At 69.7% G+C, this 55916-nt stretch carries 52 protein-coding genes and 1 pseudogene (2 of these 53 cut by a window edge); 34 read left to right on the forward strand and 19 right to left on the reverse strand.

Annotated elements, in window-relative coordinates; all coding sequences use genetic code 11:
* The 4 genes in view from ACIRQP_RS05075 to ACIRQP_RS05090 are tightly spaced (at most 34 nt apart) and all read right to left on the reverse strand, a layout consistent with a single transcriptional unit that may run on beyond the window.
* On the reverse strand, positions 1–265 hold the 5' portion of the coding sequence (locus ACIRQP_RS05075) for a succinate dehydrogenase/fumarate reductase iron-sulfur subunit (RefSeq protein WP_403883608.1). It extends 551 nt beyond the left edge of the window; the window shows 265 of its 816 coding nt (coding positions 1–265); its start codon is at positions 263–265; its stop codon lies off the left edge, out of view.
* Positions 262–2346 (reverse strand): fumarate reductase/succinate dehydrogenase flavoprotein subunit, encoded by a 2085-nt coding sequence (locus ACIRQP_RS05080; RefSeq protein WP_403883611.1) that lies wholly within the window; start codon positions 2344–2346, stop codon positions 262–264. Before ACIRQP_RS05080 ends, ACIRQP_RS05075 begins: the two co-directional genes overlap by 4 nt.
* A 34-nt stretch (positions 2347–2380) precedes the next feature.
* Positions 2381–3220: a hypothetical protein gene (locus ACIRQP_RS05085; RefSeq protein ID WP_403883614.1), complete on the reverse strand. Its 840-nt coding sequence runs from the start codon at positions 3218–3220 to the stop codon at positions 2381–2383.
* Between the two features lie 24 nt (positions 3221–3244).
* Positions 3245–3475: a hypothetical protein gene (locus tag ACIRQP_RS05090; RefSeq protein ID WP_403883617.1), complete on the reverse strand. Its 231-nt coding sequence runs from the start codon at positions 3473–3475 to the stop codon at positions 3245–3247.
* Between the two features lie 352 nt (positions 3476–3827).
* Between ACIRQP_RS05090 and ACIRQP_RS05095 the strand changes: the two genes are divergently transcribed.
* The 12 genes from ACIRQP_RS05095 (at position 3828) to ACIRQP_RS05150 (ending at position 20824) form a co-directional block, all read left to right on the forward strand.
* The gene (locus ACIRQP_RS05095; RefSeq protein ID WP_403883620.1) at positions 3828–6362 is read left to right on the forward strand and encodes an ABC transporter family substrate-binding protein; all 2535 of its coding nucleotides are present in this window, start codon (positions 3828–3830) and stop codon (positions 6360–6362) included.
* A 397-nt stretch (positions 6363–6759) separates the two neighbouring features.
* On the forward strand, positions 6760–8634 hold the full coding sequence (gene typA, locus ACIRQP_RS05100; RefSeq protein WP_403883623.1) for a translational GTPase TypA: 1875 nt from the start codon (positions 6760–6762) through the stop codon (positions 8632–8634).
* 431 nt (positions 8635–9065) lie between these two features.
* The gene (locus tag ACIRQP_RS05105) at positions 9066–10691 is read left to right on the forward strand and encodes an ABC transporter substrate-binding protein (protein WP_403883626.1); all 1626 of its coding nucleotides are present in this window, start codon (positions 9066–9068) and stop codon (positions 10689–10691) included.
* A 125-nt stretch (positions 10692–10816) separates the two neighbouring features.
* A complete protein-coding gene (locus ACIRQP_RS05110) occupies positions 10817–11746 on the forward strand; it encodes an ABC transporter permease (RefSeq protein ID WP_403883629.1) in 930 nt (309 codons plus the stop codon).
* Complete coding sequence (locus tag ACIRQP_RS05115; protein ID WP_403883633.1) at positions 11739–12683, forward strand: ABC transporter permease; 945 nt, start codon at positions 11739–11741, stop codon at positions 12681–12683. Before ACIRQP_RS05110 ends, ACIRQP_RS05115 begins: the two co-directional genes overlap by 8 nt.
* An 11-nt stretch (positions 12684–12694) precedes the next feature.
* A complete protein-coding gene (locus tag ACIRQP_RS05120) occupies positions 12695–13756 on the forward strand; it encodes an ABC transporter ATP-binding protein (RefSeq protein WP_403883636.1) in 1062 nt (353 codons plus the stop codon).
* On the forward strand, positions 13749–14897 hold the full coding sequence (locus ACIRQP_RS05125) for an ABC transporter ATP-binding protein (protein ID WP_403883639.1): 1149 nt from the start codon (positions 13749–13751) through the stop codon (positions 14895–14897). Before ACIRQP_RS05120 ends, ACIRQP_RS05125 begins: the two co-directional genes overlap by 8 nt.
* A 214-nt stretch (positions 14898–15111) precedes the next feature.
* Positions 15112–16737 (forward strand): ABC transporter substrate-binding protein, encoded by a 1626-nt coding sequence (locus ACIRQP_RS05130; protein WP_403883642.1) that lies wholly within the window; start codon positions 15112–15114, stop codon positions 16735–16737.
* A gap of 41 nt (positions 16738–16778) precedes the next feature.
* Positions 16779–17702: an ABC transporter permease gene (locus ACIRQP_RS05135; RefSeq protein ID WP_403883645.1), complete on the forward strand. Its 924-nt coding sequence runs from the start codon at positions 16779–16781 to the stop codon at positions 17700–17702.
* A complete protein-coding gene (locus ACIRQP_RS05140) occupies positions 17695–18732 on the forward strand; it encodes an ABC transporter permease (RefSeq protein WP_403883648.1) in 1038 nt (345 codons plus the stop codon). Before ACIRQP_RS05135 ends, ACIRQP_RS05140 begins: the two co-directional genes overlap by 8 nt.
* 12 nt (positions 18733–18744) lie before the next feature.
* Complete coding sequence (locus tag ACIRQP_RS05145; protein WP_403883651.1) at positions 18745–19797, forward strand: ABC transporter ATP-binding protein; 1053 nt, start codon at positions 18745–18747, stop codon at positions 19795–19797.
* Positions 19790–20824 (forward strand): ABC transporter ATP-binding protein, encoded by a 1035-nt coding sequence (locus ACIRQP_RS05150; protein WP_403883654.1) that lies wholly within the window; start codon positions 19790–19792, stop codon positions 20822–20824. The genes ACIRQP_RS05145 and ACIRQP_RS05150 overlap by 8 nt, the downstream gene beginning before the upstream one ends.
* A 243-nt stretch (positions 20825–21067) precedes the next feature.
* Here the strand turns inward: ACIRQP_RS05150 and ACIRQP_RS05155 are convergent, their stop codons facing one another.
* On the reverse strand, positions 21068–23320 hold the full coding sequence (locus ACIRQP_RS05155) for a prolyl oligopeptidase family serine peptidase (protein WP_403883657.1): 2253 nt from the start codon (positions 23318–23320) through the stop codon (positions 21068–21070).
* A gap of 165 nt (positions 23321–23485) precedes the next feature.
* Here ACIRQP_RS05155 and ACIRQP_RS05160 point away from each other — a divergent pair, with 165 nt between their 5' ends.
* The 4 genes from ACIRQP_RS05160 to ACIRQP_RS05175 all read left to right on the forward strand — a co-directional run bounded on the left by ACIRQP_RS05160 (position 23486) and on the right by ACIRQP_RS05175 (position 27552).
* On the forward strand, positions 23486–23680 hold the full coding sequence (locus tag ACIRQP_RS05160) for a hypothetical protein (protein ID WP_030352924.1): 195 nt from the start codon (positions 23486–23488) through the stop codon (positions 23678–23680).
* A gap of 142 nt (positions 23681–23822) precedes the next feature.
* The gene (gene mshB / locus ACIRQP_RS05165) at positions 23823–24782 is read left to right on the forward strand and encodes an N-acetyl-1-D-myo-inositol-2-amino-2-deoxy-alpha-D-glucopyranoside deacetylase (RefSeq protein ID WP_403883660.1); all 960 of its coding nucleotides are present in this window, start codon (positions 23823–23825) and stop codon (positions 24780–24782) included.
* A complete protein-coding gene (locus ACIRQP_RS05170; protein WP_403883663.1) occupies positions 24779–25189 on the forward strand; it encodes a DUF6113 family protein in 411 nt (136 codons plus the stop codon). The genes mshB and ACIRQP_RS05170 overlap by 4 nt, the downstream gene beginning before the upstream one ends.
* A gap of 194 nt (positions 25190–25383) precedes the next feature.
* Positions 25384–27552, forward strand: a complete 2169-nt coding sequence (locus tag ACIRQP_RS05175) for a hypothetical protein (protein WP_403883666.1) — start codon at positions 25384–25386, stop codon at positions 27550–27552.
* A 191-nt stretch (positions 27553–27743) separates the two neighbouring features.
* Here the strand turns inward: ACIRQP_RS05175 and ACIRQP_RS05180 are convergent, their stop codons facing one another.
* Together ACIRQP_RS05180 and ACIRQP_RS05185 are read right to left on the reverse strand one after the other, a co-directional pair.
* Positions 27744–28583 carry a tetratricopeptide repeat protein gene (locus ACIRQP_RS05180; RefSeq protein WP_403883669.1) on the reverse strand — a complete coding sequence of 280 codons (840 nt, stop codon included), beginning with the start codon at positions 28581–28583 and terminating at the stop codon, positions 27744–27746.
* 17 nt (positions 28584–28600) lie between these two features.
* Complete coding sequence (locus tag ACIRQP_RS05185; protein ID WP_403883672.1) at positions 28601–29614, reverse strand: GNAT family N-acetyltransferase; 1014 nt, start codon at positions 29612–29614, stop codon at positions 28601–28603.
* A 140-nt stretch (positions 29615–29754) separates the two neighbouring features.
* On the opposite strand from ACIRQP_RS05185, the gene fdxA reads away from it, so the two are divergent.
* Complete coding sequence (gene fdxA, locus ACIRQP_RS05190; RefSeq protein WP_003985062.1) at positions 29755–30075, forward strand: ferredoxin; 321 nt, start codon at positions 29755–29757, stop codon at positions 30073–30075.
* Between the two features lie 206 nt (positions 30076–30281).
* The gene (gene dapC / locus ACIRQP_RS05195; protein ID WP_403883675.1) at positions 30282–31400 is read left to right on the forward strand and encodes a succinyldiaminopimelate transaminase; all 1119 of its coding nucleotides are present in this window, start codon (positions 30282–30284) and stop codon (positions 31398–31400) included.
* 108 nt (positions 31401–31508) lie between these two features.
* Here the strand turns inward: dapC and ACIRQP_RS05200 are convergent, their stop codons facing one another.
* On the reverse strand, positions 31509–31955 hold the full coding sequence (locus tag ACIRQP_RS05200; protein ID WP_403883678.1) for an ATP-binding protein: 447 nt from the start codon (positions 31953–31955) through the stop codon (positions 31509–31511).
* 298 nt (positions 31956–32253) lie between these two features.
* A complete protein-coding gene (locus tag ACIRQP_RS05205) occupies positions 32254–33228 on the reverse strand; it encodes a hypothetical protein (protein WP_403883681.1) in 975 nt (324 codons plus the stop codon).
* Positions 33229–33333: 105 nt separating this feature from the next.
* On the opposite strand from ACIRQP_RS05205, the gene dapE reads away from it, so the two are divergent.
* On the forward strand, positions 33334–34413 hold the full coding sequence (gene dapE / locus ACIRQP_RS05210; RefSeq protein ID WP_403883684.1) for a succinyl-diaminopimelate desuccinylase: 1080 nt from the start codon (positions 33334–33336) through the stop codon (positions 34411–34413).
* A 135-nt stretch (positions 34414–34548) separates the two neighbouring features.
* Positions 34549–35298 carry a TIGR00730 family Rossman fold protein gene (locus ACIRQP_RS05215; protein WP_403883687.1) on the forward strand — a complete coding sequence of 250 codons (750 nt, stop codon included), beginning with the start codon at positions 34549–34551 and terminating at the stop codon, positions 35296–35298.
* On the opposite strand, the gene ACIRQP_RS05220 is transcribed toward ACIRQP_RS05215, so the two are convergent.
* Together ACIRQP_RS05220 and folP are read right to left on the reverse strand one after the other, a co-directional pair.
* Positions 35276–36319, reverse strand: coding sequence for a tetratricopeptide repeat protein (locus ACIRQP_RS05220; protein ID WP_403883690.1), 1044 nt, complete (start codon positions 36317–36319; stop codon positions 35276–35278). The genes ACIRQP_RS05215 and ACIRQP_RS05220 overlap by 23 nt on opposite strands.
* A gap of 143 nt (positions 36320–36462) precedes the next feature.
* Complete coding sequence (gene folP / locus ACIRQP_RS05225) at positions 36463–37335, reverse strand: dihydropteroate synthase (protein ID WP_403883693.1); 873 nt, start codon at positions 37333–37335, stop codon at positions 36463–36465.
* Positions 37336–37421: 86 nt separating this feature from the next.
* Here folP and ACIRQP_RS05230 point away from each other — a divergent pair, with 86 nt between their 5' ends.
* Both ACIRQP_RS05230 and ACIRQP_RS05235 read left to right on the forward strand, forming a co-directional pair.
* Positions 37422–37862 (forward strand): DivIVA domain-containing protein, encoded by a 441-nt coding sequence (locus ACIRQP_RS05230; protein WP_403883695.1) that lies wholly within the window; start codon positions 37422–37424, stop codon positions 37860–37862.
* Complete coding sequence (locus ACIRQP_RS05235) at positions 37859–38470, forward strand: DNA-3-methyladenine glycosylase I (protein WP_403883697.1); 612 nt, start codon at positions 37859–37861, stop codon at positions 38468–38470. Before ACIRQP_RS05230 ends, ACIRQP_RS05235 begins: the two co-directional genes overlap by 4 nt.
* A 43-nt stretch (positions 38471–38513) precedes the next feature.
* Here the strand turns inward: ACIRQP_RS05235 and ACIRQP_RS05240 are convergent, their stop codons facing one another.
* Positions 38514–39317, reverse strand: coding sequence for an enoyl-CoA hydratase/isomerase family protein (locus tag ACIRQP_RS05240; RefSeq protein ID WP_403883700.1), 804 nt, complete (start codon positions 39315–39317; stop codon positions 38514–38516).
* Between the two features lie 312 nt (positions 39318–39629).
* On the opposite strand from ACIRQP_RS05240, the gene ACIRQP_RS05245 reads away from it, so the two are divergent.
* A complete protein-coding gene (locus tag ACIRQP_RS05245; RefSeq protein ID WP_003966491.1) occupies positions 39630–39797 on the forward strand; it encodes a DUF3117 domain-containing protein in 168 nt (55 codons plus the stop codon).
* Positions 39798–39984: 187 nt separating this feature from the next.
* Here ACIRQP_RS05245 and ACIRQP_RS05250 read toward each other — a convergent pair.
* Positions 39985–40651, reverse strand: a pseudogene (locus ACIRQP_RS05250) (O-methyltransferase).
* A gap of 142 nt (positions 40652–40793) precedes the next feature.
* Here ACIRQP_RS05250 and sigE point away from each other — a divergent pair.
* From sigE to ACIRQP_RS05275, 5 genes are all read left to right on the forward strand, one after another.
* Positions 40794–41552 (forward strand): RNA polymerase sigma factor SigE, encoded by a 759-nt coding sequence (gene sigE, locus ACIRQP_RS05255; RefSeq protein WP_403883703.1) that lies wholly within the window; start codon positions 40794–40796, stop codon positions 41550–41552.
* Positions 41549–42430, forward strand: coding sequence for an anti-sigma factor family protein (locus ACIRQP_RS05260; protein WP_403883706.1), 882 nt, complete (start codon positions 41549–41551; stop codon positions 42428–42430). The genes sigE and ACIRQP_RS05260 overlap by 4 nt, the downstream gene beginning before the upstream one ends.
* An 87-nt stretch (positions 42431–42517) precedes the next feature.
* On the forward strand, positions 42518–44272 hold the full coding sequence (locus ACIRQP_RS05265; protein WP_403883709.1) for a trypsin-like peptidase domain-containing protein: 1755 nt from the start codon (positions 42518–42520) through the stop codon (positions 44270–44272).
* 93 nt (positions 44273–44365) lie between these two features.
* The gene (locus ACIRQP_RS05270) at positions 44366–44854 is read left to right on the forward strand and encodes a sec-independent translocase (protein ID WP_403883712.1); all 489 of its coding nucleotides are present in this window, start codon (positions 44366–44368) and stop codon (positions 44852–44854) included.
* A gap of 115 nt (positions 44855–44969) precedes the next feature.
* Positions 44970–45635 carry a hypothetical protein gene (locus tag ACIRQP_RS05275; protein ID WP_403883715.1) on the forward strand — a complete coding sequence of 222 codons (666 nt, stop codon included), beginning with the start codon at positions 44970–44972 and terminating at the stop codon, positions 45633–45635.
* Between the two features lie 92 nt (positions 45636–45727).
* On the opposite strand, the gene ACIRQP_RS05280 is transcribed toward ACIRQP_RS05275, so the two are convergent.
* The 3 genes from ACIRQP_RS05280 to ACIRQP_RS05290 all read right to left on the reverse strand — a co-directional run bounded on the left by ACIRQP_RS05280 (position 45728) and on the right by ACIRQP_RS05290 (position 48792).
* Positions 45728–46888, reverse strand: a complete 1161-nt coding sequence (locus tag ACIRQP_RS05280; RefSeq protein WP_403883717.1) for an Mrp/NBP35 family ATP-binding protein — start codon at positions 46886–46888, stop codon at positions 45728–45730.
* A 43-nt stretch (positions 46889–46931) separates the two neighbouring features.
* Positions 46932–47447, reverse strand: a complete 516-nt coding sequence (locus tag ACIRQP_RS05285; protein ID WP_403884369.1) for a DUF1003 domain-containing protein — start codon at positions 47445–47447, stop codon at positions 46932–46934.
* A 67-nt stretch (positions 47448–47514) separates the two neighbouring features.
* Entirely contained in the window at positions 47515–48792 is a 1278-nt protein-coding gene (locus tag ACIRQP_RS05290) for a magnesium transporter MgtE N-terminal domain-containing protein (RefSeq protein WP_403883720.1), read from the reverse strand.
* A 204-nt stretch (positions 48793–48996) separates the two neighbouring features.
* On the opposite strand from ACIRQP_RS05290, the gene ACIRQP_RS05295 reads away from it, so the two are divergent.
* Positions 48997–49770 carry a hypothetical protein gene (locus tag ACIRQP_RS05295; RefSeq protein ID WP_403883723.1) on the forward strand — a complete coding sequence of 258 codons (774 nt, stop codon included), beginning with the start codon at positions 48997–48999 and terminating at the stop codon, positions 49768–49770.
* Here ACIRQP_RS05295 and ACIRQP_RS05300 read toward each other — a convergent pair.
* Positions 49767–50330, reverse strand: a complete 564-nt coding sequence (locus ACIRQP_RS05300; RefSeq protein WP_403883726.1) for a hypothetical protein — start codon at positions 50328–50330, stop codon at positions 49767–49769. The two genes, ACIRQP_RS05295 and ACIRQP_RS05300, sit on opposite strands and share 4 nt — an antisense overlap.
* 80 nt (positions 50331–50410) lie before the next feature.
* On the reverse strand, positions 50411–51535 hold the full coding sequence (locus ACIRQP_RS05305; protein WP_403883729.1) for a magnesium and cobalt transport protein CorA: 1125 nt from the start codon (positions 51533–51535) through the stop codon (positions 50411–50413).
* A 433-nt stretch (positions 51536–51968) separates the two neighbouring features.
* Between ACIRQP_RS05305 and ACIRQP_RS05310 the strand changes: the two genes are divergently transcribed.
* The 4 genes from ACIRQP_RS05310 to ACIRQP_RS05325 all read left to right on the forward strand — a co-directional run bounded on the left by ACIRQP_RS05310 (position 51969) and on the right by ACIRQP_RS05325 (position 55182).
* Positions 51969–52565 carry a suppressor of fused domain protein gene (locus ACIRQP_RS05310; protein WP_403883732.1) on the forward strand — a complete coding sequence of 199 codons (597 nt, stop codon included), beginning with the start codon at positions 51969–51971 and terminating at the stop codon, positions 52563–52565.
* Between the two features lie 202 nt (positions 52566–52767).
* Positions 52768–53406 carry a DUF6758 family protein gene (locus ACIRQP_RS05315; RefSeq protein WP_403883735.1) on the forward strand — a complete coding sequence of 213 codons (639 nt, stop codon included), beginning with the start codon at positions 52768–52770 and terminating at the stop codon, positions 53404–53406.
* 134 nt (positions 53407–53540) lie between these two features.
* A complete protein-coding gene (locus ACIRQP_RS05320; RefSeq protein ID WP_403883738.1) occupies positions 53541–54410 on the forward strand; it encodes a PHP domain-containing protein in 870 nt (289 codons plus the stop codon).
* 166 nt (positions 54411–54576) lie between these two features.
* Positions 54577–55182 (forward strand): MarC family protein, encoded by a 606-nt coding sequence (locus tag ACIRQP_RS05325; RefSeq protein WP_403883741.1) that lies wholly within the window; start codon positions 54577–54579, stop codon positions 55180–55182.
* A gap of 93 nt (positions 55183–55275) precedes the next feature.
* On the opposite strand, the gene ACIRQP_RS05330 is transcribed toward ACIRQP_RS05325, so the two are convergent.
* A complete protein-coding gene (locus ACIRQP_RS05330; protein ID WP_165840668.1) occupies positions 55276–55428 on the reverse strand; it encodes a hypothetical protein in 153 nt (50 codons plus the stop codon).
* A gap of 176 nt (positions 55429–55604) precedes the next feature.
* On the opposite strand from ACIRQP_RS05330, the gene ACIRQP_RS05335 reads away from it, so the two are divergent.
* A protein-coding gene (locus ACIRQP_RS05335) for an NYN domain-containing protein (RefSeq protein WP_403883744.1) crosses the window boundary here: on the forward strand, positions 55605–55916 show its 5' end (the start). 600 nt of this gene lie beyond the right edge of the window; the window shows 312 of its 912 coding nt (coding positions 1–312); the start codon lies at positions 55605–55607; its stop codon lies beyond the right edge, outside the window.

Raw genomic sequence — 55916 nt, forward strand, 5'->3', positions numbered from 1 at the left:
ACATCAGCCGCGGCCGGCCATTGATCTCCGCGCTGCACGAACCGCACTTGCCCGCCTTGCAGTTCCAGCGCACCGCCAGATCCGCCGCCTGGGTCGCCTGGAGCCGGTGGATGATGTCGAGGACCACCTCCCCGTCGTTCACCTCGACGGCGAAGTCCTTCAGTTCCCCGCCGTCGGCGTCGCCCCGCCAGACCCGGAACTTCGCCTCGTATGTCGTCGACGCGTTCGCGCTCGCGCTCGCGCTCGTACCCGTACTCGCACTCACTCCTGAATCTCCTCTTCGGCGAGGTACTTGACCAGCTCTTCCTTGTCGAACAGGGCGAGCAGATCGGGACGTATGGGCTCGGTCGTCCGGCGCGTGAGGGCGATCCGGCCGGCCGCGGGATCGCTTGCCGCGCCCTCCTTCGTACCGGCGAGCCGGCAGTACAGATTGACCCGGCGCCAGTCGGTGTCCATGCCGGGCCAGTCCTCCCGGGTGTGGCCGCCGCGGCTCTCGGTACGTTCCAGCGCGGCCCGTGCGACGCACTCGCTGACCAGCAGCATGTTCCGCAGATCGAGCGCCAGGTGCCAGCCGGGGTTGAACTGGCGGTGGCCCTCGACCCCGGCCCGGCCCGCCCGTACGCGCAGCTCGGCCAGCTTCTCCAGCGCCTGCTCCATCTCCGTCTCGCGACGGATGATGCCGACCAGGTCGTTCATCGTCTGCTGGAGCTCCTGATGGAGGGTGTACGGATTCTCCACGGGCCGGTCACCCGAACCTTCCGAACCTCCCGAACTTCCCGGACCCCCCGAACTTCCCGCACCCCCCGAACCGTGCGGACCCTCCGGACCACCCCCGTCACCCCGTGACGTCTCACCCGCGCCGAACGGGCGCAGCGCCTCGGCCGCCGCCGCGTCGATCTGTTCCTCGTCCAGGGCCGGGCGCGCATCGAGCCCGGCCGCGTACGCGGCGGCGTGCAGCCCAGCCCGTCGGCCGAAGACCAGCAGATCGGAGAGGGAGTTCCCACCGAGCCGGTTGGAACCGTGCATTCCGCCCGCGACCTCGCCCGCCGCGTACAACCCGGCGACCCCGGGCGCGGCGGCGGTCTCCGAGTCGACGGCGATCCCGCCCATCACGTAGTGGCAGGTGGGGCCGACCTCCATCGCCTCCGCCGTGATGTCGACATCCGCCAGCTCCTTGAACTGGTGGTACATCGACGGCAGCCGGCGCCGGACCACCTCGGCGGGCATCCGCGTCGAGACATCGAGGAAGACACCGCCGTGCGGAGAGCCGCGGCCCGCCTTGACCTCGGAGTTGATGGCGCGGGCCACTTCGTCGCGGGGGAGCAGTTCGGGGGGACGCCGGTTGTGGTCCGGGTCGTCGTACCAGCGGTCGCCCTCGTCCTCCGACTCCGCGTACTTCTCCTTGAAGACATCCGGGATGTAGTCGAACATGAACCGCTTGCCCTCGGAATTGCGCAGCACCCCGCCGTCGCCGCGCACCGATTCGGTGACCAGGATGCCCTTGACCGACGGCGGCCAGACCATTCCCGTCGGATGGAACTGCACGAACTCCATGTTGAGGAGGGGAGCGCCCGCGAGCAGCGCCAGCGCGTGGCCGTCGCCCGTGTACTCCCACGAGTTCGAGGTCACTTTGAAGGACTTGCCGATCCCGCCCGTGGCGAGCACGACCGACGGGGCTTCCAGCACGAAGAAGCGGCCGGATTCCCGCTCGTAACAGAAGGCCCCCGCGACCCGGCCGCCGGCCCCCGAGCCGCCGCCGGCCTCCGAGCCGCTGGCCCCCGCGCCGCCGCCCTCTCCCGCGCCGCCGTCCTTCAGGATCCGGGTGACCGTGCACTCCTGGTAGACCTTGAGCCGCGCCTCGTAGTCCCCGTATTCGCGGAAGTCCTCCTGCTGCAACGCGACGACCTTCTGCTGGAGCGTGCGAATGAGCTCCAGGCCCGTACGGTCGCCGACATGGGCCAGGCGCGGGTACTCGTGCCCGCCGAAGTTGCGCTGGGAGATCTTTCCGTCGGGCGTACGGTCGAACAGCGCGCCCCAGGTCTCCAGCTCCCAGACGCGGTCCGGCGCCTCCTGTGCGTGCAGCTCCGCCATCCGCCACTGGTTGAGGAACTTCCCGCCGCGCAGGGTGTCGCGGAAGTGCACCCGCCAGTTGTCGCCGGAGTTCACATTGCCCATGGAGGCGGCGATCCCGCCCTCGGCCATCACCGTATGGGCCTTGCCGAAGAGGGACTTGCAGATGACGGCGGTACGAGCGCCCCGCTCGCGCGCCTCGATGGCGGCGCGCAGGCCCGCTCCACCCGCACCCACCACCACGACGTCCCACTGCCGGCGTTCGAGTTGCGTCATATCGGAAGGCTCTCCCTAAAAGAGGCGCGGATCGTCAGAAGAGGCGTGGGTCGGCGAAGGCTCCGGTGGCGAGCAGGTACACGTAGAAGTCGCAGAGGGCGACGCTGATCAACGAGGCCCACGCGAGCTGCATATGGCGGTTGTTGAGCTTCCCGGCCCAGCCCCACAGCCGGTAGCGCACCGGATGCTTCGAGAAGTGCCGCAGCCGGCCGCCGATGATGTGCCGGCAGGAGTGGCAGGAGAGCGTGTACGCCCAGATCAGCACGGTGTTGGCGAGGAAGATCAGCGAGCCGAGCCCCATATGGCCCCAGGCGTACTCCGCGTCCCGGAAGGTGAGCACGGTGTCGTAGGTGAGGATGCCCGCGACCGGCACGGCCGCGTAGAAGAAGTACCGGTGGATGTTCTGCAGGATCAGCGGGAAGCGGGTCTCACCGGTGTACTTCGCGTGGGGCTCGGCGACGGCGCAGGCGGGCGGCGAGGCCCAGAAGCCGCGGTAATACGCCTTGCGGTAGTAGTAGCAGGTCAGCCGGAAGCCCAGGGGGAAGATGAGGATCAGCAGCGCGGGGGACAGACCCCACCAGCTGCCGAAGATCTCCCAGTTCGGGCCGTTCCGCATCGGCGCGCAGCTCTCCGCCAGACAGGGCGAGTAGAACGGCGAGACGTAGGGCGCCGCGTAGTAGTCGCTGTTCGCGAACGCCCGCCAGGTCGAGTACACGATGAAGGCGAACAGTCCGGCGGCGGTCACGGCGGGCGCCAGCCACCAGCGGTCCGTCCGCAGATGGCGGGGCGCGATGGCGGCGCGCGAGGCGCCGTGCACGCCCGTACCGCCGGATGCGCCCGTACTGACGGCTGGGGGTTCGGTACCGGTGGCCAACGAGGACTCCTGACGGGAGGGGTGCTAAGGAGCCCGCCGATCGCGTACGCCCAGGCCCTCGTCGTCCGAGTCCGTCCACAGCGCGCTGTTGTACGGGGTGTCGGGGATGATCACCAGGTCATGGTCGCGGCCGGCCGGCTGGGGTCGGGGCTCGTTCTCACGCAGGAGCGCGAGACTCCGCTCCAGCCGTTCGACCGTGCGGACCAGGTCGTCGAGGCATCGTCTGACCGCTGTCACGTCGTCCTGCAGGGACATGAGTCGCCCTCACTTCCAGGGGCTCGGGTGGCAAGCGGGGATCGCGAGGGTCCCCCTCGGACGGCACTCTCGGCTCTCGCTCGGCGCTCTCGGCTCTCTGCGTGCGCCTGAGAGTGTTCCGCGTCACATCCCTCGTTGTGAAGCCGTAGGTCACCAGTTTTCCGGCGAGCCGGTCCGTCCTGGGGGCGCTTTGAGCCAAGAGCCGTGGCCGGGGGCGTTGGGCCGCTCGGGTGGGTTTGGCCGCACGTCACGCCGTGTCTGCGTCACCGCTGAGTCGCGGTCCCCTTCAGTGAGTGGGCAAATAGGTGTGATCATCTCTAAATTCCACAAACAGGACGAAGAGGTACAAGCCATGTCCCACGTCGGCGCCCCACGCGGGAGGACATGCTCCCGAACGCTCCGCTCCCGAACGCTCCGCTCCGTCGCGCTTCTCACTACCGGTGTGCTCGCCCTGGGGGCCCTGTCCGCGTGCACCTCGGAGGAGGACGGAAGCGAGCCCTCGGCCGCCGCCGCCCCGGACATCTCGGCCGTGAAGCGTGAAGGGGTCGTCCAGGGCGGCACCATGAACTGGGCGGTCGACACCATGCCCGCGACACTCAACACCTACCAGGCCGATGCGGACGCGGCCACGAGCCGGATCGCCGGTGCTGTACTGCCCGCCCTTTTCACGCTCGACAAGAGCGGCCGGCCCCAGCGGAACCCCGATTATCTGGAATCCGCCAAGATCGTCGAGCGCGAACCCAAGCAGGTCGTGCTCTACAAGCTCAACCAGCAGGCGGTGTGGAGCAACGGCCGGGAGATCGGGGCGCCGGACTTCGTGGCGCAGTGGCGTGCGCTGCGCGGCAAGGACTCCGCGTACTGGACGGCACGCAACGCCGGGTACGAGCGGATCGAGAAGATCGAGCGCGGTGCCAACAACCTTGAGGTCAGGGTCACCTTCAACAAGCCGTACGCCGACTGGGAGTCGCTGTTCAGCCCGCTCTACCCCAAAGACGTGATGGGGACGCCCAACGCGTTCAACGACGGCGCCAGGAAGAACCTGAAGGTGACGGCAGGCCCCTTCACCGTCAAGAAGGTGGACGGAAAGGCCAAGGAGACCACGCTCGCCCGTAACCCCCACTGGTGGGGAGAGCCGGCCAAGCTCGACCGGCTGATCATGCGCGCGGTCCCCAGGAAGGAGAGCGCGGCGGCGCTCGCGGCCAGCAAGGTCGACATCGTCGAGATCGACACCACCGTGGTCAAGCGCATGGCCCTGGCGGAGAAGGACGCGGAGAAGGAAGCCGAATCCGAAGGGAGCGGGCAGCCGCTCACCCACGGTCCCGGCACCACCGTCACCCCGGGCTCCGCGCTCCGGTCCTGGGCGCTGGCCCATGGCTCCGACGAGGAGGAGGCCGAGGAGGCGGTGGAGGCGCGCAAGCGGCACGCCGAGTCCGTCGCGCGGTACGCGCGGGAGCAGAAGGGACTGCGCGGTTACGAGATCCGCAGGTCGCTGGAGCCCGCGTTCACCCAGCTCGCGCTGAACGGCGAGTCCGGGCCGCTCGCGGACGAGCGGGTACGGCGGGCGGTGGCCCGCGCGATCAACCGTCAGGAATTGGCCGAAACCGTACTCGACCCGCTCGGACTGCCGGCGAAGCCGCCCGGCAGCCATCTGGCGCTGATGGGGCAGAAGGCGTACGCGGACAGCAGCGAGGCGCTCGGCCAGCAGGACACCGTCGAGGCGCAGGCCCTGCTGGCCGACGCGGGCTGGACGCCCGACGGGGCCAAGAAGAAGGTCAGCGGCGCCAAGGCCGGCAGCAAGGCCCACAAGAAGCCCGTGGAGGGTGAGGAGGGCGACGAGGAGCTGACCGAGGAGGAGGCCGAGGCGGCGGCGGAGGCGGCGGCCCAGGCGAAGCGGCCCGACGCGAAGACGGAAGAGGCCGAGAAGAAGAAGGCCGAGGAGCAGAAGCGGAAGTACGAGGAGAAGGCCGCGGCCGAGGAGAAGAAGAAGGGCGACAAGAACGACGACAAGGACGCGGCCGAGAAGAAGAAGGCCGACAGGGACGACGACCGGTACGCGGCCGACGTCCCCTCCGACGAGGGCCTGTACATCGTCGGGGACGACAAGCCGGGCGGGACGGCCCCGCGCCCCGAGTACGCCACCGCGCATGTCCTCGCCCCCGCGTCCGTCGCGCGCTTCCAGGGCGCCGCGCTGCTCCGGCAGGCCGCGGCCGTGGACGACTCCGACAAGAAGCCGGGCGGTGTGGCGGGCGCGTACGCCCCGCGCGGCACGGCGGCTCCCGCCTCCGCCTCCGCCTCCGCCGCGACCGTACCGAGCGGCCCGCTCGGCAAGGACGGAAAGCCGCTCAGCCTCCGCTTCGTACTGCCGGCCGGTGAGGGCGCGGAGTCGCTGCGCACCGTCGGTGAGCGGATCTCGCGGATGCTCGACCGCATCGGTGTCGGTACGGAGATCAGCAAGGTCGCGGACGAGGAATACTTCAAGGACCACATCGCCTCGGGCCACTACGACCTGGCCCTCTACTCCTGGCCCGCCAGCGCCTTCCCGGCGACCGACGGCCGGCCGATCTACGCCAAGCCCGTGCCCGCCAGTGACGGCTCGCTGCTGGTGGAGCAGAACTACACCCGCGTCGGTACGGACCACATCGACCAGCTCTTCGCCAGCGCCGCCGCCGAGCTGAACGAGCGCAAGTCCCGCGATCTGGTCCGGCAGGCCGATGCCCGTATCTGGGCCGCGGCCGGGTCCATCCCCCTCTACCAGCGTCCGCAGCTGGTCGCGGTGAAGCCGACGGTGGTGAACGCGGGAGCCTTCGGCTTCCAGACCCCTCGCTACCAGGACATCGGATTCAAGGAGGGCGGGGACGCGAGCCCGGACCCCAAGAAGAAGAAGTAGCGAAGAACCGGCGACGGAACCGGCGACGGAAGCGTACGTACGGCGAAGATCGAGAGAAGAAAAAACGGCCGGTTTTCGAAACCGCAGGTCAAGGCGTTTTCGGAAGCTCAGAACCCCATCAATTCGCTTGCCCGCCGGCCTCCCCGGCGGGCAAGCTCGTTTCTGTCCCTGACCCGGGCAGTTCCACACCCTCCCGCGTATCCCCGGCGCAGCCTCCCGCGCGGCCCCAGGCGCCCCCGCGCAGCCCCGTACCCCGTGATTTCTGCCTCTCCGATCGGGCTGGGAAGTCCCCGTCGCCTCGGCCCCGTACCATGGGAGTAGCCGTGGCCTGTCCGCCCGGCGGGCGTACGAGGAAAAACAACGCCGCATCCCACGATCGAGAGAAGCGCCAGCCAGCATGCCCACGCGCCACGACATCCGTAACGTCGCCATCGTCGCCCACGTCGACCATGGCAAGACCACTTTGGTCGACGCCATGCTGAAGCAGGCCGGCGCCTTCGCCGCGCACGCCGCCGAGCACCTCGACGACCGGATGATGGACTCGAACGACCTGGAGCGTGAGAAGGGCATCACGATCCTGGCCAAGAACACGGCCGTGAAGTACCACCCGAAGACGGGTGGCGACCCCATCACGATCAACATCATCGACACCCCCGGCCACGCCGACTTCGGTGGCGAGGTCGAGCGCGGTCTGTCGATGGTCGACGCCGTCGTGCTCCTCGTCGATGCCTCGGAGGGCCCGCTTCCGCAGACCCGCTTCGTGCTCCGCAAGGCGCTCGCGGCGAAGATGCCGGTCATTCTCTGTATCAACAAGACAGACCGCCCCGACTCCCGGATCGCCGAGGTCGTCGACGAGACGTACGACCTCTTCCTGGATCTGGACGCGACCGAGGAGCAGATCGAGTTCCCGATCGTCTACGCGTGCGCGCGGGACGGCGTCGCCTCGCTGACCAAGCCGGAGGACGGTACGGTCCCGGCCGACAGCGACAGCCTGGAGCCGTTCTTCAACACGATCCTGGCGCATGTCCCGGCGCCGGAGTTCGACGAGTCCGCTCCGCTCCAGGCCCATGTGACCAACCTGGACGCCGACAACTTCCTCGGCCGTATCGCGCTGTGCCGCGTCGAGCAGGGCGAGTTGAAGAAGGGCCAGACCGTCACGTGGATCAAGCGTGACGGCACGATGTCCAACGTCCGTATCACCGAGCTGCTGATGACCGAGGCGCTCACCCGCAAGCCGGCCGAGAAGGCGGGGCCCGGCGACATCTGCGCCATCGCCGGTATCCCGGACATCATGATCGGCGAGACCCTGGCCGATCCGGAGAACCCGATCGCGCTGCCGCTGATCACGGTCGACGAGCCCGCGATCTCGATGACCATCGGTACGAACACCTCGCCGCTGGTCGGCAAGGGCGGCAAGGGCCACAAGGTCACCGCCCGCCAGGTCAAGGACCGTCTCGACCGCGAGCTGATCGGTAACGTCTCGCTGCGCGTCCTGGACACCGAGCGCCCCGACGCCTGGGAGGTGCAGGGCCGCGGCGAGCTGGCGCTGGCCATCCTCGTCGAGACCATGCGCCGGGAGGGCTTCGAGCTGACCGTCGGCAAGCCCGAGGTGGTCACCAAGCAGGTCGACGGCAAGACGTACGAGCCGATCGAGCGCATGACGATCGACTCCCCCGAGGAGCACCTCGGCGCCATCACGCAGCTGATGGCGACCCGCAAGGGCCGCATGGAGACGATGACCAACCACGGCTCGGGCTGGATCCGCATGGAGTGGATCGTTCCGTCCCGCGGTCTCATCGGCTTCCGCACGGAGTTCCTGACCCAGACGCGCGGTACGGGCATCGCCCACTCGATCTTCGAGGGCCACGAGCCGTGGTTCGGCGATCTGCGCACCCGCAACAACGGCTCGCTCGTCGCGGACCGTTCGGGTTCGGTGACCCCCTTCGCGATGATCAACCTCCAGGAGCGCGGTGTCATCTTCACCGAGCCGGGCACCGAGGTCTACGAGGGCATGATCATCGGTGAGAACTCGCGCGCCGACGACATGGACGTGAACATCACCAAGGAGAAGAAGCTCACCAACATGCGTGCGGCCGCCGCGGACACCACCGAGAATGTGGTGCCGCCGCGGAAGCTCTCGCTGGAGCAGTCCCTGGAGTTCTGCCGCGACGACGAGTGCATCGAGGTCACGCCGGAGACGGTCCGGATCCGCAAGGTCGTCCTGGACCAGAAGCAGCGCGGCCGTACCGCCTCGCGCGCCAAGCACGCCTGATCCGACCGGAGTCGTGGCGTACAGCGCCCGACGCCGCCCGGACGGTTCGACGGCCCGGCCACCGCGGATGCGCGGCGGCCGGGCCGTTCGTCAACTGCTTTCCTCGGCCACCTGTCCGGATTCCGGACATCGCTCTCCGGAACATGTGTTAACAGTCCGTTTCGCGTGTGTCTGTCTGCGCTAATTTTGTCCGGATTTCGGGCCTCTAGGGCGCATCGATGTTGTCAAAACGAGACCCTTTAAGTGTGGTTTACAGCTCTGCCGTACTTAATAGTTGCTTCCATTGAGCTCGGGTCAATGGGTCATGCGCCATGGGGGGCGCCGACTCACGAGCACACTCAGGGCATTTGAACAGCCCGCTGTCAGGGGTGTCAGCGCGCGTAGATAATGCCCTTCTCGTCTGTGACTAGTGGACTCATGAGGAGGAACCCATGCGTGGTGCCAAGAGCGCCAAGTGGGTAGTCGGCGCGATAGTCGTGGCCCTGGCGGCGACGGCCTGTGGTGGCGGCGGAGATGACAGCAGCGATTCGGCGTCGAAGGAGAAGGGCAAGCCCGCGGGCTACGTCTCCGTCGATGTCGGTGAGCCGCAGAAGCCGCTGATCCCGGCCGACACGAACGAGACGCTCGGCAGCTACGTGATCCAGTCGCTCTTCACCCAGCTGCTGGACTTCGACTCGCAGGGCAAGATCGTTTACACGAACGCCGAGTCGGTGACGTCGACCGACAACAAGACCTGGACGGTCAAGCTCAAGCCGGGCTGGAAGTTCCACGACGGTACCCCGGTCACGGCCGAGTCGTACGTCAAGGCGTGGAACTGGTACGCCAACATCAAGAACAACCAGCAGAACTCCTTCTGGTTCGAGGACATCGCCGGCTACGCCGACGTCCACCCGGAGAAGGGTGCCCCGAAGGCCGACGCCATGTCGGGCCTGAAGGTCGTCGACGACACCACCTTCACCATCGGACTCTCCGCGCCGGTCCCGTACTACGAGTACAAGCTCGGCTACGCGACCTTCGCGCCGCTGCCGGAGGTCTTCTACAACGACCCCAAGGCGTTCGGCCAGAAGCCGGTCGGCAACGGTCCCTACATCTTCGAGAAGTGGGACCACAAGAAGCTGATCCAGGTCAAGGCCAACCCTGACTACCTGGGCCCGAACAAGGCCAAGAACAAGGGTGTCCTCTTCAAGAACTACGCGACCGTCGAGGCCGCGTACCAGGACCTCCTCTCCGGCAACCTGGACATGATCCGCCAGGTCGGCCCGAAGGACCTGCCGAAGTACAAGCAGGACCTCGGCGACCGCGCGATCGACCAGGCGTACGCGGCTGTCCAGAGCATCGTGCCGGCGTTCTACTCGACGACCTTCAAGGACATCGACCCGAAGGTCCTCCAGGGTCTGTCGATGGCGATCGACCGCGACACGATCACCAAGACCGTCCTCAACGGCACCCGTAAGCCCGCCACCAGTTTCACCCCGCCGGGCGTTCAGGGTAACCAGAACCTGAACACCGACGTCTTCACGTACAACCCGGCGAAGGCGAAGCAGCTTGTCACCGAGGGCGGCGGCGTCCCCGGCAACAAGATCTCGATCCAGTACAACGCGGACGGTGGCCACAAGGAGTGGGTGACCGCGGTCTGTGAGTCGATCCGCAACGCCACCGGTGTGGACTGTGTTCCGGACGCCAAGCCGGACTTCCAGACCGACCTGGAGGCTCGCGACAACGACCAGGTCAAGGGGATGTACCGCGGTGGTTGGGTCGCCGACTACCCGCTGAACGTCAACTTCATGCGGGAGCTGTACGGCACGACCGCCGAGGCCAACAACGGCCGGTTCTCCGACAAGGAGGTCGACGCGGCCTTCAAGAAGGGCGACAACGCCAAGACCCTGGACGAGTCGATCAAGGCTTACCAGGACGCGGAGAAGCTCCTCATCGGCAAGATGCCGGCGATTCCGCTGTGGGAGTACAAGACCAACGGCGGCTACTCCAAGGCTGTGGACAACGTGACGGTCGACTTCCACGGTGACTACAACATCACCGACGTCACGGTCGTCAAGTAACCAGCCCGAGGGTCATCCCCCCACTCGGCCATCAGCCGTCGACGTAACGACGGTAGGCCCCGGGGCCGCTCCCCAGGTCAACGGGAGCGGCCCCCCGGGCTGCAGTTATCCATTCGGAGGCAAACATGGGGCGATATGTCGCGCGGCGACTGCTCCAGATGATCCCGGTCTTCATCGGGTCAACCTTGCTGGTCTTCTCCATGATGTACGCCCTGCCCGGTGACCCCGTGCGCGCGCTCGCCGGAGAGCAGACCGTCGACCCGGCGCAGATCGCGGCGATGAAGAAGGACCTCGGTCTCGATCTTCCGCTCTGGCACCAGTACTGGAACTATCTGGTCGGCCTGTTCCAGGGCGACTTCGGTACGCAGATCGCCAGTGGAAGACCCGTCGCCGACATCATCTCGGAGGCATTCCCGATCACGGTCCGGCTGACCCTGTTCGCCTTCACCTTCACCGCGCTGGTCGGCATCTCCATCGGCGTCTTCGCCGGGCTGAAGGCCGACACGCTGCGCGACCGCGGCCTGCTGATCCTGACGCTTCTGCTGATCTCCGTTCCCTCGTTCGTGCTCGGCTTCCTCGGCCAGTACTTCTTCGCCTTCCAGCTCGGCTGGGTGGACCCGAACGTGAGTGCGGAAGCGAACTGGAACGAGCTGTTCCTACCGGCCGTCGTACTAGGTTCCCTATCACTGGCCTACGTGGCACGTCTCACGCGTACCTCCATCGCGGAGAACCTGCGCTCCGACTACATGCGCACCGCCGTGGCCAAGGGGCTGCCGCGCCGGCGCATCATCGGAGTACACCTGATGCGCAACTCCATGATTCCGGTGGTGACCTTCCTCGGTACCGACCTCGGCGCCCTGTTGGGCGGCGCGGTCGTCACGGAAGGCATCTTCAACGTCAAGGGTGTCGGCTACAACATCTTCGACGCGCTCAGGCACCGCGAGGGCGCCACGGTCGTGGGCATCGTGACCCTGATCGTCGTCGTATATCTCGTCGCCAGCCTGCTCGTCGACCTGCTCTACGCGGTCCTGGACCCGAGGATCCGTTATGCCTGAGGCACTCAAGGACACCGTCAAGGACCAGCCCGCCGAGACTCCGGCCGCTCCCCGGGCCGACGGCAAGGTGGGCAAGCCCCGCAGTCTCTGGTCGGACGCCTGGCACGACCTGCGGCGCAACCCGCTGTTCGTCATCTCCGCCGTCCTGATCCTGTTCCTGCTGACGATGGCGGCCTTCCCGCAGCTGTTCACCAGCGCGGATCCGCGCTACGCGGACCTGGCCAAGCACTATCTGCAGAAGCCCAACTGGGGTCACTTCTTCGACGAGGACTGGTTCGGGTACGACATCCAGGGCCGGTCGATCTACGCCCGCGTCGTCTACGGCGCACGGGCCTCGATCCTCGTCGCCGTCGTCGTCACCGGGCTCGTCACCATCCTCGGCACCGTGGTCGGTATGCTCGCCGGCTACTTCGGCGGCTGGATCGACTCGCTCCTGTCCCGGCTCACCGACATCTTCTTCGCCGTGCCCTTCATGCTCGGAGCGATGGTGGTGCTGACCTCCTTCACCGAGCGTTCGATCTGGGTCGTGATCCTGTCCCTCGCCTTCCTGGGCTGGACACAGATCGCCCGCGTCGCGCGCGGCTCGGTCCTCACCATCAAGCAGGCCGACTATGTGATGGCGGCCAAGGCGCTCGGCGCCTCGACCAGCCGTATCCTGCTCCGGCACATCATGCCCAACGCCATCGCCCCGGTGATCGTGGTCGCGACCATCGCGCTCGGCGGCTACATCTCGGCCGAGGCCACGCTGTCGTTCCTGGGTATCGGTCTCGCCGAACCGGCCGTCTCCTGGGGCGTCGACATCTCGTCGGGCCAGGAGCAGCTGCGTAACGCCGCGTTCGTCCTGATCATCCCGTCGGTCATGGTGTCGATCACTGTTCTGGCCTTCATCATGCTCGGCGATGCGGTACGCAACGCCCTCGACCCCAAGCTGCGCTGAGGGAGGCGTACATGACCATCATCGATGACACGACGGCGGACGTTCCTTCTCCGCACGGCTCGCCCGAGGGCGGCGGCCCGCTGCTCGAAGTCCGTGACCTGCACGTGGAGTTCCACACCCGTGACGGTGTGGCCAAAGCGGTCAACGGAGTCAACTACAGCGTCAGCGCGGGCGAGACGCTCGCCGTGCTGGGCGAGTCCGGATCCGGCAAGTCCGTGACCGCGCAGGCGATCATGGGCATCCTCGACATGCCTCCGGGGCGCATTCCGCAGGGCGAGATCCTCTTCCGCGGCCGGGACATGCTCACGATGAGCAACGAGGAGCGCCGGGCCATCCGCGGCCAGAAGATCGCGATGATCTTCCAGGACGCGCTGTCCTCGCTCAACCCGGTGCTCTCCGTCGGCTACCAGCTCGGCGAGATGTTCCGCGTCCATCAGGGCCTCTCCAAGAAGGAGGCCAAGGCCAAGTCCATCGAGCTGATGGACCGCGTGCGTATCCCCGCCGCCAAGGACCGGGTCAACGACTACGCGCACCAGTTCTCCGGCGGTATGCGCCAGCGCATCATGATCGCCATGGCGCTGGCGCTGGAACCCGACCTGATCATCGCGGACGAGCCGACCACGGCGCTCGACGTCACCGTCCAGGCCCAGGTCATGGACCTGCTGGCGGAGTTGCAGCGCGAGTACAACATGGGCCTGATCCTGATCACCCACGACCTCGGCGTCGTCGCCGATGTCGCGGACAAGATCGCGGTCATGTACGCGGGCCGGATCGTGGAGACCGCCCCCGTGCACGAGCTCTACAAGCGTCCCGCGCACCCGTACACCCGAGGCCTGCTCGATTCGATTCCGCGCCTGGACCAGAAGGGCCAGGAGCTGTACGCGATCAAGGGGCTTCCGCCCAACCTCACGCGGATTCCGGCCGGTTGCGCCTTCAACCCGCGCTGCCCCTCGGCGCAGGACATCTGCCGTACGGACATTCCGGCCCTGCTTTCCGTCACCGAGCGGGACGGCACCGAGCTGCCGGGCCGCGGAAGCGCGTGCCACTTCTGGAAGGAGACGATCCATGGCTGAGCCGAAGAAGAACGACGACTCCATGGACGCCACCCCGAACGTCAGCGCGGTCGAGACGGCCGACGCCGTCACGGTCGAGGACTCCGTCGCCGCCATCGAGGCGCCGGCGCAGCGGGGCGAGCCGATCCTTCAGGTGCGCAACCTGGTCAAGCACTTCCCGCTGACCCAGGGCATCCTGTTCAAGAAGCAGGTCGGCGCCGTCAAGGCCGTGGACGGTATCTCGTTCGACCTCTACCAGGGCGAGACGCTGGGCATCGTCGGGGAGTCCGGCTGCGGCAAGTCCACCGTGGCCAAGCTGCTGATGACGCTGGAGCAGGCGACCGCCGGCGAGGTCTTCTTCAAGGGCCAGGACATCACCAGGCTGTCCGGGCGCGCGCTGAAGGCCGTCCGCAGGAACATCCAGATGGTGTTCCAGGATCCGTACACCTCGCTGAACCCCCGGATGACCGTCGGTGACATCATCGGCGAGCCCTTCGACATCCATCCGGAAGTGGCACCGAAGGGCGACCGGCGCCGCAAGGTCCAGGAACTGCTCGATGTCGTGGGTCTCAACCCGGAGTACATCAACCGCTATCCGCACCAGTTCTCCGGCGGCCAGCGCCAGCGCATCGGCATCGCCCGCGGTCTCGCTCTCAACCCCGAGATCATCATCTGCGACGAGCCGGTGTCGGCCCTGGACGTCTCGGTCCAGGCCCAGGTCATCAACCTGATGGAGAAGCTCCAGGACGAGTTCAACCTCTCCTACATCTTCATCGCGCACGACCTGTCGATCGTCCGGCACATCTCCGACCGGGTCGGCGTGATGTACCTCGGCAAGATGGCCGAGATCGGTACGGACACCCAGATCTACGACCACCCGACGCATCCCTACACCCAGGCGCTGCTGTCGGCGGTCCCGGTGCCCGACCCGGACGCCCGTGAGGGCCGCGACCGGATCATCCTCAGTGGTGACGTCCCGTCACCGGCGAACCCGCCCTCCGGCTGCCGCTTCCGGACCCGCTGCTGGAAGGCGCAGGACAAGTGCGCCACGGAGGTCCCGCTGCTGGCCATTCCCGAGCGCTTCAAGGGCACGGACGGGCACACCGCCCACGAGTCGGCGTGCCACTTCGCGGAGGAGAGGGACGTCGTCCACGCGGCGTGATCCCGTAGCCGTACGGGAACGTACGCGTACGAGCAAGTGAGCGGCGCCCGGAACGAAAGGTTCCGGGCGCCGCTTCGCGTGGTGGCTGCCCCTCACTGAGGCTGATGATTTTTCCGTTCTCCTTCGCCCGTATGGGTGGCCCGAGTGTGCGAACCATCCCTGATGGTCCGATCTTTGGTCTGAGCAAGCCCACACACTCCGAGGAGACGCATCCATGCGAGGAGCCGCACACGCCGGACGGGTCGCCTGCGCGGTGGCCGTCGTCCTCGCCGCGTCGGGCTGCGGTGGGGCGGCCGACGTCATCGGCGGTCCCCACGGCGTGGTGCGTTCCTCCTGGGGTGATCCGCAGAATCCGCTGGAGCCCGCGAACACCAATGAGGTCCAGGGCGGCAAGGTCCTGGACATGCTCTTCCGGGGTCTCAAGCGGTACAACCCGAAGACCGGCAAGGCCGAGAACGCCCTCGCCGAGAAGATCGACACGACGGACTCGACGAACTTCACCGTCACCGTCAAGAACGGCTGGACCTTCAGCGACGGCGAGAAAGTGACCGCGAAGTCCTTCGTGGACGCCTGGAACTACGGTGCGAACCTCGACAACAACCAGAAGAACGCCTACTTCTTCCAGTACATCGACGGATACGACACGGTCCACCCGGCCACCGGGCAGCCCACCGCCCGGACGCTGTCGGGGCTGAAGGTCACCGGACCCAGGACGTTCACGGTCAGGCTGTCGCAGCGCTTCTCCACCTGGCCGGACACCTTGGGGTACGCGGCGTTCGCGCCGCTGCCCAGGGCGTTCTACGACCACCACGCCGCCTGGCTCGCCAAACCCGTCGGCAACGGCCCCTACACGGTGGAGAACTACACCAAGGGCTCCCAGATGTCCCTGCGCACCTGGAAGGGGTACCCGGGCGCCGACAAGCCGCGCAACGGCGGCGTGGACCTCGTGGTCTACACCGACAACAACACCGCGTACACCGATCTGGTCGCGGGAAACCTCGATCTCGTCGACGACGTCCCCGCCTCACAGCTCAAGAACGTGCGGTCCGACCTCGGCGGGCGCTACATCAACAGCCCGGCCGGCATCATCCAGACCCTCGCCTTCCCGTACTACGACAAGGAGTGGAACACCCCGGGGGCCGCCCTGGTGCGCACCGGGCTCTCCATGGCGATCAACCGCAAGCAGATCACCGACACGATCTTCCGTAGGACCCGCACCCCGGCGACCGACTGGACCTCCCCGGTCCTCGGCGCGGACGGCGGCTATCTGCCGGGGCTCTGCGGCAGGGCCTGCGACTACGACGCGGCCGCGGCGAAGAAGCTGATCCAGCGGGGCGGCGGCATCCCGCGCGGCCGGCTGACGATCACGTACAACGCCGACACCGGCTCCCACAAGGAGTGGGTCGACGCGGTCTGCAACAGCATCAACAACGCGCTGGGCAAAGACAAGGCGTGTGTGGGCAGTCCGGTCGGCACCTTCGCGGACTTCCGCAACCGGATCGGCCAGCGGAAGCTGAGGGGGCCGTTCCGGGCGGGCTGGCAGATGGACTACCCGCTGATCCAGAACTTCCTCCAGCCGCTCTACTACACCAACGCCTCGTCCAACGACGGCAAGTGGAGCGACCCCCGGTTCGACCGGCTCGTCGACGAGGCCAACGCCGACGCGGACGCCAGGTCGGCGATCCGGACGTTCCAGCAGGCGGAGGGCGTCGTACGGGACCGGATGGCGGCCATCCCGCTCTGGTACCAGAACGGCAGCGCCGGCTACTCGGACCGTGTCTCCCATGTCGAACTGAACCCCTTCAGCGTCCCGGTCTACAACGAGATCACGGTCAGCTGACGCCCGGGGCCCACGCCCTCCCACGAACCCCGGAGCCCTCCATGGGACGTTATGTGATCCGGCGTCTGCTGCAGATGATCCCGGTCTTCATCGGCGCCACCCTGCTGATCTTCCTGATGGTCAATGTGATGGGCGACCCCGTCGCGGGTCTCTGCGGCGAGCGGCAGTGCGATCCCGCCACCGAGGCCAGGCTACGCCAGGAGTTCGGCCTCGATAAGCCGGTGTGGCAGCAGTACCTCACCTATATGGGACATGTCTTCTCCGGCGACTTCGGGACCGCCTTCAACGGCCAGCAGGTCATCGACCTGATGGCCTCGGCCTTCCCGGTCACCATCCGGCTGACGATCGTGGCCGTCGTCTTCGAGATCATCATCGGGATCGTCTTCGGCGTGATCACCGGGCTGCGCCGGGGCCGCCCGGTCGACACCTCCGTACTGCTGCTGACGCTGGTGGTCATCGCCGTACCGACCTTCGTCACCGGTCTGCTGGCGCAGCTGGTGTTCGGCGTGAACTGGCATCTCATCCGGCCGTCGGTCTCCCCGGCGGCCCCGCTCGACGAGCTGATCCTGCCGGGGCTGGTGCTCGCGTCCGTCTCCCTGGCCTATGTCACCCGGCTGACCCGGACCTCGATCGCCGAGAACGCCCGCTCCGACTATGTCCGTACCGCCGTCGCCAAAGGTCTGCCCAGACATCGGGTGATCACCCGGCATCTGCTGCGCAACTCGCTGATCCCCGTGGTCACGTTCATCGGTACGGACATCGGCGCGCTGATGGGCGGCGCGATCGTCACCGAGCGGATCTTCAATATCCATGGCGTCGGATTCCAGCTCTACCAGGGCATCCTGCGCCAGAACACCCAGACCGTCGTCGGCTTCGTGACCGTGCTGGTCATCGTCTTCCTGGTGGCGAATCTGCTGGTCGACCTCCTCTACGCCGTACTCGACCCGAGGATCCGCTATGCCTGAGCCGCAGTCCCCACGTCCCGACGACAACGGCGGAGCCATCGCGGCGACCGGGGCGGGCGGCGCGATGGATCTCGCCACCAGTGAGGGAGGCACCCTGGAGCAGCGCCAGGGAGAGCCCGACGGCGGGCCGGACGGCGGGCCCGGTGACGGATCCGAGGGCCGACCGGGCGGCGAGTCCACGGGGCGCCCGCGCAGCCTCCGGTCCGACGCCTGGCGCGATCTGCGCCGAAACCCCGTCTTCGTGCTCTCGGCGCTCGTCATCGTCTTTCTGGTCATCATCTCGATCCGGCCCTCGCTGATCGCCGGCGGCAACCCGCTCTCCTGCGATCTCGCCAGGGCCCAGGACGGCTCCCGGCCCGGCCACCCCTTCGGCTTCAACGGACAGGGCTGCGACGTCTACACCCGTACCGTCCACGGCGCCAGGACCTCGGTCGTCGTCGGCGTCCTCGCCAGCCTCGGAGTCGCGGTCGTCGGCTCGGTCCTCGGCGGACTGGCCGGCTTCTTCGGCGGATTCTGGGACGCGATCCTCTCCCGGATCACCGATATCTTCTTCGGCATCCCGGTGGTCCTCGGCGGTCTGGTGCTGCTGTCCGTGGTGACCAGCTCCACCGTCTGGCCCGTGATCGGCTTCATGGTGCTGCTCGGCTGGCCGCAGATCTCGCGGATCGCGCGCGGCTCCGTCATCACCGTCAAACAGAACGACTTCGTCCAGGCGGCGCGGGCGCTCGGCGCCTCCAGCCCCCGGATGATGCTGCGGCACATCCTGCCCAACGCCATCGCGCCGGTGATCGTCGTGGCGACCATCGCGCTCGGTACGTTCATCGCGCTGGAGGCGACCCTCTCGTATCTCGGCGTGGGCCTCAAACCGCCGACCGTCTCCTGGGGGATCGACATCTCCGACGCCTCGCCGTATATCCGCAACTCCCCGCACATGCTGCTCTGGCCGGCCGGCGCGCTGGCGATCACCGTGCTCGCGTTCATCATGCTCGGCGACGCGGTACGCGACGCCCTCGACCCCAAGCTGCGCTGAGGAGCCCGCCCCATGTTGCTCGAAGTGCGCGATCTGCAGGTGGAGTTCCACACCCGGGACGGGGTCGCCAGGGCCGTCAACGGCGTCAGCTACTCGGTCGACGCCGGCGAGACACTGGCCGTACTGGGCGAATCGGGCTCCGGAAAGTCCGTCACCGCGCAGGCGGTCATGGGGATCCTCGACATGCCGCCCGGCCGGATCACCGGCGGTGAAGTGCTGTTCCAGGGGCGGGATCTGCTGAAGCTCAAGGAGGAGCAGCGGCGCAGGGTCCGGGGCGCCGAGATGGCGATGATCTTCCAGGACGCGCTCTCCTCGCTCAACCCCGTGCTCACCGTGGGCGCCCAGCTCGGCGAGATGTTCATCGTGCACCGGGGGATGTCCCGCAAACAGGCGCGGGCGAAGGCCGTCGAGCTGATGGACCGGGTCAGGATCCCGGCGGCCGGGGAACGGGTCGACGACTATCCGCACCAGTTCTCCGGCGGTATGCGCCAGCGCATCATGATCGCGATGGCGCTCGCGCTGGAACCCTTGCTGATCATCGCCGACGAGCCGACCACCGCGCTGGATGTGACCGTCCAGGCCCAGGTGATGGATCTCCTCGCCGAGCTGCGGCGCGAGCTGAACATGGGGCTGATCCTGATCACCCATGACCTCGGGGTGGTCGCCGATGTCGCCGACCGGATCGCGGTGATGTACGCGGGCCGGATCGTGGAGAGCGCCCCGGTGCACGAGATCTACCGGGCGCCCGCCCACCCGTACACCCGCGGTCTGCTCCGGTCGATCCCGCGGCTGGACCAGAAGGGCCGGGAGCTCTACGCGATCAAGGGCCTGCCGCCGAATCTGCTGCGCATCCCGCCCGGCTGCGCCTTCAACCCGCGCTGTCCGATGGCCCAGGACGTGTGCCGTACGGAGGTGCCGCCGCTCTTCGAGGTCGCGGAGGCCGGCGTCGCGGGGACCAACGTCGCGAGGGCCGGCGTCGCGTCGGCCGGCGTCGCGGCGGCCGACGCAGTGGGCGAGGGGCGTCGGAGCGCCTGCTACTTCTGGAGGGAGACCCTCCATGACTGAACCCATTCTGGAGGTCCGGGACCTGGTCAAGCACTACCCGCTGACCCGCGGCATCCTGTTCAAGAAGCAGATCGGGGCGGTACGGGCGGTCGACGGTGTCTCCTTCACGCTGGCACCCGGCGAGACCCTCGGCATCGTGGGGGAGTCGGGCTGCGGCAAGTCGACCGTCGCGAAGATGGTGGTGAACCTGGAGCGGCCGACGTCCGGCGCGATCCGGTACAAGGGCGAGGACATCACCCGGCTGTCGGGCCGCGCGCTGAAGGCGGTGCGCCGCAACATCCAGATGGTGTTCCAGGATCCGTACACCTCGCTCAACCCCCGGATGACCGTCGGCGACATCATCGGGGAGCCGTACGAGATCCACCCCGAGGTGGCGCCGAAGGGCGACCGGCGTCGCCGGGTCCGGGAGCTGCTGGACGTCGTCGGCCTCAACCCGGAGTACATCAACCGCTATCCGCACCAGTTCTCCGGCGGCCAGCGCCAGCGCATCGGCATCGCCCGCGGGCTGGCGCTCCGGCCCGAGATCATCGTCGCCGACGAGCCGGTCTCGGCCCTCGATGTCTCCGTACAGGCGCAGGTCATCAATCTGATGGAGCGGCTCCAGGACGAGTTCGGGCTCTCGTACGTCTTCATCGCCCACGATCTGTCGATCGTCCGGCACATCTCCGACCGGGTCGGCGTGATGTATCTGGGGCGGCTGGCCGAGATCGGCTCGGACGCGGAGATCTACGAGCATCCCACGCATCCGTACACCCAGGCACTGCTCTCGGCCGTACCGCTGCCCGACCCCACGGCGCGCGAGCACCGCGACCGGATCATTCTGAGCGGCGATGTGCCGTCCCCGGCGAACCCGCCGTCCGGCTGCCGGTTCCGTACGCGCTGCTGGAAGGCGCGGGAGCGGTGCGTGGTGGAAGTACCCGAACTGGCGGTCCCGGAGGTCTTCCGGGGGCGCCAGGGGCCCGCCGCGCACCCTTCCGCCTGCCACTTCGCGGAGGAGCGGCGGATCGTGCCGTCCGGAGGCGGATGAGGGGGCGGCGGAGGACCGCAAGAGACAGGGGGCCGGGGGCCGGGGGCGGTCCGGGAGGCGGAGGTGTCCGGGAGGGTCGGGATTCGGGGGATGAAACGTAATAAAGCGCATCAATTTCGTTAACACGCAGGCAACTCTGCCGACCCGGCACCGATATACGGACGCGTCAGGCTGAACAACGTACGGCCGTGCGGGTGCCGTAGACCGGCCGGGACTCCCAGGGTCCCGGCCGGTCGCCCGTGCTCAGCCCGTGCCCAGCGACCTCTTGAGGAAGTCGACCTGGAGCAGCAGCAGATTCTCGGCCACTTCCTCCTGCGGCGTCATATGGGTCACACCCGTGAGCGGCAGTACCTCATGGGGCCGTCCCGCCGCGAGCAGGGCCGCGGAGAGCCTGAGGGTGTGTGCGACGACCACATTGTCGTCCGCCAGCCCATGGATGAGCATCAGAGGCCGTACCGGACTCTCCGGCGCCGAGAGCCCGTCGTCCGTGACCAGTGAGTGCCTGGCGTAGACCTCGGGCACCTCCTGCGGGCCGCCGCCGAAGTACCGCTCCTGGTAGTGGGTGTCGTAGAGCCGCAGATCGGTGACCGGAGCGCCGGAGACCGCCGCGTGGAAGACATCCGGGCGGCGCAGGACCGCGAGCCCGGCGAGATAGCCGCCGAAGGACCAGCCGCGCATCGCCACCCGCCCCAGATCGAGCGGGAACCGCTCGGCCAGCGCGTGCAGCGCCTCGACCTGGTCGTCCAGGCTGAGCAGCAGATTCTGCTTGACCGCCTTCTCCCAGGCCGGCGAACGGCCCGGAGTGCCACGGCCGTCCGCGACGATCACCGCGAACCCCTGGTCGGCGAACCACTGCGAGGTGAGATACGCGTTCTGCGCGGCCACCACGCGCTGCCCGTGCGGGCCCCCGTAAGGGTCCAGCAGAACCGGAAGCGGGCCGTCCGACTCCTGGTAGCCGGTCGGGAGCAACACGGCGCTAGGAATCCGGTGCGCGCCCGCCTCTTGGAACCGAGGCCGCGCGGTGAGCGCCGGCTGCTCGGCGTACGACGCGACCGTGGCGAGCCGCTTGCCGTCCCTGAGCACCTGCGCGGTGGTTCCGGGAGTGTCGGGCCGGGCCGACACCCGCACGGTCACCTCGCCGCCGCGTACGGCCGAGTGCACCCCAGCGCCCTCCGAGAGCCGCTCGATGCCCAGCTCGTTGACCCGGTACACATGGATCTCGCCGATCTCGGGATCCGCCGCTTCCTCGCCGGCCGACGCCGAGACGAGAACATCGTGCTCGCCGATGTCCAGCACGGCCCGGACATGCAACTGCGGCCCGGTCAACGGCCGGTCGCCGACCATCAGGACCCGCGCGCCGCCCTCGTCGGCGATCCGTACCAGCCGTCCGTCCGGTGCCCAGGCGGGCAGCTCGGCGAAGAGCTCCAGCCAGGCCGGATCCTCGTCCCGGTGCACGGTCCTGGTCGCGCCGGTCGCCGTGTCCACCGCCAGGTAGAGCTGGCCACGCTGGTCGCGGCTCTGTACGAGCAGCAGGGGCGCGCCCGCGGCCGACCAGTGCACCCGGGCCAGATAGGGGTAGCGGGTGCGGTCCCAGACGACCTCCGTACGCGCTCCACCGGGCCCCTGGGCGCCGTTCGCGCCCTCGGGCCCGCCGGACCCCTCGGAGCCCGCCACGTCGACCAGATAGAGCCGTACGTCCGCGTTGGGGGTGCCGGCCGCCGGGTAGGCGACTTTGGCGGGCTCCCTCTCCGGGTGCGCGGGGTCGGAGATCCACCAGCGTCGCACCCGCGCCGTATCGACCCGGGCGACCAGCAGCCGGTCGGACTCGGGGGACCACCAGTAGCCGCGGGTGCGGCCCATCTCCTCGGCGGCGATGAACTCCGCCAGGCCGTAGGTGATGTCCTCGCTCTCGTCCGCCGAGCGTCCCGCGAGCTCGCGGTCGCGCTCCCCGTCCGCGCCGATCACGCGGAGGGCGCCGTCGGCCGCGTACGCGACATGGCGTCCGTCCGGTGAGGGCCGCGGGTCGATCACCGGTCCCCGTACGTGCAGTTCGCGGGTCGTCCCGGCGAGCAGCTCGGCGGTGAACAGCCGCCCGGAGAGCGCGAACGCCGCCAGCTGCCCGGCGCCGTCCACCGCGTAGCCGACGATGCCTCCCGAGCCCTCACGGCTCCGCTCGCGCCGGGCCCGTTCTTCGGGGGAGAGCCGCTCGGCGGCGCCGCCCAGGAGTACGGCCGGATCCGCGGCGATCCGCTCACGCCCCTCCCCGGGGCCGGAGCCGGGCCCGGAACCGGACCCCGAGCCGGTGGCGGGACCGGTGGCGGAGTCCTCAAGATCCAGTACCCAGAGGCTGTTCACCCGGTCCGTGCCCGAGGCGGAGCGCAGGAAGGTCACCCGCGCACCGTCGGGAGAGACCGTGAACGCGCGTGGGGCGCCGAGGGTGAAGCGCTGAGTCCTGGCGTGCCGACGCGGGAACGAGAGCTGCTGCCTCAAGGTCATGGAACGAACCTACTGCGCGAGGGCCGTGCGCCCCCAGTGTGCTGCCGTGCACCGATCAATGCCTCCGCACGGATAGTTATGATCCGTAGCGTTAGGTGGGTATGAATCCGCCGGGCACATGCATGCTGCGATTTTCCGACTGAATATTTATGGAGGTGAACCGCCGTGGCACTCTCGATTTCGGCGGTGGTGCTGCTGGCGATCGTCGTCTTCCTGCTGGTCCGGAAATCCGGACTGAAAGCCGGACACGCGGTGGTCTGCATGTTGCTCGGCTTCTACATCGCCAGTTCATCCATCGCTCCCACTATCAGCGAGCTGACCACAAACGTGGCAGGGATGATCGGCGGGATCAAGTTCTAGCCATCTTCCGCTCCCTTTCGGCCAACTTCACCATGCCCTGAAGTCCGGCCATATCCGGCACCGTTCCCTGCCCACCGCCCCTCGGCCGCCGTCGTCGCCCACTGGCCGAGGGGTTTCGGGTGTCGGCTCGTAGGCTGTCCCCATGACCGATCTACCCGCCCGCCGTCTGCTGCTGGTGCACGCGCACCCGGACGACGAGTCGATCAACAACGGCGCCACCATGGCCAAGTACGCGGCCGAGGGCGCCCTGGTCACGCTGGTGACCTGCACCCTCGGCGAGGAGGGAGAGGTCATCCCGCCCGAGCTCGCCCATCTGGCGGCCGACCGCGAGGACCGCCTCGGCGCCCATCGCATCGGTGAACTCGCCGCCGCCATGAGGGAGCTGGGCGTCACCGACCACCGTTTCCTCGGCGGCCCCGGCAGGTTCCGGGACTCCGGGATGATGGGCCTGGAGCAGAACGACCGCGAGGGCGCCTTCTGGCACACGCCCGTCGACGACGCCGCCGCTCACCTCGTCGAGGTGATCCGGGAGGTGCGTCCGCAGGTGCTGGTGACGTACGACCCGGACGGCGGTTACGGCCACCCCGACCACATCCAGGCCCACCGGGTCGCCATGCGCGGCGCGGCCCTGGCCGCCGAGCCCGGTTTCCGGCCCGGCCTCGGCGCCCCGCACGCCATCGGCAAGATCTACTGGAACCGCGTACCGCGCTCGGTCGCCGAGGAAGGTTTCGCCCGGCTGCGGGAGGCCGGGGCCGACTTCCCCGGTGTGGCCGCGATCGAGGACATTCCGGGTGTGATCGACGACGCGGAGATCACCGCCGCGATCGACGGCGCGCCGTACAGGGAGCGCAAGGCGGCGGCGATGCGCGCCCATGCCACCCAAATCGCCGTCGACGGGCCCTTCTTCGCGCTCTCCAACGACCTGGGGCAGCCCATCTTCGCGGCCGAGTACTACCAGTTGGTGCGGGGCGCGTCCGGGGCGCCCGCCGGCGAACGTGAGAACGATCTCTTCGCGGGAGTCGCGGGAGTCACGGGAGTTGTCCAGGGTGACGGCGCGACCGGCGCGACCGGTGTGAACAGCGCGAACGGGGCGAGCGCATGAGCGGGCAGGGGCAGTCCGGCGGCACGTTCGCGAGTCGTCCCAGACCCGGGCGTATCGCCACATATCTCGGGCTCTTCGTCCTCGGTGTCCTCGTCGGTACGGCGGGCTCGCTCATCCAGGGCGGCTGGGTTCCCGGCGGATTGCTGCTCGCCCTGCTCGCCACGGCCGGGCTCTTCTTCGGCGGGCTGTATCTCACCCGCACCCAACTGGGCGTGGGGGCACCCGCGGCGGGCTGGCTGCTCGCGGCCATCTTCCTGAGCCTGGGCCGCCCCGAGGGCGACGCGGTCTTCGCCGCGGGCATCGGACCGCTCGTCTACCTGCTGGGCGGAATGTTGGTGGCTGTGATGTGTGCCACGATGTCGCGGTTGCCGCAACCGGGCCCGAACTCCGGCCGACTTGAGAAGTAACGGGCCCGGCTGCTGCTGAATTGACCATGTCCGTACGGTCGGCGGAGCATCGCTTCGCACGGTCGTCGGGTGTCTGTCGGCCGAGGCCAGTATGGTGGTGCGCGCTCCGGGCCTTCCCCCGCCTCCGGCATGGGGAACCTGAACAGTTTCGTACCAGTAAGAACGGGCGGCGGAGCCAACCGGGAGAACCTGCTTTGAGTCGTGAAACTGACAGTTCGTCCTCCGGGCCCCAGGGGCGCGGCGGAGCCGCGTACCCCTCGGGGACACCGCCGTACGGATCCCGCCAGTATCCGTCGCTGCACCCCCAGCAGGACGCTCCGGAGGAGAGGGAATCCGTCCCGCAGCCGGACGAGCCCAAAACCGAGACCACGCTGACCACGCGCATCCGGATCAACATCCCGGGCTCGCGGCCGATTCCGCCCGTCGTGATGCGTACGCCCATGGGCGACGGCGACAGCACCGACGGCCGGGGTGTCCCGGTCGCCGAGCGTACGGGCGGCATCCCCAGGCCCGCCGTGTCCCAGGACGCCGCCGACGCCGGACCGGGCGGGCACCCCGAGACGGCGGAGGAGCCGCAGGCCGAGGAGAGATCCACGAGCGACTGGTTCGCGCCACGCAAGTCGGCGACGTCGGGCACGGGAACGGCCGCCGGGATGAGCGCCGGTCTCGGCGCGGGCGCCGCCGCCGTCTCGGGCACCACCGCTCCGCGGCCGGCCGAGACCGGCTCCTCGGAGTCGCCGTACTACCCGGGCGGCGGGCAGTCACAGAACGGCGGAGCTCCGCGCAGCGCGCTCAGCGATCTCGCGTCCGGCACCGGGCCCCAGGGCTCCGGTTTCCAGGGCTCCGGTTTCCAGGGCTCCGGCTCCAACGGCTTCGCGTCCGGCGGTTCCGGTACGGACTTCACAGCAAGCGGTCCCACCACGCCGGCGCTCGGTATCCGGCCACCCGGCGGCGGGCCCAGCGGTCCGACCGGCGGTCCGGTCACCGGCGGCGCGTCGCTCGGCACCCCGCCGTCGTCCCTGAGCGCCTCGCCGGGCGTGGGCCAGGTCGGTACGCCGCGGATGTCCGACGACACCGCCGAGCTGACACCGCAGCAGCCCGCGCCCGAGCCCGGACCCGGCGGTCATGTGTCCGGGGACACGCTCACCAGCGGAATCCCCGTGGTGCCGCCGCAGCACCGCTCGCCCTTCCCCGGCTCGGGTCCGCAGGGCGGTCCGCACGCCGACCTCGGCTCCAGGCCCGACGGTCCTGGCGCGCGCGGCCCCGGCCCGCTCGTCCCCGGCCCGCTCGGCCAGGACCGCGACTTCTCGGCCCCTGACTTTCCCGGCCCGGTCGGCTCCCCGCAGGGTGCCCCGCCCTCGGGCACGGCCGCGGCCCCGGCGCGTACCGCCACCTCGCCGGCCCCGCCCGCCAAGAAGAAGGGCCGCTCCAAGCTCACGCCCCTCGCTGTGCTGGTCGTCGTGGCCGCGGGCGGCGTCTACGGCGCCGGCCTGCTGATGAACTACTCCGATGTGCCCAAGGGCACCACGGTCCTCGGCGTCGATATCGGCGGCGGCACCCGCGACGAGGCGGTCAAAAAGCTCGACGCCGCCCTCGGCGAGCGGGCCTCCGCGCCGCTGCGGCTCAGCATCGGCGGCAAGACGGAGGAACTCACCCCGGACAAGGCGGGACTCAGCCTGGACAGCCAGGCCACCGTCCGCGCCGCGGCCGGCAGCGACTACAACCCGGTGTCGGTTGTCGGCTCGCTCTTCGGCGGCGCCCGGGTCGCCCAGCCGGTGATCCCCGTCGACGACGAGAAGCTGACCGCCGCGCTCACCGATCTGGCGGGCGTCTCGGGTTCGGCGAGCGAAGGAACGATCAAGTTCGAGCCGGGCAAGGCCGTCGCCGTAGCGGGCAAGGCGGGCAAGGCGCTGGACGTCAACCACTCGATCATCTCGACCCGGGACGCCTACCGCGCGCAGGTCCAGACGGGCAAGATCAACACCGTGGAGCTGCCCGTCGTTTCCCGGCAGCCGACGGTCGGGCAGGCGGAGCTGGACCGGGCCATGAACGAGTTCGCCGAGCCCGCGATGTCCGACCTGGTCACCATCAAGGCGGGCGGCAAGCAGATCCAGTTCGGTCCCGCCAAGTCGCTGCCGAAGATCCTCTCGATGAAGGCCGTCGACGGAAAGCTCGTCGAGGTCTACAACAGGACCGCCATCGACCAGCTGCTGGAAGGCGTCTTCGACGGCATCACGATCACGAAGGGCGACGGCAAGCAGTACCCCGTCTCCTCCGCAGATGTGGCGCAGGCCATGCAGACGGCGCTGCGCGGCAAGACCCCCGCCGAGCGCACCCAGACGATCAATCTGAACCCCAGCTAGTGCCGCGACGGGGCAAACGTTGCCGGGAGGGGCACTAGGGCGTGCCAGACGCCGCGAGCCAGGCGGGATTTGTCAGACACGGCCTAGTACTGCAACCGGTTGCAGTACTAGGTCCTTTCCGGTCATGTCCCGGGGATGACGCGCATGTCATCCCCGGGGCGTGAACGGCCGTACGGGACGGGCGCGGACCGTCAGTTCAGCCTCGCCCGCGCCGCCCGCGCCTTGCGCCGGATCGCCTCCGCCGCCGACGGCTCCACCGCGTCCACCAACTCGGCGTACTCGTCCATTTCCGCCGCCCCCCGCTGGAACTCCCCGCGCTGTACGAGCAGTTGGGCGCGGTCGTACCGCAGTGCCGCCGGGTGCGAGGGCAGCAGCAGGGACAACTCGACCGCCCATAGCGACACGTCGGTGCGCTCCGGGCGGGGCGCGGCCCAGGCGCGGATGTTGTTCAGGACGCGCAGGACGATGTCGAGCGGGTCGGCGGGGGCGAACATGGCCGGTTCGAGCGCCTCGCCCGTCATGCCGGTCACCAGCAGCTCCGCGTCCGCGCCCGTCAGCAGCCGGCCACCGCCGAAGGGATCGGCGAGGACGCGCTCCCCGGGGTCGCCGAAGCCGACCACGAAATGTCCGGGCAGGGCCACCCCGTACACCGGCGCCCCCGCCCGTCGGGCGACCTCGATCCAGACCACGGAGAGCAGGATGGGCAGCCCGCGCCTGCGCCGCAGCACCACGGGCAGCAGCGAGGAGTCCAGCCGCTGGTACTCCGCCGTGGAGCCCTCGAAACCGCACCGCTCGCCCAGCAGCTCCGCCAGCGCGACCGCCCAGGCACGCGCGCCGAGGACGCCGAAGGGCAGCAGCCCGGCCAGCCGGTCCAGCTCGGCCTGGGCCGCGTCGATACCGGCCTCGCCCAGGGCGGGATCGGCCTCCGCGCCCACCAGCAGGCAGAGCGTGGCCAGGTCGGGACGGTCCGCGCGGGCCTCCTCGGCGAACCGCCGGCGCATGTCCTCGCCATCTGGGGGTTCCGGTCGCATATCGGCCTCGTACCCGCTCAGAGCGATCGGAAGTGGTGGTAGTGGTGGTGGACGGCGAAGCCCATCGCTTCGTACAGCGCCCGCGCGCCCTCGTTGTCCGACTCGACCTGGAGCCAGGCGGCGGACGCCCCCTCCTCCAGGGCGCGCCGGGCGAGCGCGGTCATCACGGCGGTGGCCAGACCCTGGCGGCGGCGGGCGGGGTCGACCTCCACCGCCATGAACCCCGCCCAGCGCCCGTCCACCACACACCGGCCGATCGCCGCCGGTACGCCGGGCTCTCCGTTCTCGCCGGGCTCCCCGGGCACGGTGGCGAACCACACCGAAGGCCCGCTGTTCAGTACGTGGAGCACATGTGGTCCGGGCACACCTGACCGCTGGTAACGCCGGAGCCAGGTCGCGTCGACGCCACGACCGAGCACGACCCGGGAGATATCGGCGTCACGGTCCCCGAGCGGCGCGAGCGCGGCGATCCGCACCTCTGCCGTCACCTCCGGCCGCCAGCCGCGCCGCTCCAGCTCCGCGCACAGCCGCTCCTGGGTGCCCTCCGCGCCGGTCGCGATCTGTACGTACGGGGGCAGTGCCCGCTCCTCGTACCACCGCCGTACGCGCGTCAGCGCCTCGTCCAGGCCCACCCCGGGATCTCCCAGGGGAAGCACGGAATTGGCCCGCCGCGTGAAACCGGAGGCCGCTCTGAGCCGCCACTCTCCCAGCGGCTCGCTCTCCACCGGCTGCCAGGACCGGGCGCAGACCCGGGCCAGCTCCTCGAAGGACGCCGAGGGCCCCCGGCGCCTGGCCGGGGCCGCCGGCACCACCTTGCCCGCGACCAGGGCCGCCTCGGGGACGCGGACGCTCTCGCCGGTGCGCCGTGTGATCAGCAGCACATCTCCGTCCCACGATGTGAGAACGCCCACGGTGTCGGTGAACTTCTCGCCGGCGGTCCCGCTGCCGGTCATCTGTCTGACTGATACACGTTTGCCCACGTCAGCCCTTGTCAGACGGACCTCGAACCGTCCGCCCGCAGTGAATTCCACAGCTCTGTACGCCCCTCCTGTTCGGATCGCGCCCAAGAACGGAGATACTAGTTGTGGGCATCGACGACGCCGCGCTCCCGCGCGCCCGTGGACGGAGCCGCAGATCGGCCCGCCGCGCCCTATCGAGGAGGAACGACAGCGTGACCTACGTCATCGCGCAGCCTTGTGTCGACGTCAAGGACAAGGCGTGCATCGAGGAGTGCCCGGTCGACTGCATCTACGAGGGCTCCAGGTCCTTGTACATCCACCCGGACGAATGCGTCGACTGTGGAGCCTGTGAGCCGGTCTGCCCGGTCGAGGCCATCTTCTACGAGGACGACACCCCGGAGGAGTGGAAGGACTACTACAAGGCGAACGTCGAGTTCTTCGACGAGCTCGGCTCGCCCGGTGGCGCTTCCAAGCTCGGTCTGATCGAGCGGGACCATCCCTTCATCGCCGCGCTGCCGCCCCAGAACGGCTGACAGCGCCGCCCCGGTCCCGTACGGCCCGTCGCCGTACGGGACCGCGGTGTTTCGCCCGCGAGTCCGTACCGGCGGGTCCGTACCCCGCGAGTCCGTACCGGCGGGTCCGTACCCCGCGAGTCCGTACCGGCGGGTCCGTACAGGGGGAAACGAGCACCGTACGAGAGGATCCGTTCGCGATATCCGTACGGAGAAAGAGTGAGCACGTGTCCGCAGTCTCTTCGCGTCTTCCCGTCTTTCCCTGGGACAAGCTGGAGCCCTACAAGGCCACGGCGGCGGCCCATCCGGACGGGATCGTGGACCTGTCCGTCGGGACCCCCGTCGACCCTGTCCCCGCACTGATCCAGCGGGCCCTGATCGAGGCCGCCGACTCGCCCGGGTATCCGACGGTGTGGGGGACGACCGCGCTGCGGGACGCGCTGACCGGATGGGTGGAGCGGCGGCTCGGCGCGCGCGGCGTGACGCACGCGCATGTGCTGCCGGTCGTCGGCTCCAAGGAACTGGTGGCCTGGCTGCCGACGCAGCTCGGCCTCGGCGCGGGCGACCGCGTCGCCTTCCCGCGGCTCGCGTATCCGACGTACGAGGTGGGCGCGCGGCTCTGCGGCGCCGAGCCCGTCCCGTACGACCCGCGGACATTCGCGGCCGACGCCGGGGGGCCGGACCTCGACCCCGCCGGTCTGAAGCTTCTCTGGCTCAACTCGCCGTCGAACCCGACCGGAGCCGTCCTGGCGCCGGACGAGCTGACCCGGATCGTCGCCTGGGCGCGCGAGCACGACGTGCTGCTGTTCAGCGACGAGTGCTATCTGGAGCTGGGCTGGGAGGCCGACCCCGTATCGGTGCTGCACCCGGACGTCTGCGGTGGTTCGTACGACGGGATCGTCGCCGTCCACTCGCTCTCCAAGCGCTCCAACCTGGCCGGCTACCGCGCGGCCTTCCTGGCGGGCGACAAGGCCGTCCTGGGCGAGCTGCTGAAGATCCGTAAGCACGGCGGGATGATGACCCCGGCGCCGGTGCAGGCGGCGACGGTCGCGGCGCTCGGCGACGACACGCACGTACGGGAACAGCGGGAGCGGTACGCGGCCCGCCGCACCGCGCTGCGTGCCGCGCTGGAGGCGCACGGCTTCCGTATCGACCACAGCGAGGCGAGCCTCTATCTGTGGTCGACGCGGGACGAGCCGTGCTGGGACACCGTGGCGCACCTCGCGGAGCTGGGCATTCTGGTCGCGCCCGGCGACTTCTACGGTCCCGCGGGGGAGCGGCACGTACGGGTGGCGCTGACGGCCACCGATGAGCGGGTCGAGGCGGCGGTCAAGCGGCTGCGCTGACGAGGCCCGTACCGCGCACGACATACGAGGGGGCCCGGGAAGCGACTGTTCGACGCTTCCCGGGCCCCCTCGTCCGCGTCGCGACGCGCGTGCGCGTCTGCGCGTGTGTCAGCCGAGCGGCAGCGACACCGGCAGCTTGCCGGTCGGCAGACCGCCACCGAGCCCGTCGGTCGGCGCGGCACCCTCCGTGGCGGATGTGGCGGACGTGGCGGTCTCGCCCAGGAGCTGACCGGCGCCGCCCGCGACGTCACCGGCCGCCTTCTGCGCGGCGGGCGTCGCCGTCTTGCCGACCTTGCCGACGGCCTTGCCCGCGGCCGGGACGCCCTTCTTGACGGCCTTGCCGCCGGCGTCGCCCACCACGCCGGTCGCCTTCTGGGCGCCGGTGTCGACGGTGTCGCCCACGGCGGCGCCGTCCAGCGCGCTCACCGCTCCCAGGTCGGTGGTCGGCGGGAGGGCGGCCGCGTTCGCCGCTCCGGCCGCACCGATCACCGGGGCCGCGCCCGCGGCGACGAGCAGGGCGGCACGGGCGATCCGACGGGTCAGGGGGAGGGACATGATGCTCCTTTGACGGGAGAGAAACAGTGCTTGTCCGTCGATCGGACGTAGTGACAACCCCTCAAAGGGCGGCGGAGGTTGCGGCGGGCGAGAGTAAAGAGTTGGTAATGCGTCGCATTATCGGCTACGGATAAAAACGGGCAAACAATCCCGTGGTGACGAGCCCGCTGAACCGTTACTCCTCTTTGCTCCCAAGGAAAATCAAGGGAAAATATGGATCATGGGCGCGCGGCACAATCATCAGAAGAAACGCAGCCAGGGGCGGCGCGGACTCGCCCGTTCGGGTGACGCCGCCGTACTACTGCGCAGTGCGAATTCGAACTTCCGCCGGACCTGAACCGGCGCTTTTCTGTTCCGAGGCGCGGGCCCGCTGCCAGCCCTTGTTCGCCGTGTGCGTGTTCTTCGCGCTCCACACCCGGCCCGCGTAGCTGACCTCGTCGATCCGCAGGGCGGTGGACTGCGCCACGGCCCAGTGCGCCAGCTCCCAGCCGCGTGGTGACGCGGAGCCGTCGTTCTCCGGATCCCCGGTCGGACCCCCGGTCGTGGCCGATACGGGTACGGACACCTCGGCGGCCGTGCCCAAGGCCCCTGCCCGGCCCTCCGCGTCGGCGCCGGGCAGCACCTCGGAGCCGAAGTCCCGTACCAGGGCGGCCCGTACCTTCGCCGGGTCCCCGGGCTCGGTGCCGTTCGGCGCCGTACAGGTCAGCGTGGCGCCGGACCGGCCGGTGAGGGCCGCGGCCAGCAGCGTGGCGTCCGGCTCGTGCTTCGCGTACGCCTGCGGGAAGCCGCTGCGCTGGACGCGCTGGGCCGCCTCGGTCAGCGGCAGCCGCGAGTAGCCCGGGACCTTGACGAGATGGTCGTAGAACTGGCCCGCCGAGTAGACCGGGTCCTGGATCTGCGCCTCGGTGCCCCACCCCGTCGAGGGGCGCTGCTGGAACAGGCCGAGCGAGTCACGGTCGCCGTGGTTCAGATTGCGCAGCGCGGACTCCTGGAGAGCGGTGGCCAGCGCGATCGTGACCGCGCGCTCGGGGAGCCCCCGGGTGGTGCCCACCGCCGAGATCGTCGCGGCGTTCTCGGCCTGCTCCGGGGTCATCTCGTACGAGGGGCTGCCATCGCCCGACCCGTCACTGGCGCGCACGAGACAGCGCGGGGGGCCGCCGCCACCGCTCACGTACTGGACCACCACATACGCGGCCAGGGCCAGCAGTACGACGAGGGCGGCAGCGATACGCAGGAGGCGGCCGCGACGGAAAGGGGAGGCGGTCTCGGACACGAGGCCACCGTACTGGAGAGGGCGGTGACGCTCCGCGCCGACGTCGTGGTCCCTGCCGTCGGCGCCGGGCCGGTCCGGCCGGCGCCGACGGGTAGGGTCAAAACCATGTCCGAGAACGCGCTCGACCTCACTCTTGACGGCCCGGAGCTCACCGCACGTCTGGTCGACTTCCCGTCGGTCAGCGGCGAGGAGAAGCCACTCGCCGACGCGATCGAGGAGGCACTGCGAGCGCTGCCGCATCTCACCGTCGACCGCTACGGCAACAACGTGGTGGCCAGGACCCGGCTGGGGCGCGGCGAGCGGGTGGTCCTCGCCGGACATATCGACACCGTCCCGATCGCCGGCAACGTTCCCTCCCGGCTGGACGACGACGGAGTGCTGTGGGGGTGCGGTACGAGCGACATGAAGTCGGGCGTCGCCGTACAGCTGCGGATCGCGGCGACCGTCCCCGAGCCCAACCGCGACCTCACCTTCGTCTTCTACGACAACGAAGAGGTCGCTGCACATCTCAACGGTCTCGGACATGTGGCGCAGGCCCATCCGGACTGGCTGGAGGGCGACTTCGCGGTCCTGCTGGAGCCCTCCGACGGCGAGGTCGAGGGCGGCTGTCAGGGCACGCTCCGGGTCCTCCTCCATACGACGGGCGAGCGGGCACACTCCGCGCGCGCCTGGATGGGGTCGAACGCCATTCACGCCGCCGCGCCGATCCTGGCCCGGCTTGCCGCGTACGAGCCGCGTCGGCCGGTCATCGACGGTCTGGAGTACCGCGAGGGCCTCAACGCCGTACGGATCGAGGCGGGCGTCGCCGACAACGTCATCCCGGACGCGTGCACGGTCGTCGTGAACTACCGCTACGCACCCGACCTGGGCGAGGAGGAGGCACTCGCCCATGTCCACGAGGTCTTCGCGGACTGCGGGGTGACGGAGTTCACAGTGGACGATCACTCGGGGGCGGCCCTGCCGGGTCTCTCGCACCCCGCCGCGGCCGCGTTCATGGCCGCCGTCGGTGGTGCGGCACGGCCCAAGTTCGGCTGGACGGATGTGTCGCGCTTCGGTGCGCTCGGGGTACCCGCGGTCAATTACGGCCCCGGGAACCCGCTGCTCGCACACAAGCGGGACGAGCGTGTGGCGGTCGAGCGGATCACCCACTGCGAGAACCGTCTCCGCGACTGGCTCACCGGCTGACGGACACCCTGACAGAGCCCTCGACAGAGCCCTCACGGAGTGAGGGCCTGATCGACTGCCGGAATCTCGTCGTTTGTCACGTGCGTGGACCTACCCTTGCCCAGAACAAACGCACAGCAGCGGAGGGAGCAGCTCATGGGCATGCCTGACGGAGAGCGCAAGCCGGAGGAACAGCGTCTCGGACCGGTGATCCGCCGCCGGGGACAGGTGCAGGCGGGCACGACCGATCAGCGGCTCCTGGACACCGAGGGCGACTCGGAATGGGTGCACACCGATCCCTGGCGCGTGATGCGTATCCAGTCGGAGTTCGTGGAGGGCTTCGGCGCCCTCGCCGAACTCCCCAGCGCCATCAGCGTCTTCGGCTCCGCGCGCACCCCGGCGGGCTCCGCCGAGTACGAGGCGGGCATCCGGATCGGCGGCGCGCTGGTCGACGCCGGATTCGCGGTGATCACCGGCGGCGGGCCCGGCGCCATGGAGGCGGCGAACCGGGGGGCGCGCGAGGCGCAGGGCGTCTCCGTCGGACTCGGCATCGAGCTGCCCTTCGAGCAGGGGCTCAACCCCCATGTCGACATCGGCGTGAACTTCCGCTACTTCTTCGTCCGCAAGACGATGTTCGTCAAGTACGCGCAGGGCTTCGTGGTCCTGCCGGGCGGTCTCGGCACGCTGGACGAGCTCTTCGAGGCGCTCACCCTGGTCCAGACGCGCAAGGTCACCCGCTTCCCGATCGTCCTGTTCGGTACGGCGTACTGGGGCGGCCTCATCGACTGGCTGCGGGACACCGTCGTGGCCCAGGGCAAGGCGTCCGAGAAGGATCTGCTGCTCTTCCATGTCACGGACGACGTGGACGAGGCGGTCGCGCTCGTCACGAAGGAGACGCGCAACTGACCCGCGGAGCCGCCGACAGCTGCGACCGGAAAGCACTGGCCATCTTTCCGGCGTGGCGCAGCCCGATCCGTGCCAGCTCGCGCTCCAGACCGTCGAGGTCACGCAGTGTCAGCGCCCGTGGCCGGCCGAGGAAGTGCCGGGACTTGACCAGGCCCAGCCGGGACAGCACGGCGCCCCGCGGCTCGTCGATCGTCCGGAACTCCGCCAGCGCCCGCGCGTACATCCGCCGCGCGCTCGCGTACCGGGCCGCGCGGTAGAGGACATTGCCGCGCATCTTGTGGTTGTAGGCCAGGGCGCTCGCCAGATCCATCCGGCGGCAGATCGCCTCAGCCTCGGAGAGCAGCGTCAGGGCCCGTTCGGGGTGGCCCTGGGCGGAGAGGATGTCCGCGACACCGCGCAGGGACCAGGCGCGGCCCCGGGCGTCGTCCGCGTCGGCGGCTATCCGTACCGACTCCTCGAACATCTCCAGCGCCTTGTCCAGCTCACCGGTGTTGCGGTGCATCTGCGCGATACCGGACAGGGCCCAGACGATGTGCCGGGCCTCGCCATGGGCCCTGGCCTCCGCGAGAAGCTCCTCGTGCAGACCGGCCACGGCCTCGTAGTCGCCCTGGATACGGCCGGTCTCGGCGAGGCCCGCCAGACAGTAGCCGCGTGCGATCCGGTCGCCGCTGCCGGCCGCGAGATCCGACGCGTGGGCCAGCAGCCGGCGCGCCAGCGGCAGCGTGCCGCACTGCCTGGCCAGGGTGCCGCCGCTCCACAGGGCCCACGCCATGGCGCCCGGCTCACCGGCCCGCCGCGCGCTGCGATAGCTCTCCCGCCAGGCCCCGCCCGCCTCCGCCACCCTGCCGAGCCGCCGGCTGGCCTCGGCCACCGCGAGCGAGGCGCGCGCCTCCTCCAGCGGGGTGGTGGCCGTACGCCGCAGCGCGCCCGCCGTGACCAGCACCTCCTCGTACGAGGAATTCACCCCCAGCGCCGACTTCAACTCGCCCTGGTATTCGGGTGCGAACGCCTTGCCGTACATGTTCCCGCGGCCTCCTGATCATCTGCTGCCTTGATCACGAAGCTACGGCGAGGGGAGGGCGCGGCGAATCCAACGGCGTATGGGTTCCGGGGTCCGTCCGGAGAGCTACGCGGGAACCTCCGGTCATCATCCGGAGGGACGGCTCAGGCCAGACCCCGGCGGGCGACCGCCGGTGGACGGTGGCCCGCGATGGCGGCCACCATGTCCAGGACCTGCTTGGTCTCCGCGACCTCATGGACGCGGTAGACCCGGGCCCCGAGCCACGCCGATACGGCGGTCGTCGCCAGGGTGCCGGTCAGCCGCTCCTTGACCGGTCTGTCGAGCGTCTCGCCGACGAAGTCCTTGTTGGAGAGCGAGACCAGCACCGGCCAGCCCGTCTCCGTCATCTCGCCCAGCCTGCGGGTCGCTTCGAGGGAGTGCCGGGTGTTCTTGCCGAAGTCATGGCCGGGGTCGATCATGATCCGGTCCCGGCGGACGCCCAGCTCCAGGGCGCGCTCGGCCAGCCCGAGCGTGACCCGCAGGATGTCCGCCATCACATCGTCGTACGCGATCCGGTGTGGCCGGGTCCTGGGCTCCGCCCCGCCCGCGTGCGTACAGACCAGCCCCACGTCGTACCGCGCGGCGACCTCGGCCAGCCGGGGGTCCACCCCGCCCCACGCGTCATTGAGCAGATCCGCGCCCGCCTCGCAGACGGCCTCGCCGACGTCGTGCCGCCAGGTGTCGACGCTGATGACCACGTCCGGATGACGGCGGCGCACCTCGGCGACGAAGCCGACCGTACGGCGGGCCTCCTCCTCGGCCGTGACCTCCTCGCCGGGCCCCGCCTTCACCCCGCCGATGTCGATGATGGCGGCGCCTTCGGACACGGCACGCTCCACCCGGTCGAGGGCGGGCTGATCGCGGAAGGTCGCGCCCCGGTCGTAGAAGGAGTCCGGGGTCCGGTTGACGATCGCCATGATCACCGGCTCGTGCGCGTCGAATTCCCGACGTCCCAGCCGCAGAGTCCCGCTGCGCATCCCCTGATTCCTCCTCGTATTCGTCCGCCTGCGACCTTAGGGCCTCTCGTCGTCACGGAGCGGACGGCCCCGGCTGTCAGCGGGTCATGGCACGATCGGCACCGGACGTTTTCCTGCCCGGGGAGAAGCTCGTGTTCTTGTTCTTGCTCATCGCGATGGTCGTGGTCGTCGCCGCGGTCACGCTCGCGGTTGTCGGCGGCGGCGACCGTGCGCTCCTGCCGGAGGCCGCTCCGGAACGGCTGGTGGATCCCCTGCCGCTGACCCGCCCGGTCGGCCGCGCCGATGTCGAGGCGCTGCGGCTACCGGTCGGGGCGCGCGGCTACCGGATGGCGGAGGTGGACGAGGTGCTCGGCCGGCTCGGCGCGGAGCTGGCGGAGCGGGACGCGCGGATCGCGGAGCTGGAGTCGGCGCTCGCCGGGGTCCAGGCCACCGCGGTCTCCTCGCCCGACCTCTTCAGGAAGCCCGGAGACCTCTTCGACAAGCCAGGAGACCTCTTCGAAGGACCAGGAGAGGAGACCCGTCGGTGAGCGACGGCTCTGTGGTGACGGGTCCCGACGGGAAGCCGCGCTGCCCCTGGGGCCTGTCGACGGAGGACTACCTCGCGTACCACGATTCCGAGTGGGGCCGCCCGGTCCATGGCGACGACGCCCTCTTCGAGCGGCTGTCTCTGGAAGCCTTCCAGTCCGGGCTGTCCTGGATCACGATCCTGCGCAGGCGCGAGGGATTCCGCGGCGCCTTCCACTCGTTCAAGATCGCGTCGGTGGCGGAGTTCACCGACGCGGACAGGGAGCGGCTGCTCGCCGACCCCGGGATCATCCGCAACCGCGCCAAGATCGATGCCACGCTGGCCAACGCGCGCGTCCTCGCCGACTGGTCCGCCGGCGAGCTGGACACGCTGATCTGGTCGTACGCACCGGACGCGGCGAAGCGCCCGGCCCCCCATACGACCGCCGGCGTACCGGCGGTCACCGACGAGTCCACGGCGCTCGCCAAGGCCCTCAAGAAGTCCGGCATCCGCTTTGTCGGCCCCACGACCGCCTACGCCCTGATGCAGGCGTGCGGTCTGGTGAACGATCATCTGGCGGACTGCTTCGTGCGGGACAGCGTCGCGAGCGCGGGTGCGGCGCGGGGCTGAGGGGCCGGGCGCCGCCGGGCAGGCGGGACTTTGAAGACAGGGCCTAACGGCCGACGTACCGAGGCTTCTCCTTCGCCAGGAACGCGCGCACCGCGATGGCGTGGTCCTCCGACGCGCCGGCCCGCGACTGGAGTTCGTCCTCCTTCGCCAGCGTCTCGGCCAGCGAGTGCCCCGCTCCGTACGCCAGGGACTCCTTGATCGCCGCGTACGCGAGGGTCGGCCCCGAGGCCAGGGCGCGGGCCACGGCGGCGGACTCGGCCGCCAGGTCGGCGGCGGGCACCAGCCGGTTCACCAGACCCCATTCATGCGCCTCACGGGCCGGCACCGACCGCGGGAAGAGCAGCAGATCCGTGGCCCGGCTCGGGCCCACCAGCCGCGGCAGTGTCCATGAGACCCCGGAGTCCGCGGTCAGCGCGACCCCCGCGAAGGACGTGTTGAACGCGGCTGTGTCCGCCACGACCCGGTAGTCCGCCGCGAGGACGAACCCGAGGCCCGCGCCCGCCGCGACCCCGTTGACACCGGCCACCACGGGCTTGGGCATCTCGGTGATCGCCCGCAGGATCGGGTTGTAGTGCTCGCGCACGGTGCTCATCGTCTCGCCGGTGCCCGCCGCCAGGTCCGCTTCGAGCAGCGCGGTGTGCTCCTTGAGGTCCTGTCCGACGCAGAACGCCCGGTCGCCCGCGGCGGTCAGCAGCACTCCGCGTACGGCCGGGTCGGCGGCGGACGACAGCAGCGCGTCCCGGAGCGCGACCTTGGCGGCGACGTTCATCGCGTTCATGGCCTCGGGCCGGTTGATCGTGATCGTCGCGAGTCCATCGCTCACCTCGTACAGCACGGTGTCGGCCATGATCGGTCTCCTTCGCGGCTCGGGCAGTACTGTCCGGCCCCAGCATGTCGGAGATCGCCGGCGACGGGCATGTGACCTGCGTCTAAGAAAGTCGGGCCCCCGTGGAGCGCACGGCGGCGAAGTATCGCAGGCGGATCGCCGAATTGAGGGGTTTTGCGAGAGCGCGTTGCGCAAGCGATGCCGTCCGATGTTGGTCATCGGGTCCCGCCATGCGGGATAATGGGCTGGAAGCAATGTGTTCGATGCCGGTGACACAGCGCCTGTGATGGGGCCGCCGGCTGCGATGAGCTGGTTTCAGGAAGGGGAACGAGCATGGCGGCCATGAAGCCGCGAACGGGCGACGGCCCGCTCGAGGTGACCAAGGAGGGGCGGGGCATCGTCATGCGCGTTCCGCTCGAAGGCGGCGGTCGGCTTGTCGTCGAGCTGACTCCGGACGAGGCGGATGCGCTCGGCGACGCGCTGAAGAAGGTCGTCGGCTGAGCGGAGCGTTCAAGTCTCCGGGGTGTTCGGTCACCTCTGGACAGACAGAATTCTGCCCCGGTACGGATGCGTCCGTACCGGGGCAGAGTTCTGTCCCTCAAGGGGTCGCGCACTTCAGATGTTCCACGCGTCGGATGATGTTCCGCGCGTCGGGGTGTTCTGTTCGGGAGAGCGCTGTTCCGGGACTTCAGCCGCGCCGCATCGCGCAGAGCAGCCCGTCGCCCACCGGCAGCAGGGTCGACTGGAGCTCCTGGCTCTCCCGTACGGTCCGCAGCAGTTCCCGCAGCTTCAGCACCTCCGCGGGCTGGGCCGCCGAGTCCACCGTCCGGCCGCCCGCGAAAACGCCTTCGAAACAGACCAGTCCGCCGGGGCGCAGCAGCCGCAACGATTCAGCGAGATAGTCGAGGCACTCCAGCCGGTCGCCGTCACAGAAGACGAGGTCGTAACCGCCGTCCGCGAGCCGGGGGAGAACATCCAGGGCGCCGCCGGGGATGAACCGCGCGCGGTTCCCCGTGAAGCCCGCGGCCCGGAAGGCCTGCCGGGCGAACTGCTGGCGCTCGGGCTCGGTGTCGACCGTGGTCAGGACGCCGTCCGGCCGCATGCCCTGGAGCAGATACGTACCCGAGACGCCGGTGCCGGTGCCGATCTCGGCGACCGCCTTCGCGTCCAGGGTGGCAGCGAGCAGACGCAGCGCGGCGCCAGTGCCTGGTGACACCGAGCGGAGCCCTGTCTCCCGGGCCCGGTCCCGGGCCCAGCGCAGTGCTTCGTCCTCGGCGACAAAGGCGTCGGCGAACGCCCAGCTCGTCTGCCGGTTGGCGGTAATGACCCTCTCCTTGTCCCCGTTGGCGGCGCAACGGTGACTGTATCCGCTGCGCCCGGGAACCCGCAGATGGGACCGGGCGTTAAGAAGAAGCGGGGAAACACCCGGATCAAGACCTGCGACCGGGCCTAAATTCACGTAAAGATTCTTATCCGGAGCTAACGGGCGGAGTGGCTATGGTAGGGGCTCCACTGGACACCACCAGAGCCGATAGGGGAGGTGCGGCTGAGCCTGTGGATCGGGGAGGAGTGCTGACGCGCTTTCTCAGGTCGGCCGGCAAGCCGAAATCCGTGACCAACACCGCTGACCGTTCTCGCTCCACCGACTCCGCAGTTACGGCGACCTTCGCATCGGATGCGGAAGCGCAGGCGTGGACGCCTCCCAGCTGGGAGGAGATCGTCAGCACGCATAGCGGACGTGTCTACCGCCTCGCCTACCGGCTGACGGGCAACCAGCACGACGCCGAGGACCTGACCCAGGAAGTCTTCGTCCGGGTCTTCCGATCGCTGTCGACCTACACCCCTGGCACGTTCGAGGGCTGGCTGCACCGCATCACCACCAACCTCTTCCTCGACATGGTCCGGCGCAAGCAGCGGATCCGGTTCGACGCCCTCGGCGACGACGCGGCGGAGCGGCTGCCCAGCCGTGAGCCGTCGCCGCAGCAGGTCTTCCACGACACGCACTTCGACGCGGACGTCCAGCAGGCGCTGGACACCCTCGCGCCCGAATTCCGCGCCGCTGTGGTGCTCTGTGACATCGAGGGGCTCTCGTACGAGGAGATCGCGGCCACGCTCGGTGTGAAGCTCGGCACCGTACGCAGCCGGATCCACCGCGGCCGTTCGCATCTGCGCAAGGCTCTCCAGCACCGTTCCCCCGAGGCCAGGGCCGAGCAGCGTGCCTTCGTGAGCGTGGCCGGGGAGGGCGGAGCGGCGTGAGTGGCACAAGCTCCACCCCCGCCGAGCAGCATCTGGGGGACAGACTCGCCGCCCTGGTGGACGGGGAGCTGGACCATGACGCGCGCGAGCGCGTGCTGTCCCATCTCGCCACCTGCGCCAAGTGCAAGGCGGAGGCCGACGCCCAGCGCCGGCTGAAGAGCGTGTTCGCCCAGTCCGCTCCGCCGCCGCCCTCCGCGGGGCTGCTCGCCAGACTTCAGGGGCTGCCGGGCGGCCTTCCCGGATCGGGTGGTGATGACGACAACGGAAAAGGGCTCTTCGACGGGGGGCGCTTTGGTGACGGCGTTTTCGGCGTCCGCACCGACGGCTTCGGTTATGTCCCGGCGGGTGCCCATGCCGCCGTACTGCCCAGCGGCTCCGGCTTCCGGATCCATGAGGTCGGTCGCCAGGAGGCCGAGCGGTCGCCGTGGCGCGGCAAGCGGTTCGCCTTCGCGGCCGCCAGCGCGGTGTCGTTCGCCGCGATGGCCCTCGGCGGGACGATGCCGCTCGGACCGGCCGCCGACGCCCTGCCCCGGGGCGCGGGCAACAATGTGACCCCTATGCGGGCCCCCGGCACCACGGGCCCGGCCGCCGTCGGCGGTGAGTCCTCCCGGCGTCAGGGCGGCAGCGGAGCGCTGTCGCGGTCCACCGACCGCCCGACCCCCGCGGCCCCTCCCGGCGTGTTCCAGACGCAGATGCTCTCGGAGCGGCCGTTCTCGCCGGGCGCCCTGGTCGGTCCGTCCCCGGCGCTGCTGATCCAGCCCACGGGCTCGGCCCTCCAGATCGACGAGGTGGACGGCATCAGCCCCACGGCCACCCCGAACCCGACCCAGCTGGCCGCCCCGACGCTGCCCGGGGCTCCGCTTTCCGCCCGGCGCTGAGCGGTCCCCTGCGCGGAAATCCGTAAACCTGGTTGAATCCTTGGCAGGGTGCCCGTCGGGGCGCGGAACGGCAGTTGCGGGGAGAGCATGGACGACGGTAAGCCGACCGGACCCGAGGCGAAGTGGTGGAGCCGTCCCTCGGTGGAAGGCGCGATACCGCGGGGGCCCGGGGTGCCGCCGACCCGGAGCGACGAGGTGACGGCGCAGCTGCCCCCCGGCGCTGACGAGCCCTCAGCGGTGCCCGTCCCGGCTCCCGCACCCGTCGACCCGACTCCGGCGCCTGCCGACGCGGCCCCTGCCTCCGCGCCCGTCGACGCCGTTCCGGCGCCTCAGGGGCGCCCGCAGCCGCTGCACGAGCCCGACGCCTACAGCACACCGCCCTACGGCGGGCCCGGCCCCTGGGCGCTCGCTCCGCCCGTACAGCGCCCCACCCCCGCGCACGGCACGCCGATGCCGCCGCCGGCGCACCCGGCGCGGCCGCAGGTCCAGATCCCGCAGCAGCAGCAGCAGTCGCACGCGCAGCCGCACCAGCCCCACTTCCAGCCCGGACATCAGCCCCACCACGAGCCGATGCCGATGTCCCAGCCCCTGTCCCGGCCTCTGCCTCCACCGTCCCAGGCCGAGGCCCACGCCCAGGCGCCCGCCGGGTCCGAGCCCTCGCAGTGGCTCCGGTACGACCCCTGGAACGCACCGGGGCAGCAGCCCCTGACCCAGTACGGCGAGCCGCGCAAACGGGGCCTCCGGCGGGCCGGGCTCGTCGCCGCCGGGGTGCTGGCCCTCGCCGCCTGTGTCCTCGGCGGCGCGGTCGGCGCGTACATCGAACGCAACGGCGGCTTCACCAGCGTCGAGCTTCCGCAGGCCGACGCCGAAGCGGGCGGTCGCGCGCCCGACAGCGTCGCGGGCATCGCCGCCAGCGCGCTGCCCAGCGTCGTCACCCTGCATGTCAGCGGCAGCGGTGAGCAGGGCACCGGCACGGGCTTCGTCCTGGACCGGCAGGGCCACATCCTGACGAACAACCATGTCGTCCAGCCGGCCTCCTCCTCCGGCGAGATATCGGTCACGTTCAGCGGCGGTCAGACCGCCAGGGCGAAGCTCGTCGGCAAGGACAGCGGATACGACCTCGCCGTCGTCAAGGTCACCGGCGTCTCCGGGCTCAAGCCGCTGCCGCTGGGCAACTCCGACAGCGTCCAGGTCGGCGATCCGGTGGTGGCCATCGGCGCCCCCTTCGATCTGTCCAACACGGTGACCTCCGGGATCATCAGCGCCAAGCAGCGCCCCATCACCGCGGGCGGCGACAAGGGCGACGGCAGCGACGTCAGCTATGTGGACGCGCTTCAGACGGACGCCCCGATCAACCCCGGCAACTCCGGCGGGCCGCTGGTGGACGCCCGCGCCCGGGTCATCGGCATCAACAGCGCGATCCGCGCCGCCGACAGCGGCACCGGCCTCACCGGCGGCCAGTCGGGCTCCATCGGCCTCGGCTTCGCGATACCGATCAACCAGGGCAAGAGAGTCGCCGAGGAACTGATCAACACCGGGAAGGCCACGCACCCGGTGATAGGCGTCAGCCTCGACATGGAGTACGCGGGCGACGGCGCCCGGGTCGGCGACAAGGCCGCCGACGGCGGTCCGGGGGTGACCGCGGGCGGCCCCGGTGCCAAGGCCGGTATCAAGCCGGGGGACGTCATCACCGAGGTGAACGGCCAGCGGGTGCACAGCGGCGAGGAGCTCATCGTCAAGATCCGTGCCCACCGTCCCGGCGACGAATTGGAGCTGACCCTGGCCCGCGGAGGTAAAGAGCGGACCATGAAGTTGACTCTCGGCTCCTCGGACGGCACCTGACGGCCACCGGAAGGTACCGCCCGGACAGTTCCGGCAGGTACCGTGGAGCGGCCCCGACCTCGCCCGACCTTCGATCCACCCGAGGAGCAGCACGTGTTCAATGACATTGGCGCCCTTGAGGTGATCGCGATCGCGGTCCTCGCCGTGATCGTCTTCGGTCCCGAGAAGCTGCCCAAGGTCATCCAGGATGTCTCGGGATTCATAAGAAAGGTCCGCGCGTTCTCCGAGAGCGCCAAGGAGGACATCCGCTCCGAGCTGGGCCCCGAGTTCAAGGACTTCGAGTTCGAGGACCTCAACCCCAAGACATTCGTCCGCAAGCAGCTGATGGACAACGACGATCTGGGGCTGAAGGAGATCCGCAGCAGCTTCGACCTCCGCAAGGAGATGAACGAGGTCGCGGACGCGGTGAACGGTCATGAGAGCGCGTCCGACGCGGACGCCCCCGCGACGCAAGTGTCCACGAATGGCTCCGCTGCGATCGGGTCGTCCGCGAACGGCTCCTCCACCATCCCCGACCTGCTCAAGAAGCCGGAAAAGCCCACTCAGCCGGAACGTCCGCCCTTCGACGCAGACGCCACCTGAGTACGACCAATCCCTACGAGTCGGGACCTGGTGGCTATCCTCCAACTGTTCGGCAGTGAGGCGCCCGTCGGGGGCGGGCCGCTCCGGACGCTCACGATCGAGGAGGCGCCGGCAGATGGAGACGACGAGTCGGGCGGGCACGCGGGACGCGGCCAGCTCAGCCAAGGCCGGAGGAGGGGCAGCCGCCCTGCGTACGGTCGAGGGCTATCTGCTGGCGCCGTTTCCCTGGTACGGACTGGACGACGCCTTCACCGGGCCCCGCTGGCTCATGCAGGTCGGCGCGACGGCCGACGGAACGGTTCGCCACGGCGCCACGGGCCATGGTGAGGAGCCGTCGATAAGGCCCGAGGCTCCGGTCGCCGACAGGGAACGCTTCGCGGTGGTCGTGACGGTGGCCACGAGCCCCGAACGGGGCTCCGGTGACGGTACCGGCCACCTGGACGCCACCACGGCCTCCTCGGCGGCCTGGCTGGCCGGTTCGGCGCTGCTGGCCTTCACCTGGCCCCCGCAGCTGGACCACTCGCTCCGTGACAACTGGCTGGAACAGCAGACGGAGGCCGCGTTCGAGCTGGCCGACGATCTGGACGGGCCCGAGTGGACGACGCTCTCGCTGCCGGTCGACGCCGAGCCGACGCCGTTCCACTACCGCGAGTCCGAGTTCGGCTGGGTGCTGGCCGGCTCGACGCACCGCGGGGTGCACCTCGGGGCGTACGGGCGCGGGATGAGCGCCTACGGACTCGGCTTCTCGGTGATCGAGGACATCAGGACATACGCCTCCTGAAGACACGTCAGGGAACAGGTAAGGGGCGGCCGCGATGAGCGGTCGCCCCTTACCTGTTGAGCTGCTGTGCTGTTGTGCTGTCCGGGCCTGTCTCAGAACTTGTTGCGCGGGGTGATCCCCAGTGACATGCCCGACAGACCGCGCTGCCGGCCGCCCAGCTTGCTCGCGATCCCGCGCAGCGCGGTGGCGGCCGGCGAGTCGGGGTCGGAGAGCACGATGGGCTTGCCCTCGTCGCCGCCCTCCCGCAGCCGTACGTCGATCGGGATCGCGCCCAGCACGGGCACCTCGGCGCCGGTCGTCTTCGTCAGCCCCTCGGCGACCAGCTTGCCGCCGCCGGTGCCGAAGACGTCGATCATCTCGTCGCAGTGCGGGCAGGGCAGGCCCGACATGTTCTCGACCACGCCGACGATCTTCTGATGGGTCTGTACGGCGATGGAGCCGGCCCGCTCGGCGACCTCGGCCGCGGCCTGCTGCGGGGTGGTGACCACCAGGATCTCGGCGTTCGGCACGAGCTGCGCCACCGAGATCGCGATATCGCCGGTCCCCGGCGGCAGGTCGAGCAGCAGTACGTCGAGGTCACCCCAGTAGACGTCCGCGAGGAACTGCTGGAGCGCGCGGTGCAGCATCGGACCGCGCCAGACGACCGGCGAGTTGCCCGGGGTGAACATCCCGATGGAGATCACCTTCACGCCGTTCGCCGACGGCGGCATGATCATGTTCTCGACCTGCGTGGGCCTGCCGTCCGCGCCGAGCATCCGCGGCACGCTGTGCCCGTAGATGTCCGCGTCGACCACACCGACCTTCAGCCCGTCGGCAGCCATGGCGGCGGCCAGGTTGACCGTCACCGAGGACTTGCCGACACCGCCCTTGCCCGACGCCACCGCGTACACCCGGGTCAGGGAGCCCGGCTGGGCGAAGGGCACCTCGCGCTCGGCGGTGCCGCCGCGCAGCGAGGCCGTCAGCGCGCGCCGCTGCTCGTCGCCCATCACGTCCAGCGTGACGTCCACCCGCGTGACACCCGCGACCCGGGCGACCGCGTCGGTCACGCTCCGGGTGATCGTGTCGCGCATCGGGCAGCCGGAGACCGTCAGATAGACCGTGACCGCCACCGCACCGTCCGCGCTGATATCCACCGATTTGACCATGCCGAGGTCGGTGATCGGCCGATGGATCTCGGGGTCGTTCACCGTCGCCAGCGCTGCGCGCACCGCTTCTTCCGCGGGGACGGCGGTTCCGTACGTGTCGGTAGCCATACCGAGATGGTACGGCGATTCGTACCGGCTCAGGAAAGCCCCGTCAGCGGTCGGGTGACTCGCGTCCGGGTTCCGCCCGGCCGGGCGAGCGCTGCTCCGACATGTCCCGCACCAGATCCTGGAGCTCCGACCGGATCCAGTCGCGCGTGGCGACCTCGCCCAGACCGATCCGCAGCGCCGCGATCTCGCGCGTCAGGTATTCGGTGTCGGAGATCGAGCGCTCGTTCTGCTTGCGCTCCTGTTCCCGTGTGACCCGGTCCCGGTCGTCCTGGCGGTTCTGCGCCAGCAGGATCAGCGGCGCGGCGTACGACGCCTGAAGGGAGAGCATCAGCGTCAGAAAGATGAACGGATACGGGTCGAAGCGCAGTTCGCGCGGGACGGTGACGTTCCAGACGAGCCAGACGATGATGATCAGGGTCATCCAGACGATGAAGCGGCCCGTCCCCAGAAAGCGGGCGATACGCTCCGAAAGCACCCCGAAAGCCTCGGGGTCGTACTCGGGCAGCAGCCGACGACGCGGCGGGGCCGGCTGATCGAGCCTGATCCGGCCACCCCGCATCAGCGCCGTCGATCCGGCCCCCGAGCTGGTCCTCGCGTGCTCCCGGCCGGTCTCCCTGTCGGGGCGCTCACTTACCACGGGCCGGCTCTTCCGTGCCGTGGTAGCCGGTCTCCCGCCAGTCGTCGGGCAGCAGGTGATCGAGTACGTCGTCGACGGTCACGGCGCCGAGCAGCGATCCGCCCTCGTCCACCACCGGCGCCGAGACCATGTTGTACGCCGCGAGATGGCTGGTGATCGCGGGCAGCGGGGTGTCGGGCGCGAGCGGCGGCAGATCGCTGTCGACGATCGAGCTGACCAGCGTGTACGGCGGATCCCGCAGCAGCCGCTGGAAGTGCACCGTGCCCAGATACTTGCCCGTCGGTGTCTCGTCCGGCGGCCGGCAGACATAGACCTGCGCCGCGAGCGCCGGGGAGAGGTCCTGGAGCCGTACCCGGGCCAGCGCGTCGGCCACCGTCGCGTCGGGCCGCAGCACGATCGGGTCGGTCGTCATCAGACCGCCCGCCGTGCGCTCCTCGTACGCCATCAGCCGCCGCACATCGGCGGCGTCGTCCGGCCGCATCAGCGTGAGCAGCCGCTCCTTGTCGTTCTCGGGCAGCTCGGAGAGGAGGTCGGCCGCGTCGTCCGGGTCCATGGCCTCCAGGACATCGGCCGCGCGCTCCTCCTTGAGCTTGCCGAGGATCTCCACCTGGTCGTCCTCCGGCAGCTCCTCCATGACATCCGCGAGCCGGTCGTCATCGAGGGCGACGGCCACCTCGCCGCGTCGCTTCGGGTTCAGGTGGTGCAGCACATTGGCGAGATCGACGGGGCGCAGGGTCTCGTAGGCGGCGACCAGACTCTCCGTCCCCTGCCCCTCCTCCTCCAGCGAGAAGCCGGTGACCGCGGACCAGTCGACGGTGCGGGTCTCCCCACGCCGCCGCAGGGCGCCGCCCTTCTTGCCGCGCCGTACGAAGACCTTGTCGATCTCCCAGTCGCGGCGGGCCGGCAGCTGACGGATGGCGACATCGAGGACCGTCACCTCCTCGCCGTTCTCCACGAGCCGCACCCGGCGGTCGAGCATCTCGCCGAGCACGAGGCGCTCGGTGGGCCGCTGCTCGAAGCGGCGCACGTTGAGCACGCCCGTGGTGATCACCTGGCCCGACTCCACGCCGGTCAGCCGGGTCATGGGCAGAAAGATCCGGCGCCGGCTGAGCACCTCGACGACCAGTCCGAGCAACCGCGGCGGCCGGCCGCCGACCCGCAGCATCGCGACGAGATCGCGGACCCGCCCCACCTGGTCGCCGGTGGGATCGAAGACGGCCACACCGGCGAGATGCGAGACAAAGATCCGGGGGGCGCTCGCAGCCATTTCCCTGCGCCTCCTTCGTCCGCGGTTGTCCTTCTATCCGGCGGGATAACGGGTTCAGGCTAGCCCGTACCGCTGCGGTACGCCCTGACGGATCCGTCCGTACGGCCTTCCCACGACGTCTGTGCGGCTCTCTGTCGAGACGTACCTCCGGCCCGGGTACGCTGCGGTCTGCCACCCCAGCTGCGTTTGAGAGGCAGTGCGTCTGTGACCGTTTTCCTGTCGTCCGGCCGTGCCCGCAGGGTCGCTCTCCCCGTCGCGTTCTGCGTGGGGCTGGCCGCGGTTCTCACGGCATGCGGTGAGGATCCGGACGAGGGCACGAACGGGGTCGGCAAGCTCTCCGCCACGGAGATCGAGAGAAAGGCGCAGACCGCGGCGAACGCTGCGGGCGCGGTCCGGCTCTCCGGCACGCTGGTCACCCAGGGGGAGACCTACAAGCTCAACATGCGGCTCAAGACGAACGGCGGGACCGGCACCGTCACCTCGAAGAACAGCACCTTCCAGCTGCTGCGCATCGAGGACACGCTCTTCCTGAAGGCCGACGCCGGTTTCTGGAGCCACGCGGACGGCGAGGACGGCAAGGCGACCACCAAGCCCAGCAGTGCGGACACCGAGGCCGCGGACAAGCTCCAGGACAAGTACGTGAAGGTCCCGGAGGACGACCCCTCGTACAAGCAGCTGAGCGGCTTCACGGACATGAAGGTCCTGCTCGCCGGGATACTGACGCTCCACGGCAAGCTGGACAAGGGCACCCGCGACCGGATCGGTGGCGTGAAGACCATCAAGATCAACGGCGGTGAGGGCGACGGCGGGACGCTGGACGTCTCGCTGGAGGGCGCTCCGTACCCGCTGCAACTGGTGCGCGCGGGCGGCGCGGGGACACTCTCGCTCGCCGACTGGGGCCGTGACTTCGAACTGGCGGCGCCGACCAAGGGCGAGACCGTCGACTACGGCAGCCGGCTCCCGGCCACCAGCGACTAACTCTGCCGGCCCTTGTCCTTGTCCTTGCCTTGGTCCTTGCCCTTGTCTCTGCCGCGCTTGAGCAGGAGCCGTCCGAGCGAGGCAGGCAGGGGCTGCCGGGTCGTCGCCGGGGTCGGCAGCGGCACCGCCGCCAGCGAGGAGTCCGGCAGGTCCGTGATCGTGGCCCGGGGCGTCAGCCGCAGCACCCGGCACTCACGCGCCCAGCGCTCCGTCATCACCTCGGCGTCGGGCGCGTTCAGCCGCTTGCCCTTGAGCTCGGCGACGGCCGTCTCCCAGCCCTCGGAGTGCGGTGCCAGCTCCGCGACATCCGCCGTCCAGGCGACGAGCCGGCCGCCCTTGTCCTTGCTGCGTACGGTCACCTCGGCCACCGAGCCGTCCGCGAGCCCCGGCAGCGGCTGCTCCCCGGGGCCGTCCCCCACCAGCAGCGCCGCGCCCTCGTGCCATACGTGCCACAGCGCGCGGTCGGGGCCCGAGCCCCGCACCCAGATGAGGCCGGACTTCTTGGTGGCCTCTTCGACGAGGACCCGGCCGAGGTCGGGCCCGAGCTCTGGTTCTGTCATGCCCGCAGCCTATCCAGCCGCCGGGACGCGGCCGGACAGTCTCCAGAGTCGGCCGTTCCGCCTCCAGAGCCGGACAGGACCTAGAGCCAGCCGTTCCGCTTGAGGGTGCGGTGGATCGTCAGACAGATGGTGCCGATCGCGAAGAGCACCATGGGATAGCCGTACTTCCACCCCAGCTCCGGCATGTGCTCGAAGTTCATGCCGTAGATCCCGCACACGGCCGTCGGTACGGCGATGATCGCCGCCCAGGACGTGATCTTGCGCATGTCCTCGTTCTGCGCGACCGTCGCCTGCGCCAGATTCGCCTGGAGGATCGAGTTGAGCAGCTCGTCGAAGCCGATGACCTCCTCGTGCACCCGGGCCAGATGGTCCGCGACATCGCGGAAGTACTTCTGGATGTCCGGGTCGACCAGCCGCATCGGCCGCTCGCTCAGCAACTGCATCGGCCGCAGCAGCGGGGATACGGCCCGCTTGAACTCCAGCACCTCGCGCTTGAGCTGGTAGATCCGCCCGGCGTCCGAGCCGCGCGGGCTGCCCTTCGCCGGTGCCGAGAACACATCGATCTCGACCTCGTCGATGTCGTCCTGCACGGCCGCCGCCACCGCGACGTATCCGTCGACCACATGGTCCGCGATGGAGTGCAGTACCGCGGAGGGCCCCTTGGTGAGCAGCTCGGCATCGCTCTCCAGCCGGTGGCGCAGCGCGCGCAGCGAGCCCTTGCCGCCGTGCCGGACGGTGATCACGAAGTCCCGGCCGGTGAAGCACATGACCTCGCCGGTGTCGACCACCTCGCTGGTCGCGGTCAGCTCGGTGTGCTCGACGTAGTGGATGGTCTTGAAGACGGTGAACAGGGTGTCGTCGTACCGCTCCAGCTTGGGCCGCTGATGCGCGTGCACGGCGTCCTCCACCGCCAGCGGGTGCAGCCCGAACTCGGCCGCGATACCGGCGAATTCCTCCTCCGTCGGCTCGTGCAGACCGATCCAGGCGAAGCCGCCGCCCTCGCGTACCCGCAGCATCGCCTCGTGCGGGGTGACGCAGGGGTTCTCGGTGACCCGGCGGCCGTCGCGGTACACCGCGCAGTCGACGACCGCGCTCGACGCGGAGGGGTCACGGGTGGCGTCGTACGTGTCGTACTTGCCGTACGAGGGCTTGGCCTTGCGCAGGGACGGACGGACCGCTTCGCGCAGATCACGAATCATCGACATGGCGGGACTCCTTCACGGAGAGGCCGTCGGGGAGGCGTGGCACAGCCCGGAATGGGGACGTGATGCGTACGTCCGCAAAGCGGGCGGCACCGCGGGGTCACGGTGACGGCGTTCGCTACAGACAGGCAGAGACTCAGGTACTGCTCAGGTACTGAGAGACGTGCTCTTCCGTCGTGCGATGTGCCGTGGGCCCGTGGTACGGGGCGTCAGATCACCGGACCGGAGGTCCGTGCGGAAGAGCGGCTGGTACTGGCCGGGTGACTTCGATCCACCGCAGCCCCACCTCCTCCGGCCGGTCCCCCGTGGGGGATGACGTCGTCGGGACAAGAAAGCAACGCTTCTGCGCACTGTCCCTACCAGCCGCCAAGAGTATCAGCAGACTGCGGGCCAACTTTCTCCCCTGCCCAATCCTTACGCGATCTATGCTCACCGGATGGGAGAAATTCTTGATCTGGTCGAGGCCCGGCTCCGTACGGCGCTGGGCGAGCCGGACGCCCGCGCCGCGGTCACGTTTCTCGGAACGGACCGCTTCGAGGTGCTGCGCTTCCTGGCCTCCCAGGGCGGTTCCGATGTGGTGCGGTACGTCACGCTCGGGATGTCGGCGCAGCCGATGGCGGACCCGTCGGTGCTGCTCGCCGACCCCGTGAAGGGGCCGCGGGCCGAACTCGTCCTGTCGGTGCGCGCGGGGCTCGCCGACACCGATCAGGTGCTCCGCCCGCTGGCTGTGCTGGCCGCGTCTCCGCAGGTCGAGGGCGTGGTCGTGGCCCCGGGCAGCTCGCTCGACCTCGGTGAGCCGCTGTGGCCGGGGGCGCCCTTCAGCTCCGTACTGGTCGGTGAGCCGGGCGGGCTGGTGGCGGATCTGGAGCTGGACGCGCCACTGGAACCGGTGAGGTTTCTGCCGCTGCTGCCGATGACGCCCCATGAGGCGGCGTGGAAGCGGGTCAGGGGCGCGCGGGAGCTTGAGGAGCGCTGGCTCGCGCGGGGCACGGATCTGCGCGATCCGCTGCGTGCCTCCGTGGCCCTGGACTGAGCGCGGACCCGCTCGGCTTTCGCCGGCCCGTCAGCCCGTCAGCCCGGCAACGGTGTCAGCCGTGTGGCCGCGTTGGCATATACACATAATAAGTTAGGCAGGCTAATGGGTGTAGACGGCAATCATCTCTGGTCGTGCGGACTCTGACCGGACAGGTGATCGTCCTTGACGCGGCGTCGGCCGGGGAGGACCGTGGGGCGCTATGAGGGGCGAACCCAGTTGCCCGAAGTGCGGTGGCCGAGTCAGGGCGCCCGGCCTCTTCGCCGACTCCTGGCAGTGCGATGTACATGGCACCGTGCACCCACTGCAGCCCGTGATACCGCCCAGCGTCGAGGCCCTCAGCGTCGTGGTGCACCGCGCCCAGGTGCCGGTGTGGATGCCCTGGCCGCTGCCCGTCGGCTGGCTCTTCACCGGCGTCGCGTACGCGGGCGACGACCGAAGCGGCGGACGCGCCACCGCCGTCGCCTGCTCGGGACCGGGGCCGCTCGGCGGCATGGGAGAACTGCTGCTCGTCGCCGAGGAACTGGGCGTCGGGCTCGGCGCGCGCTACGCGGGGATCGACGGCCCCGACCCGGGCCCCGCCATATGCGTCGACAAACCACCGCAGACCAAGCTGCTCGCGGCCGGCCGGCCCACCCCGCTCTGGCATGTCGCCGACGCCCCGGAGGACCGCGCGGTCTTCGCGGGCGAGGCGCTCGGGCTGTGGCTGTGGGCGATCGTCTGGCCCGAGCAGTCGGGGCTGCTGCTCTACGACGAGGTGGTTCTGACCGATCTGCGGGACGTGGGCGCGGAGATGGAGCTGCTGCCCTGCGGAGCGCTGTCGCCCCGGCTGCTCTCCTGACGGGCCCTTACGGTCCGGTTTCCCGAGTCGCCCGTCCCGATCGGCGGGCGTGTGCGACGCGTCCTGGGCCCTCCCCGCGTGCCGTTACCCTTGAGCGTCCCCCTTTCCGCCCCGAACCTCCGGAGTGACGCGTCGTGCGCATCGATCTGCACACCCACTCCACGGCCTCGGACGGTACGGACACCCCGGCCGAGCTGGTGCGCAACGCGGCCGCCGCCGGGCTCGATGTCGTCGCGCTGACCGACCACGACACCACCCGGGGCCACGCCGAGGCGATCGCCGCGCTCCCGGACCTCGACCGGGACCTCACCCTCGTCTCCGGCGCGGAGCTCTCGTGCCGGCTCGACGGCATCAGCCTGCACATGCTGGCGTATCTCTTCGACCCGGACGAGCCGGAGTTGCTGAGCGAGCGGGAGCTGGTACGGGACGACCGCGTCCCGCGCGCGCGGACGATGGTCCGCAAGCTCCAGGAGCTGGGCGTCCCGATCACCTGGGAGCAGGTGGCGCGTATCGCGGGCGACGCCTCCCTCGGCCGCCCGCACATCGCCACCGCCCTGGTCGAACTCGGCGTCGTCCCGACCGTCTCCGACGCCTTCACCCCGGAGTGGCTCGCGGACGGCGGGCGCGCGTACGCCGAGAAGCACGAGCTCGACCCCTTCGAGGCGATCCGTCTGGTCAAGGCCGCCGGCGGGGTCACCGTGTTCGCGCATCCGCTGGCCGTCAAGCGGGGCCGGGTCGTGCCCGAGTCCGCCATCGTCCGGTTCGCCGCCGCCGGTCTCGACGGCATCGAGGTCGACCACATGGACCACGACGAGCCGACCCGGGCCCGGCTGCGCGGAATCGCCGCCGAACTCGGCCTGCTGGCCACCGGATCCAGCGACTACCACGGCAGCCGCAAGTTCGTGGAACTCGGCGCCTGTACCACCGACCCGGAGATCTACGGCGAGATCACCCGGCGAGCCTCCGGCGCCTTCCCGGTGCCGGGCGCGGGCGGACGCGCGTAAGTCCGCAGTCCGCGGGCGGACGCGCACAAGTCCAGCCGTACCGCCGCCGTATCCGTTACCGCTTCTCCGTACCGCTCCCTGATGGCGCGGACGCGCCGTCACCTCGTCGCGCCTCCGCGCGCGTCCGTTCCCGTCTCTCGTCTCTACGTCCGGCAAGGCCCTCACTGTGTTCGACTTCGCCGTATTCGGCTCCCTCTTCCTCACGCTCTTCGTGATCATGGACCCGCCCGGGATCACCCCGATCTTCCTCGCCCTCACCTCCGGCCGGCCCGCCAAGGTCCAGCGCGCCATGGCGTGGCAGGCGGTGGCCGTCGCCTTCGGTGTGATCACCGTCTTCGGGCTGCTGGGCCAGCAGATCCTGGACTATCTGCATGTCTCCGTGCCGGCGCTGATGATCGCCGGCGGGCTGCTCCTGCTGCTCATCGCGCTGGATCTGCTCACCGGGAAGAACGATGAGCCCCAGCAGACGAAGGACGTCAATGTGGCGCTCGTGCCGCTGGGCATGCCGCTGCTCGCCGGACCTGGCGCGATCGTGTCCGTCATCCTCGCCGTACAGCACGCCGAAGGTGCCTCGGCGCGGATCTCGGTCTGGGCGGCGATCGTCGCGATGCATGTCGTGCTCTGGCTGACGATGCGCTACTCGCTGCTGATCATCCGGCTGATCAAGGACGGGGGAGTGGTGCTGGTGACCCGGCTGGCCGGGATGATGCTTTCGGCCATTGCCGTTCAGCAGATCATCAATGGGATCACCCAGGTGATCCAGAGCGCCTGACATGGGCAGCGCCCCCGTACGGGTGACCCGTACAGGGGCGCTTCGTCGGTTCGCGGCCGGTCGCTGTCGTGCGCGTCGCGAAGGGATACGGGGTTATGAGGCCGAGGATTCGGCCGGGCGGATATAGATGCGCTGGCCCATCGCGGCGGCCTGCTGCACGATCCGGTTGACGGAGGCGGCGTCCACAACGGTGCTGTCGACAGCGGAGCCGTCAACATCGTCGAGTCGCATGATTTCGAAGCGCAAGGCTTCTCCCTTCGTCTGATCCTCCTGCTGGAGAACTATGGGTGACGGGCTGAGCCGTCCACGGTTACATCGAGCTAGAACGCCTTGCCCTCTGCAAACATTCCCTACGCTAAGGAAAATTCTCGGGTGGCTAACTACTGGCGGGTACGGTCTCGTCCGCAGAGAATGAACGGTGTATGAGCGAGGCAGAGATCAACCCAGAGATCGCCGACATCGGCGCCCGTCTGGAGCGCACCAACGAGCTGCTCCAGCGCATGCTCGCCGAGGTCGCCAAGACTCCGTCCACACACGCCATCTTCGTCGACGCCGGTTACGTCTATGCTGCGGCCGGGTTGCTTGTGGCGGGTACCGAGGACCGGCGCTCTTTCGATCTGGATGCCGAGGGGATCATCGAGGCCTTCATCGACAAGGCCCGGATCATCTTCGCGGACAGCAGACTGCTCCGGGTGTACTGGTACGACGGCGCCAGACGCCGGATCCATACCTCG

The sequence above is a fragment of the Streptomyces sp. NPDC102274 genome, from assembly GCF_044766385.1.
Lineage (GTDB): Bacteria > Actinomycetota > Actinomycetes > Streptomycetales > Streptomycetaceae > Streptomyces.

Excerpts from the sequence above, each read along its gene's own strand:
- ACIRQP_RS05140 (WP_403883648.1), top strand. The coding sequence starts at position 17,695 with ATGCCTGAGCCGCAGTCCCCACGTCCCGACGACAACGGCGGAGCCATC.
- ACIRQP_RS05285 (WP_403884369.1), bottom strand. The coding sequence starts at position 47,447 with ATGCGGGGTGGCCGGATCAGGCTCGATCAGCCGGCCCCGCCGCGTCGT.
- ACIRQP_RS05230 (WP_403883695.1), top strand. The coding sequence starts at position 37,422 with ATGGCACGATCGGCACCGGACGTTTTCCTGCCCGGGGAGAAGCTCGTG.
- ACIRQP_RS05120 (WP_403883636.1), top strand. The coding sequence starts at position 12,695 with ATGACCATCATCGATGACACGACGGCGGACGTTCCTTCTCCGCACGGC.
- ACIRQP_RS05090 (WP_403883617.1), bottom strand. The coding sequence starts at position 3,475 with ATGTCCCTGCAGGACGACGTGACAGCGGTCAGACGATGCCTCGACGAC.
- ACIRQP_RS05315 (WP_403883735.1), top strand. The coding sequence starts at position 52,768 with ATGAGGGGCGAACCCAGTTGCCCGAAGTGCGGTGGCCGAGTCAGGGCG.
- ACIRQP_RS05150 (WP_403883654.1), top strand. The coding sequence starts at position 19,790 with ATGACTGAACCCATTCTGGAGGTCCGGGACCTGGTCAAGCACTACCCG.
- ACIRQP_RS05145 (WP_403883651.1), top strand. The coding sequence starts at position 18,745 with ATGTTGCTCGAAGTGCGCGATCTGCAGGTGGAGTTCCACACCCGGGAC.
- ACIRQP_RS05290 (WP_403883720.1), bottom strand. The coding sequence starts at position 48,792 with ATGGCTGCGAGCGCCCCCCGGATCTTTGTCTCGCATCTCGCCGGTGTG.
- ACIRQP_RS05125 (WP_403883639.1), top strand. The coding sequence starts at position 13,749 with ATGGCTGAGCCGAAGAAGAACGACGACTCCATGGACGCCACCCCGAAC.
- ACIRQP_RS05180 (WP_403883669.1), bottom strand. The coding sequence starts at position 28,583 with ATGCGACCGGAACCCCCAGATGGCGAGGACATGCGCCGGCGGTTCGCC.
- dapE (WP_403883684.1), top strand. The coding sequence starts at position 33,334 with ATGTCCGAGAACGCGCTCGACCTCACTCTTGACGGCCCGGAGCTCACC.
- mshB (WP_403883660.1), top strand. The coding sequence starts at position 23,823 with ATGACCGATCTACCCGCCCGCCGTCTGCTGCTGGTGCACGCGCACCCG.
- ACIRQP_RS05245 (WP_003966491.1), top strand. The coding sequence starts at position 39,630 with ATGGCGGCCATGAAGCCGCGAACGGGCGACGGCCCGCTCGAGGTGACC.
- ACIRQP_RS05220 (WP_403883690.1), bottom strand. The coding sequence starts at position 36,319 with ATGTACGGCAAGGCGTTCGCACCCGAATACCAGGGCGAGTTGAAGTCG.
- ACIRQP_RS05275 (WP_403883715.1), top strand. The coding sequence starts at position 44,970 with ATGGAGACGACGAGTCGGGCGGGCACGCGGGACGCGGCCAGCTCAGCC.
- ACIRQP_RS05080 (WP_403883611.1), bottom strand. The coding sequence starts at position 2,346 with ATGACGCAACTCGAACGCCGGCAGTGGGACGTCGTGGTGGTGGGTGCG.
- ACIRQP_RS05130 (WP_403883642.1), top strand. The coding sequence starts at position 15,112 with ATGCGAGGAGCCGCACACGCCGGACGGGTCGCCTGCGCGGTGGCCGTC.
- folP (WP_403883693.1), bottom strand. The coding sequence starts at position 37,335 with ATGCGCAGCGGGACTCTGCGGCTGGGACGTCGGGAATTCGACGCGCAC.
- ACIRQP_RS05115 (WP_403883633.1), top strand. The coding sequence starts at position 11,739 with ATGCCTGAGGCACTCAAGGACACCGTCAAGGACCAGCCCGCCGAGACT.
- ACIRQP_RS05215 (WP_403883687.1), top strand. The coding sequence starts at position 34,549 with ATGGGCATGCCTGACGGAGAGCGCAAGCCGGAGGAACAGCGTCTCGGA.
- ACIRQP_RS05305 (WP_403883729.1), bottom strand. The coding sequence starts at position 51,535 with ATGTCGATGATTCGTGATCTGCGCGAAGCGGTCCGTCCGTCCCTGCGC.
- ACIRQP_RS05310 (WP_403883732.1), top strand. The coding sequence starts at position 51,969 with ATGGGAGAAATTCTTGATCTGGTCGAGGCCCGGCTCCGTACGGCGCTG.
- ACIRQP_RS05095 (WP_403883620.1), top strand. The coding sequence starts at position 3,828 with ATGTCCCACGTCGGCGCCCCACGCGGGAGGACATGCTCCCGAACGCTC.
- ACIRQP_RS05105 (WP_403883626.1), top strand. The coding sequence starts at position 9,066 with ATGCGTGGTGCCAAGAGCGCCAAGTGGGTAGTCGGCGCGATAGTCGTG.
- ACIRQP_RS05300 (WP_403883726.1), bottom strand. The coding sequence starts at position 50,330 with ATGACAGAACCAGAGCTCGGGCCCGACCTCGGCCGGGTCCTCGTCGAA.
- ACIRQP_RS05240 (WP_403883700.1), bottom strand. The coding sequence starts at position 39,317 with ATGGCCGACACCGTGCTGTACGAGGTGAGCGATGGACTCGCGACGATC.
- ACIRQP_RS05135 (WP_403883645.1), top strand. The coding sequence starts at position 16,779 with ATGGGACGTTATGTGATCCGGCGTCTGCTGCAGATGATCCCGGTCTTC.
- typA (WP_403883623.1), top strand. The coding sequence starts at position 6,760 with ATGCCCACGCGCCACGACATCCGTAACGTCGCCATCGTCGCCCACGTC.
- ACIRQP_RS05265 (WP_403883709.1), top strand. The coding sequence starts at position 42,518 with ATGGACGACGGTAAGCCGACCGGACCCGAGGCGAAGTGGTGGAGCCGT.
- ACIRQP_RS05280 (WP_403883717.1), bottom strand. The coding sequence starts at position 46,888 with ATGGCTACCGACACGTACGGAACCGCCGTCCCCGCGGAAGAAGCGGTG.
- ACIRQP_RS05170 (WP_403883663.1), top strand. The coding sequence starts at position 24,779 with ATGAGCGGGCAGGGGCAGTCCGGCGGCACGTTCGCGAGTCGTCCCAGA.
- ACIRQP_RS05155 (WP_403883657.1), bottom strand. The coding sequence starts at position 23,320 with ATGACCTTGAGGCAGCAGCTCTCGTTCCCGCGTCGGCACGCCAGGACT.
- sigE (WP_403883703.1), top strand. The coding sequence starts at position 40,794 with ATGGTAGGGGCTCCACTGGACACCACCAGAGCCGATAGGGGAGGTGCG.
- ACIRQP_RS05110 (WP_403883629.1), top strand. The coding sequence starts at position 10,817 with ATGGGGCGATATGTCGCGCGGCGACTGCTCCAGATGATCCCGGTCTTC.
- ACIRQP_RS05200 (WP_403883678.1), bottom strand. The coding sequence starts at position 31,955 with ATGTCCCTCCCCCTGACCCGTCGGATCGCCCGTGCCGCCCTGCTCGTC.